General features: G+C 60.5%; 53 protein-coding genes (1 of these 53 only partly in view). 30 read left to right on the forward strand and 23 right to left on the reverse strand.

The features are described from left to right. Positions 1 to 740, reverse strand: the 5' portion of a protein-coding gene (locus tag WLQ66_RS17885; protein WP_340547692.1) for a LysR substrate-binding domain-containing protein. Its footprint begins 166 nt before the window's first position; 740 of the gene's 906 nt are visible here — the first part of the coding sequence; its start codon is at positions 738 to 740; the stop codon falls past the left edge of the window. A gap of 243 nt (positions 741 to 983) precedes the next feature. Then, on the reverse strand, positions 984 to 1,751 hold the full coding sequence (locus tag WLQ66_RS17890; RefSeq protein WP_340547693.1) for a hypothetical protein: 768 nt from the start codon (positions 1,749 to 1,751) through the stop codon (positions 984 to 986). An 83-nt stretch (positions 1,752 to 1,834) separates the two neighbouring features. Here WLQ66_RS17890 and WLQ66_RS17895 point away from each other — a divergent pair, with 83 nt between their 5' ends. Next, entirely contained in the window at positions 1,835 to 2,392 is a 558-nt protein-coding gene (locus tag WLQ66_RS17895; protein WP_340547694.1) for a MarR family winged helix-turn-helix transcriptional regulator, read from the forward strand. Continuing rightward, positions 2,379 to 3,080 (forward strand): MOSC domain-containing protein, encoded by a 702-nt coding sequence (locus WLQ66_RS17900; protein ID WP_340547695.1) that lies wholly within the window; start codon positions 2,379 to 2,381, stop codon positions 3,078 to 3,080. The genes WLQ66_RS17895 and WLQ66_RS17900 overlap by 14 nt, the downstream gene beginning before the upstream one ends. 77 nt (positions 3,081 to 3,157) lie before the next feature. Here the strand turns inward: WLQ66_RS17900 and WLQ66_RS17905 are convergent, their stop codons facing one another. Next, entirely contained in the window at positions 3,158 to 4,645 is a 1,488-nt protein-coding gene (locus tag WLQ66_RS17905) for a flavin-containing monooxygenase (protein ID WP_340547696.1), read from the reverse strand. A gap of 131 nt (positions 4,646 to 4,776) precedes the next feature. After that, positions 4,777 to 5,217 carry a cupin domain-containing protein gene (locus WLQ66_RS17910; protein ID WP_340547697.1) on the reverse strand — a complete coding sequence of 147 codons (441 nt, stop codon included), beginning with the start codon at positions 5,215 to 5,217 and terminating at the stop codon, positions 4,777 to 4,779. Positions 5,218 to 5,372: 155 nt separating this feature from the next. Here WLQ66_RS17910 and WLQ66_RS17915 point away from each other — a divergent pair, with 155 nt between their 5' ends. Together WLQ66_RS17915 and WLQ66_RS17920 are read left to right on the forward strand one after the other, a co-directional pair. Continuing rightward, on the forward strand, positions 5,373 to 6,380 hold the full coding sequence (locus WLQ66_RS17915) for an AraC family transcriptional regulator (RefSeq protein ID WP_340547698.1): 1,008 nt from the start codon (positions 5,373 to 5,375) through the stop codon (positions 6,378 to 6,380). Between the two features lie 104 nt (positions 6,381 to 6,484). After that, on the forward strand, positions 6,485 to 7,093 hold the full coding sequence (locus WLQ66_RS17920) for a TetR/AcrR family transcriptional regulator (protein ID WP_340547699.1): 609 nt from the start codon (positions 6,485 to 6,487) through the stop codon (positions 7,091 to 7,093). A gap of 2 nt (positions 7,094 to 7,095) precedes the next feature. On the opposite strand, the gene WLQ66_RS17925 is transcribed toward WLQ66_RS17920, so the two are convergent. Together WLQ66_RS17925 and nirK are read right to left on the reverse strand one after the other, a co-directional pair. Next, positions 7,096 to 7,854, reverse strand: coding sequence for a formylglycine-generating enzyme family protein (locus WLQ66_RS17925; protein ID WP_340547700.1), 759 nt, complete (start codon positions 7,852 to 7,854; stop codon positions 7,096 to 7,098). Between the two features lie 38 nt (positions 7,855 to 7,892). After that, positions 7,893 to 9,116: a copper-containing nitrite reductase gene (gene nirK, locus WLQ66_RS17930; protein ID WP_340547701.1), complete on the reverse strand. Its 1,224-nt coding sequence runs from the start codon at positions 9,114 to 9,116 to the stop codon at positions 7,893 to 7,895. Between the two features lie 296 nt (positions 9,117 to 9,412). Here nirK and WLQ66_RS17935 point away from each other — a divergent pair, with 296 nt between their 5' ends. Continuing rightward, positions 9,413 to 10,102: a Crp/Fnr family transcriptional regulator gene (locus tag WLQ66_RS17935; RefSeq protein WP_340547702.1), complete on the forward strand. Its 690-nt coding sequence runs from the start codon at positions 9,413 to 9,415 to the stop codon at positions 10,100 to 10,102. A 55-nt stretch (positions 10,103 to 10,157) separates the two neighbouring features. Here WLQ66_RS17935 and WLQ66_RS17940 read toward each other — a convergent pair whose 3' ends face one another. Next, positions 10,158 to 10,382: a DUF1858 domain-containing protein gene (locus tag WLQ66_RS17940; RefSeq protein WP_340547744.1), complete on the reverse strand. Its 225-nt coding sequence runs from the start codon at positions 10,380 to 10,382 to the stop codon at positions 10,158 to 10,160. Between the two features lie 133 nt (positions 10,383 to 10,515). Here WLQ66_RS17940 and WLQ66_RS17945 point away from each other — a divergent pair, with 133 nt between their 5' ends. The 9 genes from WLQ66_RS17945 (at position 10,516) to WLQ66_RS17985 (ending at position 18,698) form a co-directional block, all read left to right on the forward strand. After that, positions 10,516 to 10,968 (forward strand): c-type cytochrome, encoded by a 453-nt coding sequence (locus tag WLQ66_RS17945; protein WP_340547703.1) that lies wholly within the window; start codon positions 10,516 to 10,518, stop codon positions 10,966 to 10,968. Positions 10,969 to 10,980: 12 nt separating this feature from the next. Continuing rightward, positions 10,981 to 12,339: a cbb3-type cytochrome c oxidase subunit I gene (locus WLQ66_RS17950; RefSeq protein ID WP_340547704.1), complete on the forward strand. Its 1,359-nt coding sequence runs from the start codon at positions 10,981 to 10,983 to the stop codon at positions 12,337 to 12,339. 2 nt (positions 12,340 to 12,341) lie between these two features. Next, positions 12,342 to 13,136, forward strand: coding sequence for a CbbQ/NirQ/NorQ/GpvN family protein (locus tag WLQ66_RS17955; RefSeq protein WP_340547705.1), 795 nt, complete (start codon positions 12,342 to 12,344; stop codon positions 13,134 to 13,136). 4 nt (positions 13,137 to 13,140) lie between these two features. Beyond that, on the forward strand, positions 13,141 to 15,078 hold the full coding sequence (locus WLQ66_RS17960; RefSeq protein WP_340547706.1) for a nitric oxide reductase activation protein NorD: 1,938 nt from the start codon (positions 13,141 to 13,143) through the stop codon (positions 15,076 to 15,078). 1 nt (position 15,079) lies between these two features. After that, the gene (locus WLQ66_RS17965; RefSeq protein ID WP_340547707.1) at positions 15,080 to 15,262 is read left to right on the forward strand and encodes a protein NnrT; all 183 of its coding nucleotides are present in this window, start codon (positions 15,080 to 15,082) and stop codon (positions 15,260 to 15,262) included. A 65-nt stretch (positions 15,263 to 15,327) separates the two neighbouring features. After that, entirely contained in the window at positions 15,328 to 15,498 is a 171-nt protein-coding gene (locus WLQ66_RS17970; protein WP_340547708.1) for an NnrT protein, read from the forward strand. 32 nt (positions 15,499 to 15,530) lie between these two features. Continuing rightward, positions 15,531 to 16,754: an NnrS family protein gene (locus WLQ66_RS17975; protein WP_340547709.1), complete on the forward strand. Its 1,224-nt coding sequence runs from the start codon at positions 15,531 to 15,533 to the stop codon at positions 16,752 to 16,754. A 115-nt stretch (positions 16,755 to 16,869) separates the two neighbouring features. Continuing rightward, positions 16,870 to 17,250, forward strand: a complete 381-nt coding sequence (locus tag WLQ66_RS17980; RefSeq protein ID WP_340547710.1) for a DUF2946 family protein — start codon at positions 16,870 to 16,872, stop codon at positions 17,248 to 17,250. A 59-nt stretch (positions 17,251 to 17,309) separates the two neighbouring features. Continuing rightward, complete coding sequence (locus WLQ66_RS17985; protein WP_340547711.1) at positions 17,310 to 18,698, forward strand: PepSY-associated TM helix domain-containing protein; 1,389 nt, start codon at positions 17,310 to 17,312, stop codon at positions 18,696 to 18,698. Between the two features lie 93 nt (positions 18,699 to 18,791). Here the strand turns inward: WLQ66_RS17985 and WLQ66_RS17990 are convergent, their stop codons facing one another. The 7 genes from WLQ66_RS17990 to WLQ66_RS18020 are packed head-to-tail and all read right to left on the reverse strand — an operon-like array spanning position 18,792 to position 23,684. After that, the gene (locus WLQ66_RS17990; protein ID WP_340547712.1) at positions 18,792 to 19,097 is read right to left on the reverse strand and encodes a DUF8776 family protein; all 306 of its coding nucleotides are present in this window, start codon (positions 19,095 to 19,097) and stop codon (positions 18,792 to 18,794) included. 35 nt (positions 19,098 to 19,132) lie between these two features. Continuing rightward, entirely contained in the window at positions 19,133 to 19,519 is a 387-nt protein-coding gene (locus WLQ66_RS17995) for a response regulator (RefSeq protein WP_340547713.1), read from the reverse strand. A gap of 37 nt (positions 19,520 to 19,556) precedes the next feature. Further along, complete coding sequence (locus WLQ66_RS18000) at positions 19,557 to 20,420, reverse strand: CheR family methyltransferase (RefSeq protein WP_340547714.1); 864 nt, start codon at positions 20,418 to 20,420, stop codon at positions 19,557 to 19,559. After that, positions 20,417 to 20,905, reverse strand: coding sequence for a chemotaxis protein CheW (locus WLQ66_RS18005; protein ID WP_340547715.1), 489 nt, complete (start codon positions 20,903 to 20,905; stop codon positions 20,417 to 20,419). The genes WLQ66_RS18000 and WLQ66_RS18005 overlap by 4 nt, the downstream gene beginning before the upstream one ends. Then, the gene (locus WLQ66_RS18010; protein ID WP_340547716.1) at positions 20,889 to 23,024 is read right to left on the reverse strand and encodes a chemotaxis protein CheA; all 2,136 of its coding nucleotides are present in this window, start codon (positions 23,022 to 23,024) and stop codon (positions 20,889 to 20,891) included. The genes WLQ66_RS18005 and WLQ66_RS18010 overlap by 17 nt, the downstream gene beginning before the upstream one ends. 1 nt (position 23,025) lies before the next feature. Continuing rightward, the gene (locus tag WLQ66_RS18015; RefSeq protein WP_340547717.1) at positions 23,026 to 23,400 is read right to left on the reverse strand and encodes a response regulator; all 375 of its coding nucleotides are present in this window, start codon (positions 23,398 to 23,400) and stop codon (positions 23,026 to 23,028) included. Beyond that, positions 23,397 to 23,684 carry an STAS domain-containing protein gene (locus WLQ66_RS18020; protein WP_340547718.1) on the reverse strand — a complete coding sequence of 96 codons (288 nt, stop codon included), beginning with the start codon at positions 23,682 to 23,684 and terminating at the stop codon, positions 23,397 to 23,399. The genes WLQ66_RS18015 and WLQ66_RS18020 overlap by 4 nt, the downstream gene beginning before the upstream one ends. A gap of 389 nt (positions 23,685 to 24,073) precedes the next feature. On the opposite strand from WLQ66_RS18020, the gene WLQ66_RS18025 reads away from it, so the two are divergent. The 7 genes from WLQ66_RS18025 (at position 24,074) to WLQ66_RS18055 (ending at position 32,476) form a co-directional block, all read left to right on the forward strand. Beyond that, on the forward strand, positions 24,074 to 26,506 hold the full coding sequence (locus WLQ66_RS18025; RefSeq protein WP_340547719.1) for a methyl-accepting chemotaxis protein: 2,433 nt from the start codon (positions 24,074 to 24,076) through the stop codon (positions 26,504 to 26,506). A gap of 156 nt (positions 26,507 to 26,662) precedes the next feature. After that, on the forward strand, positions 26,663 to 27,601 hold the full coding sequence (locus WLQ66_RS18030) for a CheB methylesterase domain-containing protein (protein ID WP_340547745.1): 939 nt from the start codon (positions 26,663 to 26,665) through the stop codon (positions 27,599 to 27,601). Positions 27,602 to 27,625: 24 nt separating this feature from the next. Further along, a complete protein-coding gene (locus tag WLQ66_RS18035; RefSeq protein WP_340547720.1) occupies positions 27,626 to 28,180 on the forward strand; it encodes a chemotaxis protein CheD in 555 nt (184 codons plus the stop codon). Positions 28,181 to 28,367: 187 nt separating this feature from the next. Next, positions 28,368 to 29,183 (forward strand): molybdate ABC transporter substrate-binding protein, encoded by an 816-nt coding sequence (gene modA, locus WLQ66_RS18040; protein ID WP_340547721.1) that lies wholly within the window; start codon positions 28,368 to 28,370, stop codon positions 29,181 to 29,183. 9 nt (positions 29,184 to 29,192) lie between these two features. Then, entirely contained in the window at positions 29,193 to 29,891 is a 699-nt protein-coding gene (modB, locus tag WLQ66_RS18045) for a molybdate ABC transporter permease subunit (protein WP_340547722.1), read from the forward strand. After that, entirely contained in the window at positions 29,885 to 31,003 is a 1,119-nt protein-coding gene (gene modC, locus WLQ66_RS18050; protein WP_340547723.1) for a molybdenum ABC transporter ATP-binding protein, read from the forward strand. Before modB ends, modC begins: the two co-directional genes overlap by 7 nt. A gap of 171 nt (positions 31,004 to 31,174) precedes the next feature. After that, positions 31,175 to 32,476: an NAD(P)/FAD-dependent oxidoreductase gene (locus tag WLQ66_RS18055; RefSeq protein ID WP_340547724.1), complete on the forward strand. Its 1,302-nt coding sequence runs from the start codon at positions 31,175 to 31,177 to the stop codon at positions 32,474 to 32,476. On the opposite strand, the gene WLQ66_RS18060 is transcribed toward WLQ66_RS18055, so the two are convergent. After that, a complete protein-coding gene (locus tag WLQ66_RS18060; protein ID WP_340547725.1) occupies positions 32,470 to 33,474 on the reverse strand; it encodes a zinc ABC transporter substrate-binding protein in 1,005 nt (334 codons plus the stop codon). The two genes, WLQ66_RS18055 and WLQ66_RS18060, sit on opposite strands and share 7 nt — an antisense overlap. Before the next feature lie 96 nt (positions 33,475 to 33,570). On the opposite strand from WLQ66_RS18060, the gene WLQ66_RS18065 reads away from it, so the two are divergent. From WLQ66_RS18065 to WLQ66_RS18075, 3 genes are read left to right on the forward strand one after another with little or no spacing between them, the layout of a single operon-like run. Continuing rightward, on the forward strand, positions 33,571 to 34,053 hold the full coding sequence (locus WLQ66_RS18065; RefSeq protein WP_340547726.1) for a Fur family transcriptional regulator: 483 nt from the start codon (positions 33,571 to 33,573) through the stop codon (positions 34,051 to 34,053). After that, positions 34,050 to 34,829, forward strand: a complete 780-nt coding sequence (locus WLQ66_RS18070; protein WP_340547727.1) for an ATP-binding cassette domain-containing protein — start codon at positions 34,050 to 34,052, stop codon at positions 34,827 to 34,829. The genes WLQ66_RS18065 and WLQ66_RS18070 overlap by 4 nt, the downstream gene beginning before the upstream one ends. After that, positions 34,826 to 35,623 (forward strand): metal ABC transporter permease, encoded by a 798-nt coding sequence (locus WLQ66_RS18075; RefSeq protein ID WP_340547728.1) that lies wholly within the window; start codon positions 34,826 to 34,828, stop codon positions 35,621 to 35,623. Before WLQ66_RS18070 ends, WLQ66_RS18075 begins: the two co-directional genes overlap by 4 nt. Positions 35,624 to 35,771: 148 nt before the next feature. On the opposite strand, the gene WLQ66_RS18080 is transcribed toward WLQ66_RS18075, so the two are convergent. Beyond that, entirely contained in the window at positions 35,772 to 38,054 is a 2,283-nt protein-coding gene (locus WLQ66_RS18080) for a response regulator (protein ID WP_340547729.1), read from the reverse strand. A gap of 20 nt (positions 38,055 to 38,074) precedes the next feature. Further along, entirely contained in the window at positions 38,075 to 38,956 is an 882-nt protein-coding gene (locus WLQ66_RS18085; RefSeq protein WP_340547730.1) for a PhnD/SsuA/transferrin family substrate-binding protein, read from the reverse strand. 392 nt (positions 38,957 to 39,348) lie between these two features. On the opposite strand from WLQ66_RS18085, the gene WLQ66_RS18090 reads away from it, so the two are divergent. Further along, the gene (locus WLQ66_RS18090) at positions 39,349 to 43,209 is read left to right on the forward strand and encodes a PEP/pyruvate-binding domain-containing protein (protein ID WP_340547746.1); all 3,861 of its coding nucleotides are present in this window, start codon (positions 39,349 to 39,351) and stop codon (positions 43,207 to 43,209) included. 106 nt (positions 43,210 to 43,315) lie between these two features. Continuing rightward, positions 43,316 to 44,224 carry a MurR/RpiR family transcriptional regulator gene (locus WLQ66_RS18095; protein ID WP_340547731.1) on the forward strand — a complete coding sequence of 303 codons (909 nt, stop codon included), beginning with the start codon at positions 43,316 to 43,318 and terminating at the stop codon, positions 44,222 to 44,224. Between the two features lie 25 nt (positions 44,225 to 44,249). On the opposite strand, the gene tviB is transcribed toward WLQ66_RS18095, so the two are convergent. The 5 genes from tviB to WLQ66_RS18120 form a co-directional block, all read right to left on the reverse strand. Next, on the reverse strand, positions 44,250 to 45,521 hold the full coding sequence (gene tviB, locus WLQ66_RS18100; RefSeq protein ID WP_340547732.1) for a Vi polysaccharide biosynthesis UDP-N-acetylglucosamine C-6 dehydrogenase TviB: 1,272 nt from the start codon (positions 45,519 to 45,521) through the stop codon (positions 44,250 to 44,252). Between the two features lie 122 nt (positions 45,522 to 45,643). Beyond that, on the reverse strand, positions 45,644 to 46,426 hold the full coding sequence (locus WLQ66_RS18105) for an arginine deiminase family protein (protein WP_340547733.1): 783 nt from the start codon (positions 46,424 to 46,426) through the stop codon (positions 45,644 to 45,646). 3 nt (positions 46,427 to 46,429) lie between these two features. Further along, positions 46,430 to 48,085, reverse strand: a complete 1,656-nt coding sequence (locus WLQ66_RS18110; protein WP_340547734.1) for a 5-guanidino-2-oxopentanoate decarboxylase — start codon at positions 48,083 to 48,085, stop codon at positions 46,430 to 46,432. Next, positions 48,082 to 49,269 (reverse strand): pyridoxal phosphate-dependent aminotransferase, encoded by a 1,188-nt coding sequence (locus WLQ66_RS18115; RefSeq protein WP_340547735.1) that lies wholly within the window; start codon positions 49,267 to 49,269, stop codon positions 48,082 to 48,084. The genes WLQ66_RS18110 and WLQ66_RS18115 overlap by 4 nt, the downstream gene beginning before the upstream one ends. Continuing rightward, a complete protein-coding gene (locus WLQ66_RS18120) occupies positions 49,266 to 49,913 on the reverse strand; it encodes a TetR/AcrR family transcriptional regulator (RefSeq protein WP_340547736.1) in 648 nt (215 codons plus the stop codon). Before WLQ66_RS18120 ends, WLQ66_RS18115 begins: the two co-directional genes overlap by 4 nt. 104 nt (positions 49,914 to 50,017) lie before the next feature. Here WLQ66_RS18120 and WLQ66_RS18125 point away from each other — a divergent pair, with 104 nt between their 5' ends. Genes WLQ66_RS18125 through WLQ66_RS18140 form a run of 4 tightly spaced genes read left to right on the forward strand, consistent with a single transcriptional unit; the run spans position 50,018 to position 53,221 of the window. Further along, on the forward strand, positions 50,018 to 50,863 hold the full coding sequence (locus WLQ66_RS18125; protein ID WP_340547737.1) for an ABC transporter ATP-binding protein: 846 nt from the start codon (positions 50,018 to 50,020) through the stop codon (positions 50,861 to 50,863). 43 nt (positions 50,864 to 50,906) lie between these two features. Further along, entirely contained in the window at positions 50,907 to 51,686 is a 780-nt protein-coding gene (locus WLQ66_RS18130) for a transporter substrate-binding domain-containing protein (RefSeq protein WP_340547738.1), read from the forward strand. 9 nt (positions 51,687 to 51,695) lie between these two features. Continuing rightward, the gene (locus WLQ66_RS18135) at positions 51,696 to 52,448 is read left to right on the forward strand and encodes an ABC transporter permease (protein WP_340547739.1); all 753 of its coding nucleotides are present in this window, start codon (positions 51,696 to 51,698) and stop codon (positions 52,446 to 52,448) included. Next, a complete protein-coding gene (locus WLQ66_RS18140; RefSeq protein WP_340547740.1) occupies positions 52,445 to 53,221 on the forward strand; it encodes an ABC transporter permease in 777 nt (258 codons plus the stop codon). Before WLQ66_RS18135 ends, WLQ66_RS18140 begins: the two co-directional genes overlap by 4 nt. A gap of 83 nt (positions 53,222 to 53,304) precedes the next feature. Here WLQ66_RS18140 and WLQ66_RS18145 read toward each other — a convergent pair whose 3' ends face one another. Then, the gene (locus WLQ66_RS18145; RefSeq protein ID WP_340547741.1) at positions 53,305 to 53,988 is read right to left on the reverse strand and encodes a DnaA N-terminal domain-containing protein; all 684 of its coding nucleotides are present in this window, start codon (positions 53,986 to 53,988) and stop codon (positions 53,305 to 53,307) included. Positions 53,989 to 54,567: the final 579 nt, after the last annotated feature.

Genomic DNA, 54,567 nt, shown 5'->3' on the forward strand with positions numbered 1-54,567 from the left:
AGCCGCTTCCAGCCAAGCGCTACGCCCGCCCCCTTACGGGCAATTTGCAACGCCACTGAATAGCTTGTCACGCGGGTGCCAACCGAAATGTCGCCCCGATGACCCAACTCGTGGAACCAGTCGGCCCAGGTGGTCCAGCTCTGACTGACGTTGTGCAGATGGATCAGCCGCTGCGCTGCCAGATCCTGTAGCGATGAGCCCGCCAGTCCTTCGGCGATATCCGGCCGGGCAACCGGGACAAGTTGATCCCGATAGATCGCCGTATGGGCCAGCGTAGCGTCGGGATCACGCCCATACCTGATAAAGAAATCGAACTCCCGCGTGTCGTGAAATGGTCGATCCTGAGTGATCTGGTGAATGTTCAAATCCGGATGATCACGCCAAAATCGGATGATCACCGGCGACAGCCAAAGGGCTGCGACCGCCGTCGTCGATCCGACGGTCACGGCATCTTCCTCGCCCATCTGACGGGTCTTAGACAATTGCCGCGAGATCTGCCGGAACGATGTGGCCAAAGTCTCAAACAGCGCCTGACCTTCGCGCGTCAGCTCGACACCGCGATGTTTCCGCTGGAACAACGCCACACCCAGCTCGCCTTCGAGAGCCTTGATCTGGTGGCTGACCGCTCCGGGTGTCACAGACAGTTCCTGCGCCGCATTTTTGAAGCTCAGGTGCCGGGCTGCGGTTTCAAAGGCCGCCAATGTGGTTAGCGGCGGCAGGTCGTAGTGTCGTCTGGACATGATGCGCCGCCATTCTTGGGACCAGGGATTAAGTCAGTTCACCTGAATATGAGTGGTTTTCGAATTGAATGGCAAATCCAAATGCGTTGGTGAGAGATCGTATTCATCACCTCCGGCCCCTGCCGATCCAACATCGGCCGGGGCAACCGTTCCGAAATCTATTGAAACGCCTCAAATCACGATCCCCGCACCGATAGTTCATAGGCATGAGGTAGCGCGGCACATGTGCCGCGCCATTTGCGTTCAGTTGATTTTTCCCGGCAGGCTCAGGTCGCCCGACGCAATATCGAAAACATCCACCACGCAGAGCAACGGCGCATGCACATTTGCATTGACGCGCAGGGCCGACGTAACACCATCATACGCCACATCAACCAGAGTCACATCGCTGCGAAATCCGACCGTCACAGTCACTTCCGGCCCGTTGAACAGGGGCGTAAATCCCGGGCTATCCAGATAGATCGGAAGCCCCGGCCAGGTGGCCGGCAGCTGCGGGGTGGCGCCTTCTGGAATGTCACGCACCGCCAACGCGCCCGGCCCGCAGGCTTCGGTCGGGGTCAGAACCACCCAATGACTGTGCCACAGGAGACCGTCGTTGCCGGTATCGCCGTCGTTGTTTTCATCCACCAATGGCGTGTCGTCAAAGTCCGGGTGACTGGTTGCAGCCAGCGCGAGTATTCCGCTGCCTGCCTCAAACCCGACGGCAGCCGGGTCAAGCGAGATCGGCCAAACATAGGAGAAAACCTCAGCCCCGCCGACCGAACCGACTGCTTCGGGCGTATCCGCGCCAGCGCTGCCATTTGTCGTCATGTGGAAGGTGACAGTGTTCCCTTTGCGGTGCGCATGAGCCGCAAGAATATCAAAGGATGCCGTCTTCCCCGCATCGGATGCCGAGATAATAGCGCCCTGCTGATGCACCGCATGATCGCCATCGGCGAACGCGCCGGTCGCGCCGATCGCGCCCGCCGCACCGAGGCCCAGGATCGCAGCCGTCACTAGAAATCGTGTCATTTTCGTCTCCATCTTAGTTAGTAGCGACTCGCTACCAAATAAGAGTTATTGCAGTTTTGATTTCGAGTCGATACCAATTATTCATGACATCACACCACCGCATCCGCGCGCTCATCAATCGTCTGGCCCGTCTCGACGCCGCCGGGGGATGGTCTGACAGCCTGAATCCGGCCCAAACAGCGGCGCTGGACTACCTCGCGCGCGCCAATCGCTACTCACGGGCGCCCTCGCATGTGGCCGATTATCTGGGCACCACACGCGGCACCATGTCGCAAACGCTCAAGACACTCGCCCGAAAAGGGTTCGTGCGCGAAGAGCCAAAAACTGGCGATCAGCGTTCGATTTCTTACGGCGTGACAGCTGAGGGGCAGGCACTAGCCGAAGCGCCTTCGGTCATCGGCGGCGCATTGACCGCAATGCAGGACGCGGAAACCGCCGCGTTGGAAGAGGCGCTCAGCGCGACCCTGCGTGCGGCTTTGGAAGCCCGTGGCGGGCGCCCCTTTGGCCTGTGCAGGACCTGCGCCTATCACGACGCAGGCCCTGCCGATGGGTATTGCACCCTGTTGCAGCTACCGCTGCAGCCCGGCGATCGAGATTTAATATGTGTTGAACATAAGGCGCTTTCAGATGACACGACCTGACCTATCCGCCCCGATCGCGGGCATTTTTCATGGCGCTGTCCACAGCCCATGGGCCGACAAACCGCCAACCGCCATTCACAAGTCCCCAGTCGCCGGATCTCAGATGATCGACATCAACGGCTTCACCGGCGACTCGCAGGCCGATCTGACGGTGCATGGTGGAGCGGACAAGGCAATCCACCACTACGCCAGCGAGCACTACCGCCTGTGGCAGGACGAGGCCGAGCTGCCTCCGACAGCGGTTCCGGCAGCTTTTGGCGAAAACATCGCCAGTTACGGGCTGACTGAGGACACCCTCTGCATCGGAGACATCCTGCGACTGGGAAGTGCTGTCGTTCAGATCAGCCAGGGCAGACAGCCCTGCTGGAAACTCGGTCTCTATACTCAGAACAAGCGGATGCCCTACCTGTTCCAGAAGACCGGACGCACCGGATGGTACTACCGCGTCCTTGAGCCGGGGGCGGTACAGACGCACGACGAGATCAGGCTTATCGAACGGCGCCATCCCGAATGGACCGTACACCGCGTGACCCATGCGAGGCTGACTCGCAAGATCACAGCCGGAGAGGCCGCCAGCCTGGCCGATCTCGCTGATCTCGCCGCAGGCTGGCGCGCCGCCTTTGCGCGAATGGCAGGCGGCGACACGGGCGAAGACACCAGCGCCCGACTGGGCGGCGTGCAGGCTTAGGCGCTGTGAAACCCGGCGTCCAGGACGCAGCCGTGAGCGCCGCCCTGGACGCCAGCCTATTTCCCGATCTGGCAGCGTTAGCCGGCCTGATACTGCGGGGCCGAGGCCAGAAACTGCCCATAAGCCGCCGCATCCGGGGGCGAGAATTGCTCGACCAAGGGATTCTTGCGCTTGCGCTGTTGTGCTCCCATGTCGGCCAAAAGCTCGTCGAAGTGTTTGAAATGAAACGGTGCTGAGCACAGACCGCCATAGACCTGCGCCGCAGGTCGCTCCCGGCGGCGCCAGTCCAGCATCATCTCGATATTCTGCTCCATCTCCGCCCGGCTGGGCTGGTGAGCCAGTTTGCCATCGACATAGCGAACCAGCCAATTGGCAATCATCTCGGCCGACAGGACCGTGCAAAAGCTGGAGTTGAAACCAACAAACCCCATATCGGGCAGATCCGGGTTCACCGACAGGCGATAAACGCGATACTGTCCATCGTCTTCGATCAGCTTGTCACGATACTCCTGCGCCAGATAGGGCACACCCAGCTTCCAGCCAACCGCCAGCACCGCCACATCACATGGCACCACCTCGCCGGTGCTCAGCCGCAAACCTTCCTCCTGATAGCTCTCAAACGTGCCGATAACGGGCTTGATACTGCCATCGTTCAACGCCTCAAACAGACCTGGAGTCACAATCGGGACCGAGCAGGACACCTCTTTTTCAATCGGCGTGGTGGGGACCATATTGTGCTTCTTCAGACCCAGTTGCAGCTTCAGCATGGTCTCCAAACCGCGAAAATTGGCCCAGACCAGAGGCTTCAACAGCGCGGCGATACCGCGTTGAAAAGGCGACTTACCCCATTGATTGAACTGCTGCTCCTGCGCCCGCATATATAGCAGCTTCTTGAAGTTGATGCCGCCGACATAATAGGGCACCCGCCAGACATTCTCCCGATAGACCAGCCGAACAGATCTCGCCCCACTCTTGGCCGCATTGACAGCAATATCGGTGGCCGATTTAGAGCCGCCCAGCACCACCACATGTTTGCCCGCAATCAGGCCGGGATCCGTATAATCAGATGAATGTATCACCTGTCCGCCACGGGCGATGAATGCGTCCTGACCGGGATGGGTGATGATGTTCTTTTCCGAAAACTGACCCGTACAGACCGCAACAAAATCGAAATCCTGTTGCCAGCTCTTCCCGGCGGCCTCCAGGGTCAGGGTCCAGCCGGGCTGCCCATCCTGACGCCGCTCCATCGCCGTAACGGAAGTGTTGAGCCGGAACAGTCGCGCCAGCCGGTGTTTCTGCGCGTAAGAATGCAGATAGGCATGAACCTGCGGACCTTTCGGCCATTCCGGGTAATCTGCGGGCATCGGATGATCGGTGTAGCAATATAGATCCTTCGGCGACTGTGTCTGCACATCCGGGTATGACCGCGACAGCTCCCAGACACCGCCGAAATCATGGCTGCGTTCATAACCGATCACCCTGTGGCCGCGTTCATCAAAGGCTTTGGCCGCAGCCAGACCACTGACACCGCCGCCAATAACCGCAACTGTTTTGCGTGTTGTCATGTCCTGTTCTCCCCTCTCGATCCAATCTGCGATGAACCGTTCTGTCCCTCACCTGCCTCCCCGCAGGCCGGTGTGTTTCCTGCCGGAACGGAGTTGGACGGTGGCACCGCCCCACCCGCGCTCCGGATTGCTCATGCGTCGGCCGGGGGTGGCAGAAAATCGACCTCATGCAGCGCAGAGAGACGCACCAGCTGCTCCGGGTCGGTCACACCGTCCAGCTCAATGAACAGGTCGAACAGTTTGCGCGCGGGCGCGACGCCGAAAATACAATGCGCCTCAGCACCGGAACGGTTGAATATCGCATGTGCTTCGCCCTTGGGCATACGCACTGTATCCCCCGGCCCCGCCTTATGCACATCGCCCGAAAATTCCACCTCAAGCTCCCCCGACAGGACACTGATCCATTCATCCTGGGTTGGATGGATATGCGGCGGTACAAAGGTGTCGGCCGGCAGAACCGCATCCCATATGAAGGCATCGGTGCTGAGCAACTTGGGCACATAGGTCTGCCCGACAACTGTCCAGGACATGCCGCGAATACCGTCTTTTGCCTTGGTGATCCCTTTTTCCATGACGTCTCCTCCCTGAAATTGATCTGAGACCGCCAGACTGCACCAGCGTTGCACATTCGATTATCCAGAAAACGAACCCAATTGATGGCTGGATGGTTGAGGCTTGAAATATCTCCGGGGCAATCTAAGCTGCAGTCCTCTGATCTGGAGGCAAGATGGCCATCCCAGCCAACCCGGACACAGTTGAGCATTTGAGCAATCATCCGCTGCTGCGCACCGGGGATCTGGACGAGGCACGCCACCGGGTGGGGCAGAAATTCTGCGATCACCGGCTGGATTTCGCCAAACGGCATCAGGATCTCGCGGTCCGCCATAATCACGCAGCCGGGCGCCACTGCTCGATCAATTACCTGCACTACGGCGCCGATGTGACTATTGACCCCGGTATGTTGGACTCGTTCTACCTGTTGCAGATCCCGCTTTGCGGCCAGGCCAGCGTCCGGCATCGCGGCGCCGAGATCCTGGCCGACGCAACCACAGCAACGGTGCTCAATCCCGATCGGGACGCTTTGATGCGATGGAGCGCCGATTGCCGCAAGCTGCTGCTTCAGATCGACCGGAATTACCTTGAAACGGTTGCGCGGCAGCTGATCGGAGCAGAACTGCCGGGGCCAATCCGTTTTGCCAGCCGCGTCGATCTGCTTGCTCCTGGCGGGCGGCGGCTGCGGCAGATGGTCTGTGCCTGCGTTCAGGCGGCAGAAGTCGGCATTTTGTTCCAAGGGCGTTTGCGTGGTTCGGATATCCGGGTGGAACAGGATCTGGCGCGAGAGCTATTGACGCGGCTGCCCAGCAATATCTCCCACATCATTGAACGGGCTGACCACGGTTCCGTGCCACCCGGCGTTCGCGCGGCGATGGGCTTCATCCACGTCAATCTCAGCAACCCAATACAGCTGACCGACATTGCGGAACATGCGGGCATGAATGTCCGCACCCTTCAAAAGGGCTTTCGCCGCGCTTTTGGGCAGAGCCCGATGCGGGTACTGCGCAACGCGCGACTGGATGCGGCCCACTATCACCTGATGGCGCAGCGCGACACACCCGACGTCACCACCGTTGCATTTTCCAACGGGTTTTCCCACCTGGGCCGTTTTGCGCGCGACTACAAGGGACGGTTCGGGCATTCGCCCAGCCAAACCGCGCGGCGGCAATACACCCCTTAGGGCCTCGACCTTGTCAGCCTGTTGCGCGGGGGCTACATCTCTCCGCAGACCGCAGACCGCAGACCCGCACAGCTGCGCGACAGAGCATTCACCTCAGGACACTGATGTCAGACGGCAAGCCCAAACTCACCCGGACCGAGACCACCGCCAAACGGCGGCAGCAGATCCTTGAGGCGGCAGTCAGATGTTTTCTCGAAACCGGCTATCACCAGACCGGTGTCCGCGATATCGCGACGCGCGCCGGCGTCAGCCTCGGTAATCTCTATAATCATTTCCCCGGCAAACATGATGTGCTGGTCGAAATCGCTGCGCTGGAACGACAGGAACTCTCGCCGTTTATCGACGCGCTCACCCAAGCGCGCCCGCCGCTTAAACTGCTCGACAGTTTTGTAAAATCCTATGCCAAATATCTCGCAGTGCCTGAAAACGTTATTCTGGGTCTGGAGATCACCAGCGAGGCCATCCGCAAACCCGATATCGCTCGGTTGTTTCTGGACAATCGAAACGCGCTGATTGCAGCCCTCGCCAAGGTAATCGAACGCGGCATGTCCACAGATGACATGCGCCGCGATCTCGATCCGGAAGGCACGGCGCAGATGATTGTCGATCTGATCGAAGGCAGCGCCTATCGCAGTGTCCTGGACAGGGTTCCGATCCGGCGTATGCGCGCAAACCTGCAAGGATTCATCACTGCGGCAGTTAGGGCAGAATAACCTCAGATGGGCGTATCACGGACAAGTCTCACGCCCAGATGCGCCGGGGGTGACCCTACTGCACAGCCCCCACGAGCGGGATCGCGGACAAGAAACGGAACTGCCGCCAGATGCTCGCCCGCAACGAAATACGCCGGGCAACGATCGAGGCTGGCCCCGGACTCGCCGGCATAGCAGTCCTGCGTCCATTCCCATACATTGCCATCCAGATCGACAACACCATCAGGCGAAGTTGCATAACTGCCCTGGGGGCGCAGCGTCCGGCTGCGCTGCTCACCAAGGAGATAGGCCGAAGCCCAGCTAAGATCGGGATCGCTAAAGATCGGTTCAGGCTCGGCTGGGAGTACCGGCTCCGCGAGATAGGCCCATTCCGCAACACTTGGCAGGCGATAGCCGCCATCACTGCGCGCATTGATCCACGCCAGATACTGGCTCACATCAACATGGCTCACTCCCGTTGCAGGCATTGTCTTTGCATCCTTATTGGCGCGAGTGCGCAGCTTTAGGCTGCACATCCCATCTGCGTGACAGCGGTTCCACTCGGCGACGGTGACTTCATGTCTCATGACATAAAGTCCGCGCCCAGCATCTGGCTCCATGGCGGCCAGAACCAGCTCTGGATGGACACTCTCCCCCGCCGACCCGATGGGCCCGCGAGGGAGATATTGTCCAAGCGCCCAGATCAGCGCTGCCGCCACAGCCAGGCCAAGACCCAGCAGGGCTATCCGGTTCCCGATATCGTGCGAAATGGCGGCAGTCATGTGGGCTTTCCTTCTGCAAGCGCTGGTGGCGCAGCCGTTCAGGTTTCAAAGCTACGGGGAGCAACCACCTGTTCCATCAGCGCATTGTTCCAGGCCCCATCGACCACAAAATGCGCTGTGGCGCCCAGTAGAACCGCCTCGATCAGATTGTGGTTCACATAGGCATAAACGCCGGGTTGTTCGAAGGTATACATCGCCGCCATGGCACTTCCGCCGCGCACGAACCAGCTCTCGATGCCAGTCAGCGGCGCATCTGTGAACGACCCTGTTTCCCACACATAGTTACCATGCCCACCAATCAGGTGCGGACGCGAGTCGCGATTGGCCTGATTGTGGATCATCAGAACGGTCTCACCGACTTTGGCCCGCAGGGCGTTTTCACCCGTCAGCGCGCCAACCGCACCATTGAACACGGAATGGGTCGGCACCAGAGTGCGCATCGCTTCGATACTGTCGGCGTAGTCGTCACCGGCCAAATCGTAGGTCCGGTAATCGCCGTTTTCATCCATCGGCAGATAGTAATCCTGCTCGCCGATATAGGCGATACTGTCATAGCGCAGCGGGTTACCCTCACCGTCTTTCAGACCATCGCGCGGCAGCACCATAATGGCACCATTCATACCATGCGTGACATGATAGGGGATCATCGCGCCGCCCGGCGCACAGTGATAGGTGAAGCAGCCGGCCTTGGTTGCCTTCCAGCGCAAGACGGTTTCTTCGCCGGGGAAGACATGGGTCAGACCGCCTCCGCCCAACGCCCCTGTCGAGGCATGGAAGTCGATATTGTGCTCCATCTGGCTATCGGTCGGATTGCGCAAAGTGAGTTCGACGTAGTCGCCTTCATGCACGATAATCAGCGGACCGGGGACCGACCCGTTGTAGGTCAACGCCCAGATTTCGGCGCCGGTATCCTCATCCACAACCATCAGTCGTTCTTCTGTGATCAACTCGATCTCGACGATTTTCGGACCACCGGTTGCGACCTGCTCGTGCTTGGGGGCAAAGGGAGGTGCAACCAGTTCCTGTTTGACGCGGGTATAGCCGGAGAGATCAACCGGCGCCGCCTCGGCCTGAGCCTGTGCTTCGGCCTGAATGAACCGTGGCGCCGCGCCGCGCAGTGGCGGAACAGCGGCCCGACGAGCTGCACCATTCGCCGCGGATGCCAGTCCGCCGGTCAGGGCCGCAGCACTCGCCAGAACTGTCCCACGCAAAACGTTGCGACGGCTTGTGGGTGCAAGTCCGGGATTGAAGCGTTTGGTCATTGTCACTCTCCTTATCATTCGATCAGCCCAAAATCGGCGGGCGTTGTGAGTGGAATAGGGGTCTCCGGCCGCTCAGGGGCGGAGGCGTCCTTTCCTGCGCCGATGCAGCCGGAAGACAGCGCATCCCGCAGGTCTTGGTGTCGCGATTAATCTAGCTCGTCACACCCGACAGAACTTTGCGGCAGCGCAAAGACGGCGCGGCTTTTTGGCTGCGAGAGCGGCAACAGACTAAAGACATGGGTGACCATCACCGCGATATCGCGATAGGATGAACCAGTTCCTTGTTCGGAGATGCCGTGCGCCACCTACATGAAAGCCTGCTTCGACCGCTGCCGCCCTTCTCGCAGCTGGAGGATATCCAGATCCGCAGAATTCTTGATCAGGCAAGCAGCCGCGGCCTCGGACCCGGAGAGACCATCTTTGAAGAAGGGGCGCCTGCTGATCGCTTCTACCTGCTTCTGGACGGCACCATCCGCGTCGTCAGGATCACCAGCGACGGCGATCAGGTCACCTCTCTCCACATCCCATCCGGGCAGCTCTTCGGTATCGCCAAGGCATTGGGACAGGACCGCTACCCTGCAACGGCTTTGACCGCCAGTGAGGCGCTGATCCTGTCATGGCCGACCTCGCTGTGGAACAGCTTCACCGCTGACTACCCGGGCTTTGCAACTGAGACATATAAAACTGTCGGCGCCCGGGTGGGTGAGATGAACACCCGCATCATGGAAATGTCGACCCAGCATGTCGAACAGCGCATCGCCCGTGCGCTGCTGCGGCTGATCAATCAATCCGGTGTCAAGGTGGCCGAGGGCATCGAGATCGGATTTCCGATCACCCGCCAGGATGTATCTGAACTGACCGGCACCACGCTGCACACGGTCAGCCGCCTGCTGAGTGCCTGGGAAAAAGACGGCATGGTCAGCAGTAAACGCAAGAAGATCACAATCTGTGATCCGCATCGACTGATGCTGCTCAGCGATCCCTGATCGCGCGGCGGGTCGGCTTGCCTGCCTAGCGTCATCGCTGGCCGCAGGAACCGACTTAACCCCGGTCGCCGCGAGCCAAGCGAACTGCCTCAGCCAGTTCGAGGCGAAACATATCCTCGTTAAGGTGATATTCGGCGCAGGCCTCTGCAACCGAATGAAATGGGCTGACCATGCAGCCGACGCACAACATGCCATGATCCATGAAAACCCGCAGTGTTTCCGGCCAGGTGGTCAGCAGCACGTCAAGCGGCAGGTCAGGGTCATCCAGTTTTGGTGGCAATTTCACAAGCCTGTCCTCTCTTCGATATCACGCTAACAGCCGCAATCGCGCCGAACCTTGCGCTTGCGCAACCTTTGCCGCTGCGCCGCGCGCTATCACCGGATGATCAGCAACTGCCGGAAAGGGCCAAGCCATGGCTGAATTTCTGACCAAGTCGCGGGCGCGCAATGTGTTCTACGGAGGGTCAATCTTCTTCGTCGTCGTGTTTATTGGCATGACCGTGCACAGCCACCGCTACGTCGTGACCACCTCGACCGCAGGAATGCCCCTGACCGAAGAGGTCAGCCTCGGCAAACGTGTCTGGGAGCGTCACTCCTGCATCAACTGTCACACGCTGCACGGCGAAGGTGCCTATTTTGCCCCCGAAGTCGGCAATGTCATGACCCGCTGGGGCGTTCAGGACGAACCGGAAGAGGCCTTCGAGACACTGAAGAACTGGATGGAGAGCCAGCCCAGCGGTGTCGAGGGTCGCCGTCAGATGCCGTATTTCCAACTCACCGACGAAGAGATCCGGGGCCTGGCCGAATTTCTGCGATGGGCCGATCAGACCGACACTCAGGGCTGGCCGCCCAATGACGCGGGCTAAGGGAGAGACACAATGAAATATCAATCTCAGAAGGTCGCTCAGGCCTATTTCATCTGCGCTCTGGCGCTGTTCGGAATTCAGGTGATCGGCGGGCTATTGGCAGGCTGGATCTATGTCGCCCCCAATTTCCTGTCCGAGCTTCTGCCGTTCAACATCATTCGCATGATCCACACCAACGCGCTGATCGTCTGGCTGTTGCTTGGGTTCTTTGGCGCTGCCTATTTCCTGATCCCTGAGGAATCCGAACGGGAGATCTTCTCGGTCAAACTTGCCTATCTGCAACTTGCCATCCTGATGATCGGCACACTTGGCGCTGTTGGCTCTTATCTGGTGGGCATCCACGGAGGGCGCGAATTTCTGGAGCAACCGCTCTGGGTGAAATTCGGCATCCTCGTGGCCGCGCTGATCTTCCTGTTCAATGTGTCGATGACCGTACTGGCGGGCAAGAAAACCGCAATTACCAACGTGCTCCTGATGGGCCTGTGGCTGCTGTCGCTGCTCTGGGTCTTTGCGTTTATCAACCCCGAGAACCTGTCCCTCGACAAAATGTACTGGTGGTTCGTCGTCCATCTCTGGGTCGAAGCGACCTGGGAACTGGTTATGGCGGCGATTCTGGCCTTCCTGCTGCTCAAGCTGACGGGCGTGGATCGTGAGGTGGTCGAAAAATGGCTCTATGTCATCGTTGCCACCGCGCTGTTCTCGGGCATTCTCGGCACCGGACATCACTTCTACTGGATTGGCCTGCCCGGCTACTGGCAGTGGATCGGCTCGATCTTCTCCACCTTTGAGGTGATCCCCTTCTTCCTGATGATGTCCTTTGCCTTTGTGATGGTCTGGAAGGGGCGCAAGAACCACCCCAACAAGGCCGCGCTTCTGTGGTCGCTGGGATCGAGCACCGTGGCGTTCTTTGGCGCCGGTGTCTGGGGGTTCCTTCATACCCTGCATGGTGTCAACTTCTACAGCCACGGCACTCAGATCACTGCTGCACATGGGCATCTGTCCTTCTACGGGGCCTATGTGGCGCTGAATCTCGCGGTCTTCACCTATGCCATGCCGATGCTGCGTGGGCGGGCACCCTATAACCAAGTCCTGAACATGGCGAGCTTCTGGCTGATGACCGGCGGCATGGCCTTCATGACCTTCGTCCTCACCTTTGCTGGCACCATCCAGACCCATATGCAGCGCGTCATTGGCGACTACTACATGGATGTTCAGGATAGTTTGGCGATTTTCTACCTGATGCGGTTTGGCGCCGGGGCCGCCGTTGTGATTGGCGCTCTCCTGTTCATCTATGCGCTGCTCGTGGTGCGTCGGGACGAGCTGATCGCACCGGGCCCGGTCCATGAGACCAGCACCATCGCAGGAGAATAGCCATGAATATGCAAACCCCCTGCGCGATCCCGCACTACTCTGAAATTGCAGTAGAATGCACCCTGTTCGAAACCGCATACAGCCAGGGTCTCCCCCTTCTGCTAAAGGGGCCAACCGGCTGCGGCAAAACACGTTTCGTCGAACATATGGCCGCCCGGCTCGGCCGTCCGCTATACACTGTGGCCTGCCACGATGACCTCTCGGCCGCCGACCTGATTGGCCGCTACCTGCTGAAGGGCGGCGACACCCAATGGGTCGACGGACCACTGACCCGGGCTGTCCGAGAAGGCGGGATCTGCTATCTCGATGAGGTCGTCGAGGCGCGCAAGGATGTGACAGTTGTGCTGCACCCTCTGACAGACAACCGCCGCAGGCTGATGATCGACCGCACCGGAGAAGAGCTGGTGGCGCCGCCAGGCTTCATGCTGGTCGCCTCCTACAATCCGGGCTACCAGAACGTGCTAAAGCGTCTCAAACCCTCAACACGTCAGCGCTTTCTCTCAGCCAGCTTCGACTTCCCGCACCCGCAGGCGGAAATCGCCATCGTTGCGCAGGAAAGCGGCCTGGATCCGTCCCGTGTTCAGCCTCTGGTCCGGCTGGCCGGGCACATCCGGTCGCTGTCGGGCATGGATCTTGAGGAAGGTGTCTCGACCCGGCTGCTGATCTACACCGCCAGCCTGATCCAAAGCGGCATGGCGATAGAAGCGGCACTGGACGCCGCGATCATCGAGCCCCTCACCGATGAAGAGGATATCAAACAAGCGCTGCGCGATCTGATCGCCACGATCTACGGGTAGCGCCATGAAATTGCTCGACCTGATGGAGCCGGAGGAAACTGTTGGCAACCTCTGGCACGATATGGCCAGCAATCTCGCCGGTGAGGTCGCAACGGATGGTGAAATTCTATCTGCTGCGGCCTGCCGGTTGCAGGACCTGCGGCGCAGCCTTGCCGTCCTGTTTCGCGCCTTGGGGGGAACTGCCTCTGTGGAATTGGTCGAAACCCCCGCTACCGTCGCGCAGCATCGTCGCTCCTTCGGCCATCGGATCGCCGCTGACCGGCTGCGTGAATATATCCCCTGCTATGACGGCACGCGGCTGGCCCTGCCGCCGGTGATCGCCTGCTTTCCCAGCTACGATCTGAACCGGGCCGCCTATTTCTGGCTTGTTGCGCTGGCGGCGGCAACCGATCCAGCAGAACTGCACCCGCGCGCCGACATGCCTGCGCAAGCGCTGGACATGGCCCGGATTCGGGCCAACATTGCCGCCAGCAGGCGGGCTGCCGAACATTGTCCGGGCCTGCGGCCCGCTTATCTCCGGATGGCCACTTTATGTGTGACACAGCGCCAATCACGACCGTTGCATACGGCCGAACGCGCAGTGGCAGAGCAGATCGTCGCCGCCCTGTCGTTGGATCCTTGGGCCATGGCGACCGACTGGGGCGAATTCACTCCCTCGACAGACAGCAGCAGGTCCCAAAGATACATGCCCTTCGCTCCGGTGCCGATCTGGCTGCGCTATTCCTCCCCCGAGAGTTCCGCCTCGGCTGCGGCCGATCCTGATGACCAAAGGACGCCACTGGCCGCCGCCACCATGAGCCAACGCAAGCTCGGCGTGCGTGCAGACCAGGAGCAGGCCCGTCGCCAGGACAGCTTCATCCTGCACCGATTTGAATCAATCCTGTCCTGGGTCGAGTCCATGAACATCAACCGAAGCGTTGATGACGACGATCCGGACAATGCCCAGAAAGCCGCCGAGGATCAGGATCTGATAATTCTGACCAAACACGACCGCCGCCTTGCCTCGCGGCTTCGACTGCATTTGGACCTGTCGCCCGCAGATGCCGAACACGAACGGTTGAGCGCTGAATTCACCTATCCCGAATGGAACCATCGTAGCCAAAGCGAGATGGCGGATCATTGCCGCGTGCTGGAGGCCGCAGCGCAGCCTGAAACCACACGTCCCTTCCGCCCCGATCCGCGCCAGATCCGCAGCGTCCGTCGCCAGTTCGAGGCCCTGCGTCCACGCCGGATCCTGCAACCGCGCCAGATCGACGGCGCCGAGCTGGATCTCGATGCGGTGATCAGCGCCCGGGCCGAGCTGGCCGCAACAGGGCGCGGCAGTGACCGGCTCTGGCAGAACACACGCCAGCAACAGCGGGATTTATCGGTCGCCTTTCTGATCGACACATCGCGTTCCACCGAGGCCGCAATTGCGGACAGCAGCGTGATTGAGATTGCGCGCAATGCCATGGCGGCGCTTGCGTTCGGGATCGACGTGGGCGGCGACCGATTGGCGATCTGGGGGTTCTCCTCGCTCCGCCGCGATCGCGTTTTCCTGACCCGCTGCAAGGGGTTCGACACGCCGATGTCTGAGGACGTCACCGCCAATATCGGCGCGTTGCAACCGGGCCATTATACACGGCTTGGCGCCGCAATCCGCCACGTCAGCGCGCAGTTGGCAACGGAGCCGTCCAGCCGTAAGCTGCTGATTATCCTCACCGATGGCAAACCCAACGATCTGGACCATTACGAAGGCCAGCATGGCATCGAAGACAGCCGCATGGCCGTTCGGACAGCCCGGCGCGCAGGCCAGCGCCTGCACGGCATCATCATCGACGAAGACGGTCAGGACTGGTTTGCCCGAATTTTCGGACGCGGCGGGTTTTCACTGCTGTCGGATCCCACACGGCTGACCCGCGCGCTGCCCGACATTTACCGAACACTCACACAGGAGACCTGACATGCGCCGTATCTTGCTCATCCTATCCTGCGCCGCGACCGTCGCTTCGCCCGCCATGGCCAAGGGCTTTGACCGGCCTGTTCCGCACGCGCAATCGGCAACTGCCGAATTCTGGTTTGTACTGGCCTGCATCGCCTTGGTTATGGCGCTTGCGGCGGTGCACATGCTGGTGATGCGGCGATGACTGCGCGAGCCGGTTGGTCGCGCTTGCGCATAACCGTCACACTCTACCCGTTTGGCGCCGGTGCGATGGCACTGAACGTATATTTCGCTGCTCTGATCACCAGCTGGCTGGGTCTGCCCGTTCTGGGCATATCCCCGTCGATCATCATAGGTGCGGTAATCGCCCTGCCCGCCACCTACGCCTTTGCCGGACATATCCGACACCTTATGGACAGCGCCGAAGTGCCGCAATCCTGAACCTGTTACCCGAATACCAGCGGAGCTGACCCATGGCCGTGACCACCAAGGCAGATGCCGGAAATTCCACAACGACATTGCGCACCCCGCCGATACTCTCCTATGGTTTCCGGCCGTTTTTCCTGCTTGCGACGCTTTGGGCAGGACTGGCGATGATCGCCTGGATCGGGCTGCTCGGCGGAACGCTGACCCTACCGCTCAGGCTTGATCCTGTATCCTGGCACGCGAAGTCTTTTCTCTTTGGTTTCCTCAGCGCCGTTCTCGCGGGCTTTCTGCTTACCGCCGTGCCAAACTGGACCGGTCGCGCTCCGCTCACCGGAGGACCGCTGCTGGCACTGGTTCTGTTGTGGATGGCGGGACGTCTCGTGACGCTATGTGGCGCATTTCTTCCGGTCTGGACCCTCACTCTGGTCGATGTGAGTTTTCCACTCATGCTTGGCGCCGTGGTCCTGCGCGAGATCATCGCAGGAAAGAACTGGCGCAACCTCGTCATCCTTCTATTGCTGGCTATACACGCATTGGCGCTGCTTCTGCTGCATCTGGAAACGGCTGCGGGCGGCTATCCCGCACAGGGGTTGGGGCTGCGTCTGGGACTGGCCAACGCGATTGGAATGATCTGCCTGATCGGCGGACGTATCATCCCCAGTTTCACCCGGAACTGGTTGGTCAAACAGGGGGCTGATGTGCGCCCTGCGGATCCAATGCAATCTCTGGACAAAATCGCATTGGCACTCAGCCTGCCGACCTTGGCCATATGGGTTGCTGTACCAGATCACATCGCAGCCGCAGCGGCGCTGGCCATCTTTGGTGTTGCGCAGATGCTGCGACTGGTCCGCTGGCAGGGACATCACACAGGAGCGGAGCCACTGCTGGGCATTCTGCACCTGGCTTATGCAATGATCCCCATCGGCGCCCTCCTGATGGCCTCGATCCGGCTGCTGCGGCTGCCGCTGGATCCCGCATCCGCCCAGCATCTGTGGATGGCCGGGGCTATTGGCATAATGACGCTGGCCGTCATGATCCGCGCCACGCTCGGACATACCGGCCGCCCACTGGTCGCAGGAGCAGGCACCCGACTGCTCCTGTTGGCGATCATCATAGCCACCTTCGCGCGGCTTGTGGCGAACAGCGGGTCCGATATAGCGCATGAGCTCTATCTGATCTCGGCAATCGCGTGGTGCATCGCCTTCTTCGGCTTCGCATTGCTCTTCGGACGGGCCCTGGTCTCCACCCGACGACCGGCGACGGACACCTAGCGCGACACCATCGTCGGGACTGTACCAACCTAGTGCAATGATTTTGCTCACAAAAGCTTAGGTAATACAGCAGAATCACTCGCCATCACGTCGCAGTCGAAGTAACACACTGCACATGCGATTCGCGGTACATATCCTGCCACGGCTGGCCATGATGCTAGCACTGGTGCTGGCCATGGTCGGCACCGGATTTGCACATCGCTATGACCGCGCCGTTGACTCGCCCGACTATGCCGCCTTTGTCGCCGCAGGCGGCACATTAAGCGATCTCTGTGGTGACAGCACGGACCCAGATCACGGTGCTCGTGCAAAATGTGAGGCCTGCCGACTGACCGCTGCGGCCCTGATGCCGAGCCATCCAGAAACGCCCGGCCTGAGCTTGGTACAGCGTCCGAGAACACGCGCAGCCGTCGTCAAACCGCTGCGCCGCGACCGCCCGCGTGGTCCGGCACATCGCACCCGGGCCCCTCCAGCGCCATTGACCTTCCTTCTCTGACGTCAATTGCAAACTATGCGCTGCCACACCGGCAGCCAAAAAAGGCCTGGAGCCAACCTATGACCCTGCCCCATTCCCCCGTGCAGCCGCAGGGCCGCACGCAGAAACTCTATTTTGCTGCCTGGCGGTGGCATTTCTACACCGGTCTGTTCGTCATTCCGTTTCTCGCAACACTCGCGCTAACCGGGCTGGCCATGCTGTGGATCGCCTGGGTCGACGGGCGCGATGGCGAACGTACCCCCGTCACTGTCCAAGCCCACGCCCTGCCACTTTCGGCGCAGGCCGATGCCGCGCAGGCAATCCTGCCTGATGGCATCTTGAAAACATATGTGGCCCCCCGAGGGGCCGACCTCGCCGCGCTCTTTCGCATCGATCACGACGGTGACGCAGTGATGGTTGCGGTTGACCCCTATACGGCCACGGTCATCGAAACCTTCCCGCGCCGCAGCGGATGGTATGATTTCGCCGACAGTCTGCATAGCGATCTGATGCTCGGCGTCACTGGCGACCGCATCCTGGAAACCGCTGCCTCTCTGACCATGCTGCTGATCGCGACCGGCCTATACATGTGGTGGCACCGAAATCTGGGCTGGCGCCACGCATTGCTGCCGAGCCGGGGACGCGGCCGGACGACGTGGAGATCTCTGCACGGGGTGGTCGGTTTCTGGATTTCGCTTTTTCTTGCACTGTTTCTGGTTTCAGGCCTTGCCTGGGCCGGAATCTGGGGTGGGAAACTGGTTCAGGCCTGGAGCCAGTTTCCGGCGGAGAAATGGGACAACGTCCCCCTGTCCGGCGATACCCATGCCAGCATGGACCACACCCGCCGCGAGGTTCCCTGGGCACTTGAGCAGACGCCGATGCCAGCTTCAGGGGGAACTGCGGGCATCAGCGGTGTTATCGGTGCAACTGTCGACATCGACAGCATTGACGCCCTGGCGCGCCATATCGGATTTGGCGGACGATATCAGCTCAGCATTGCACGCGGCGATACCGGTGTCTGGACCCTAAGCCGCGATTCCATGAGCACCGACAGTATCAACCCCACCTCTGACCGGACTGTCCATGTCGACCGCTACACCGGTAAGATTCTGGCGGATGTCCGATTTGCCGATTATTCTTGGCCCGGAAAGGCGATGGCCGTCGGGATTGCCCTCCATATGGGCACGTTGGGACTGTGGAGCGTTCTGGCAAATACGCTGGTTTGCCTCTCAATCCTGTTTCTATGTGCCAGTGCCGTGGTGCTCTGGTGGAAGCGTCGTCCTGCCAAATCAGGCCGCCTCTCCGCCCCGCCGATGCCCAAGGAGCTGCCTCTCTGGAAAGGCGCAGGACTGGTCGGAATTGCAGTATGCATTGCCTTTCCGATGGCGGGGCTGGCTCTTCTGGCGCTGCTGATGCTGGACGGGTTGATCCTGACGCGCCTGCCCGCGCTACGCCACCGCCTGACATAACACCAGCCGAAACATGCGGCAGATACGCCAGCGACCAGACATGCGCACGACCCAAGATATGACTGCACCGCCCGATGGGCGGTGCAGAGGGTCTCACTTCTGAGATGCGCTGGCCGGATCGCGGAGCCGGTCACGCAGTTTGTGCAATGTCACCACGGCGCTGCTATCGTTGAGATTGATACCGCCGGTTTCCTTCGCAAGCTTCTGTAGTTCCGCATAGAACTTTCCCAGGGCCGCAAGCGTCTGCACGACAAGATCGAAATCTTGCAGAGATTGCCGCTCTTCGCGGGTTGGAGGCGTCCCACGCTCAAAGATTGTAAGCACCGTATCTTCAAGCGCCTGCACCTGGGTTTGCAACCGCTGCATTTCCGCGCGTGACACATCGCAAAGATCACTCACCGTGTGACCCTTTGGCGGTGGTGTCGACTGCATGTTCATAGGCGGCCAACCACTTGCTCGATTGCCTGCTTCATCGTGGCAACGGTGAACGGCTTGCGAATGATGTTATTCATCGCCAGGCGACGACCGACTTCAACGATCTCCGGTGTCGGTTTGCCCGTGACGAGGATAAAGCCTACACGTTGCGTCACGCGGTGCTCACGCAGCGCTTTCAGCAGGCCAAGCCCATCCATGCCCGGCATGTTGTAGTCGGACAGCACCAGGTGAACCGGATTGGTCACGAGCTTCTGAAACGCAGATTGCCCGTTGTTTTCAACCATGTAGTTACTCACGCCAAGCTCGTCCAGACATTGGGTCAGGATGCCTCGGCTGGTAGACATATCGTCAACGACCATCACACGCAGAGAGTCTTTCAAGCTCATTTTTAGTTCCTCATTTTCTCTTTTTTTGCCGGACTGCTCAGGTGTTCCCACCGGCAGGAGAGTTTAAGTAAGTGGTGATCCCGACGGTCTGCAGCGCCGATGCCGCAGGGCCGGACATACGTTCCGAGTGGCCGATAAACAGATAGCCGCCCGGATTGAGACTGCGCTGAAAGGCGTGCCAGACCTTTTGCTGGGTCGGGGTATCAAAGTAGATGGCCACGTTTCGACAGAAGATGGCGTCAAACTTTCCTTTGAACGGAAAGGGTTCGATCAGGTTGAGCACACCAAATGTCAGCAGGGCACGCAGATCTTCGCGGATCGCACCATCTTGCCCTTCGATCTTATAGTAGCCGCTGTATTTCTGCGGGATCTGCGACAGCTCTTCAGCAGAGTAGCGTGCCGACGACGCCTTGCGGACAACAACAGGATCGATATCGGTGCCAAGGATTTTGACATCCAGTTTCTCAACATCCGGGCACAGTTCCTTTAGCACCATCGCGATGGTGTAGGGTTCCTGCCCGTTCGAACACCCTGCCGACCAAATTCGCACCCTATCTCCGCGACGCGCCTTTTCCAGGAGCGGCGGCAGCACGTCGTCGCGCAAAGTGTCAAAGTGATGCGGCTCTCGAAAGAACTGCGTCACATTTGTCGTCAGCAGAGACAGCAGCTCGCTGCGCTCCACATCCGCATTTGGTCCGTTCAACTCCTTCAGGTAGGATTTGAAATCGGTATAGTTGAGCTTGCGCAACCGCCGCGCCAAGCGAGAAGAAACCAAGGGTTTCTTGCTGCTGGACATGGCCAGCCCAAAGTGCTTGTGCGCGAAATCGGCGATGGCTTCGAAATCCTGATCAGACAGGGTGAAACCATCCGCACGAGAATCAATGGGATTGGCAATGGTCACGAGATCACCTGTTCCGGTACAGTGATGACCGCATCCAGATTGATGATCCGCACCATGGTTTCATCGTGCGAAATAATCCCTTGGATGTAGTCCATCGTGTTGCGACTATCCACCGGCGGGGTGTCCTGGATATCATCCGGGTTGATCGAGATGATCTCCGATACTGACTCTGCCAGCAGACCAACCGGCTTGCCGTGCACCGAGACAACGATCACGACGTTTCGCTCGCTCGCTTCGGTCTGCTGCAGCCCAAATCGCGCGGACAGATCGTAGATCGGGATCACCGCGCCGCGTAGGTTCATCACGCCCAAGACATCTGCGGGCGCATGAGGCAGGATCGTCACCGGAGACCAGCGACGGATTTCCCGGATCTGCGTGATTTTCAGACAGAACGCCTGACCAGCAACGGTGAAACTGACAAATTCGCTGTGCTGGGCGTGTTTGACTTCTGAATCTTCATATTTGGCTTCAGCTTGCGATTGCATTGCTTATTCTCCGCTCTGTGTCGAAAGCGGCTGCAGAAGGCGAAGCCGCAAGAATACTTTCAGGATCAAGGATCATAGCGATCTTACCGTCACCAAGAATGGTGGCAGCGGCGACGCCGGGAATATTCCCGCAAACGCCATCGAGGCTTTTGATGACCACCTGGCGTTGATCGTGAATATCGTCCACGGCCAAGGCACTGCGCTGACCAGTCTCCGTTTCTACCAGAAGATAGACGCCCGGTGGCTGATCCTGGTCGGCCTTGGACAATCCAAGCGCCCCGCCCACATCGCAAACAGGGACGAAGTTACCCCTGATCGACAGCAGCGTGCCATCGGCCCCCAGATTGTTGACCATGTCATCACTGCCGCGCATTGTTTCGACAATGGACGTGATCGGGACAACCATCGTTTGGTCGGCGACCGAAACAACCATTCCATCCATGACTGCAAGTGTCAGGGGCAGAATGATGGTGAAGACCGACCCCTTGCCCGGGGTAGAGGCAATATTGATCCGCCCGCCCAAAGCTGTGACAGCGTTTTTGACCACATCCATGCCAACACCACGCCCGGAGAGATTGGAAATCTCTTTGGCTGTGGAGAAACCAGGCAAGAACAACAGGTTGTCGATCTCGCTGTCGGTCAGGTCCGCATTCTCTGGAATGAGACCTTTGTCGATCGCGATCTGCTTCACCCGCGGGCGATTAACGCCGGCACCATCGTCCTTGATCTCGATACAGACACTACCGGACCGGTGAGACGCTGACAGACGGATCTCGCCGCTGCGGCTTTTACCCGCAGCTTCGCGATCGTCGGGCTTTTCGACACCGTGATCGACCGCGTTCCGCAAGATATGGGTCAACGGATCGGAGAGACGCTCGATGACCGTCTTGTCGACCTCGGTATTCTCACCCTCGGTGATCAGCTTAGCTGTTTTTCCAGTTGCGGCTGAGGCCTCACGAACAATCCGCGCCATACGCTGAAACAGCGGTTTGACGGGTTGCGCGCGAATAGACATGACACCTTCCTGGATATCGCGGGCAAGATTTTTAAAGCCCTCCAGTTCGGTCTCGACATCCCGCAGATCCGCAACATCAAGGTTGGCAATTTGCTGTGCCAACATCGAATGGTTGATGATCAATTCGCCGACGGCGTTGATCAGACGATCGACGCGTTCCAGGTCGACCCGCAGCGTTGGATTTGGCCCACGCTGCTCGGACTTCGCGGCCTCAGCTTTTGGCGCAGCCGCTTTCGCGGCCACCGGGGCCGCCACAGCCTCCGGTTCTGGAGCTGAGACCGGCGGTTCAAAAGGGGCAGCCACCTGATCACCGCCTTCCTCTGGAGCGGCACCAAATGCAGCCTCCAGTGCAGCCAGAGCATTGGCCTCGTCTTCTTCATCCATGTCGGATTCGATGGACAGCTCGCACAGCCCTTCGACAAACTCAAACACAGACTCGATTGCAGACTTTGGCTCTGTTGTGGTGAGCGTCAAGGCCCAGATAAGATAGCTCTCGTCGGTATCCAGAGCATCGAAACCTGGCAACTCGCTCTCGTCAAGCGTCACCTCCAGCGTGCCCAGATCAGCTAGCGTCTGGAACAGGAAGTAAGGCTCGTTACCGGTCCCGTACATGTCTTTCAATGGATGGAAACGGATCGAGTAAACCCGCTCTTTCTCCACCTCGATTGGCGACATCTCAAAGGCACCGCCCAACCCCATGGGCTGGAAAACCACCTCTTCTTCATCCTCATCGATATATTCCTCGAGAGCCGCGATGAGCACATCGTGATGGGCCTCATCGGTGCTGCCACCATCGCGCGCGGTCGAAACGAGATCAGAGAGATGATCGCTGGAGCGCAGCAACAGCTGGATCAGCTTGGTATCAAGACCAAGCCGGTTGGCCCGCACTTCGTCAAAGACGGTTTCGAATTTATGGGCAAAGGCCACCAGCTCATCCAAGCCAAATGCGCCCGCCCCCCCTTTGATCGAATGAACCGCCCGGAAGACAGCATTGACCACCTCAGGGTCATGATCGCCTCCTTCGATAGCGGTCAAACCCTCATCCATTGCTTCGAGGAGCTCTTCGCACTCCTCGAAGAATGTGTCCTGTATCGACCCGGCCATCTTAGGCTGCGGCCCCGGTGACGCGTTTCAGCGCGAAAATCAGGGATGCGTCGTCGAATGGCTTGGTGATCCATCCGGTCGCGCCGGCACCGCGGGCGCGGGCCTTCAGTTCGGGCGCGCTCTCGGTGGTCAGGACCAGGATTGGAACCTTGGAATTGATGCCTTCCCCGCGCAGCTCTTCAATGACGCCGAACCCGTCGAGGTTTGGCATGTTGATGTCGGTAATCACCACATCCGGAGCCACGTCGGCATACATGTCCACACCTTCGCGGCCATCCACCGCGCAATGGTATTCAAAACCGGCCTCTTCAAGAGCGGCGGCCAGGAGATTCCGGATCGTGCGGGAATCGTCGATTGCCAGAACTTTCGTCTTCATGCTGTTTCCTCGTCTTCAAATCGGTTGGGCTCGAGCCCCAAAAGAGTGAGCGATTTCCGGCACCCTTCAGTGATCTTAGAGACTGAGAACCCCAGCCCCTCCGATCGCCATTGCTGTTCTGCGCTCAGCAGAAGCTGCAGGCAGCGTGACGGCATGACCGCCACACTGCTGCAATCAATCTCCACTGCCTGAGTGCGCGCCCCGCGCAAGAATGAAATCAGCGGATCAAGATCCGAGAAAGCATTGGGCAGGTCCAAGATGTGTTTTTGCGTTTCCGTCGTCATGGTCAGCGATTCGCACCCCCGTATTCGGCGACAGGTTTCAAGTCGATACGGTAGGAGTAGACGCCGGGCCTTAATATTTGATTGCCGGACCGGCGCCCCGGGGCCCGGAATTAGCGAGGATTTGGCGGTAAAAACCAACTGCAATTTCGCAAAATTTTACCGGCTGCAAATCGTCTGAATTTTTCCGCCTGGCGTACCGCCACAAAAACAGCAGCAGCGTAGGGTAATATAATTATACGGACTCCGGCGGTGCCCCGGCTGTGGAGTTTTACCGGGAAATTGCCGTGAAAAACCAACCGCTCGTAAGCTCGAAATTAACTCCTAGCAGGCATCAAGAAGGGAAAGCAGAGGCCACCATCCTCTTCTTGTGCCTGTGAATGGAGTGTCCGATGAAAATTATTCCCACCTTGCGTCTGGCGTATAAGTTGCCCCTCTTCATTGTGGGGTTCGGTGTGCTGATAACGGCGGCTTTCGTCACGATCAGCTCGGTTGCGCTGCAAAATGCGGCGATAAAACACGCCGAACAACAATTCCACGCGATGACAGAGGATCGCCGTGTTGCCCTGCGTGCGCTGATGGAGGGTATCGAGGCGGATGCGTCGACCTTGGCCACCATTCCGTCGACGGCCACCGCGCTGGAGTGGTTCACGATGACCTGGGACGGGATCGAAGGTGACGCACAGAAGGTTCTGCGGAACGCCTATGTTGACGCCAACCCGAACAAAGCCGGCGAAAAACACCTCCTTAACCGGGGGGTCGGCGATTCGCCTTATCACATGCACCATGCCCGTTTTCATCCATCACTGACTGCCGTTCTGCAGAACAAGGGGTATTACGACGTCTTCTTGATCAACCCGGCAGGCGACATCGTTTATTCCGTGACGAAGGAAGCGGACTATGCCTCTAATCTGGTTGATGGCGCCTATGCCGCATCAGGTCTGGGCAAGGCATTCCGCTCGGCCATCAAGGCATCGGCGGGAACCGTGATCTTTGCCGATCTCGAAGGCTATGCGCCCAGCAACGGCGATCCGGCCGCATTTGTTGCGACTCCAGTGTTCGATGGTGCAGGAAAACTTCAGGGTGTCCTGGCGTTGCAAGTGCCCGTCGAGATGCTGACGAATATCGTAAACCCGGCAAGCGAGATGACCGAAACGCTGAATGTGTTCATCGTCGGTCAGGATATGAAAGTCCGCACCAAATCGCGCCATGACGACCATCGCAAGGTTCTTGACGAACTGGACACAGCCGAGCACCTGTCTGACGCCCTCGCTGGCAATTCAGGCTTCTATGCCAACACAACTGGTGTGACCGGCAGTGCTGTAGTCGCCTACTCTGAGCCCGTAGGCCTGCCGCAGGCCAACTGGGCGATCGTGGCCGAACAGGACCGCGCAGAGCTGTTTGCCCCCGTAAACCGCGATCGCAATCGTCTGCTGTTGATCTCGCTGGCCTGTGCCGCAGGTATGTCTGTATTCGGCTGGCTGTTTGCGCGCTCAATCACCAAGCCGATCAACCGGATCTGCGGTCGAATCGAAGAGGTTGCCTCCGGGAATCTCGAATCACCGATCCCGGAAGCGAATCAAAACGATGAAATCGGCGATATCGGCAAGCAGTTGATCAGCCTGCAGGATGATCTGAAACAGGCTCGCTCGGCGGAACTGGAGCGCGCGGAACTGCAGCGGCAACAGGAAATCGTCGTCGAACAGCTGAGCTCCGGCCTGGTGCGTCTTGCCGGTGGCGATTTCTCCCAGCCGATCAGCGATCCGTTCCCGGCGCATCACGAGAAGCTGCGGGAGAATTTCAACCGCACCGCGGAAACGCTGAGCGCCACTGTGACCCAGGTGATCGACACCGCCGAAAGCATCCGCAACGGCGCCAATGAGATCAGCCAGGCCTCCGACGACCTGTCCAACCGCACCGAAAGCCAGGCCGCCACGCTGGAAGAAACCGCCGCCGCCCTGGACGAGATGACGGCCAGCGTGAAATCCGCCGCCGAAGGCGCCCGCAGTGTCGAAAGCATCATGCAGGAAGCCAAACAGGAGGCCGAAACAAGTGGCACCGTGGTGCAGAGCGCCGTCTCCGCAATGACCGAGATCGAGCAGTCCTCGACCCATATTTCGCAGATCATCGGGGTGATTGACGACATCGCCTTCCAGACCAACCTTCTGGCGCTGAACGCCGGTGTCGAGGCCGCGCGGGCCGGCGAGGCGGGCAAGGGCTTTGCCGTGGTCGCCAGCGAGGTGCGCGCCCTGGCGCAGCGGTCCTCGGATGCGGCGATGGAGATCAAGACGCTGATCGGCGACAGCACCAAGCAGGTGGAGCGGGGCGTTGATCTGGTGGGCAAAACCGGCGACGCGCTGCAAAGCATCGTGGAGCGGGTCGGTCATATCTCGAAACTGGTTTCGGGCATCGCAACCGGTGCCAGCGAACAGTCGACCGGTCTGCATGAGATCAACACCGGCGTGACCCAGCTTGACCAGGTCACCCAGCAGAACGCCGCCATGGTCGAAGAGGCCACTGCCGCCGGGCATATGCTCAATGCCGATGCCACCAAGCTGGCCCAGCTGGTCGCCCATTTCCGGGTCGCGGCGGGCGCAGCTCAATCGCGCGGCAATACAGCCCCCATGCCAAAATCGACTGAAGGCCAGACCGGAGCGATGCAGAAGCCGCAAACCATGGCGTTTGACGAAGCTCCTGACGAGGCGCCCTCTGCCCCCAGCGCCCATGGCGACGACTGGGATATGGAGGCGGTCACACCGCAACCGGCACCGGCAGCTGCCAGCACCAATGGCAACGCGGCCAGGGACATCTGGCAGGATTTCTGATCCTGCGGAAGGCGCCCGGACCGTAGTTGGACCGGGCGCCCCTACATCTGAAACACTTCGGCCCTTGTCCGAACGCAACAAGCGGAATGAGCATTGTCACAGAGCCTATTGATCATCACCACGGACCGGCGTTTTGCGCAGACCATACAACACCACATGGAGGCCACCTATCCTGGCCTCCAAGTGCTCTTGGCCAATAATCTGATGATGGCCTATAATCAGGCGGAAGCCGGGCAACCCACATTCGCCTTTGTCGAAGATGGGTTCACCAAACTGCCCGAATTCGAAATGATGCTGGCCCTGTTCTCTGCGCTGGATATCCGTTGGGTATCTGTGATGGACAGCCAGACATCGACGCCGGCGCGCAGCTCATCCCCTCTGCTCGATGTGGGTGCCGGGATCTTCGAACTCACAAAATCCGACAATCCGCGTGATTTTGCCCGCTACTTCGACATGATGGTCAAGGCCCCGCGACGGGATCAGGCCTCTCCCATGCAAAAGGGCACTGCCGCTGCCGCAGGCCCCGGCAGCGACAAGATCATCCTCATCGGTTCATCCACCGGCGGTGTCGAAGCCCTGCGCAGCGTATTGGTCGGATTTCCCCTGAACTGTCCGCCAACATTGATTGTTCAGCACACCGGCAAGAATTTTGGGCGCGGGCTGGTCTCGCTTCTGGATCGCATCTGTCCGGCAAAGGTGCTGTCTGCGGATGACAATATGAACTTGTCGCCCGGCCATGTATATGTGGCCGCAGGGCAGCCCCGCCACATGGGGCTCACCCCTCGCAAACCCTATCGCACACGCTTCAAGGAAGGCCCGCCGATTTCGGGTCACATGCCGTCGGTTGATGCGCTTTTTATGTCTGCAGTCCCGATGGCAAAGAGCGTTGTTGCGACAATCTTAACCGGTATGGGCCAAGATGGGGCGCAAGGGCTGCTTGAACTGCGCAAAGCTGGGGCGAAAACCTTTGCTCAGGACGAAAAAAGCAGCGTCGTCTACGGGATGCCACGTGTCGCCTGGGAAATGGGCGCCGCGCAGCAACAGGTCTCGCTTGCGCGAATGGCCGGAACATTGATTCAGGCTTGCAAGACCTGACAGATAACTGGGAAGGAAATCACCTTGAGCGTATTTGCTAACTCCACCACGGTGACCGTCCTACAGGGCGAGTATCGCGTATCGACATCACCAACCGTGGTCTTCTCTACCGTGCTTGGGTCCTGTATCGCGGCATGTATCTACGATGACCAAGTGGGCGTCGGCGGCATGAACCATTTCCTGCTGGCCTCCTCGACGGCCAGCGATAGCGTCAATGCCCGCTATGGGATCCACGCGATGGAACTGCTGATCAACGGCATCATGAAAAAGGGCGCTCGCCGCGAAAACCTGAAGGCAAAGGTCTTTGGCGGCGCCAAGATGTCGGCCAACCTCTCCGATATCGGGGCCTCAAATGCGGATTTTGTCCAGCGCTTTCTGAGGGATGAGGGCATCGCTGTTGTCTCCTCCAGCGTCGGTGGAACCTCGGCACGACGGGTCCGCTTCCACGCTGTTTCGGGTGCTGCACAGCAGACACAGGTGAAGGATGATCGGCGTCTGGGCGAACAGGAACGGGTCGCGGCACGTCCGGCACCGGCTGCCAAGCCTGCGGCAGATGTTGGCGCAGTGACGCTGTTCTAAGGCAGAAAGGGACGGGCAACACGCCTGTGTCCCGTGTCCGCAATCGCCAGAAATTTCAGGAAGGGTCCGCTAGTTTCGGGCCCTTCTTTCTGGTCATGGGTTGAGGCTTTACCAACCCTCTTGCGCCTTGCAGCCTGCCCGGATGAGCCGCTATGATCCAATGTGTCATCCGACGACAGGATCTACCGTGCAACACAACCAGCAGTTCACCCTGCCCAAGGGTCTGGGATCGTGGATAATTCGGTGCGTTGCTTGCCTTGCCCTTGCCCTCACCTTCGTGCTGCCCCGGGCAGCATTGGCCGATCGGTTGACCATCTTTGGCGCAGCCAGTCTCAAAACCGCGTTGGAGCAGATATCGCAGGTCTATGAGGAGCAAACCGGCATCGCCGTTGATCTGTCCCTGGCCGGGTCCTCCCTTCTGGCCCGGCAGCTGCAATATAGTGCACCGGCGGATGTCTTCATTTCTGCCAACGCAGCCTGGATGGACTGGGCCCAGAGCCAAGACCTGATTGCTGCGGATACCCGGTTCGATCTGCTCGGCAACTCTCTGCTCCTGATTGCACCCGCCGCCGCACAACAAAAGAGTGACGCGCTGTCACTGAACGACGGGTCAGGGCTTCTGGAACAGGTCCAGGATCGCCCGCTGGCGATGGCGTTGGTTGATGCGGTGCCAGCAGGCATCTACGGCAAATCCGCGCTGCAGCACCTCGGGCTCTGGGATCAATTGCACCCACATATTGCCCAGACAGACAATGTTCGGGCAGCCCTGGCGCTTGTCCGCCGTGGAGCGGCCGGGCTTGGCATCGTCTACGGCTCCGACATTGTCGGAGTGAGCGACGTTACCGTCGTTGACCGGTTCCCGGCAGACAGCCACGGGCCGATAGTCTACCCTGCCGCGGCAACCCACAATGGGCAGAAGGCCATGGATTTCCTCAACTTCTTAAGCAGCCCGATTGCGAAAGACATCTTTGTCGGGCAAGGTTTCACCGTTCTAGTGGAGTGATCCTTCGACATGCAGTGGCTTGGTCCCGAGGAATGGCAGGCGGTCGCCCTGTCCTTGAAAGTGTCGTTCTGGGCAACCCTGCTGTCGCTTCCTCTGGGGCTGATGGTGGCGCTGGCGCTGGCGCGCGGGCAGTTTCGGGGCAAGGCCCTGCTGAACGGGGTGGTCCATCTGCCTCTGATCCTGCCACCGGTGGTGACCGGCTACATTCTGTTGATTGTGTTCAGCGGCCCCAGCCCGGTCGGCACGGCCTTGAATGCGGTCGGGATCACATTTGCCTTTCGCTGGACCGGCGCTGCGCTCGCCGCCGCGATCATGGGATTCCCGCTGATGGTGCGCGCCATGCGCCTTTCGCTGGAGGCCGTAGATCCAAGATTGGAACAGGCCGCTGCAACGCTTGGCGCATCGCGGTTCTGGGTTTTCGTGACCATCACGCTGCCCCTGATCCTGCCCGGCGTGCTTGCGGGTGCTGTGCTTGGCTTTGCCAAGGCGATGGGCGAGTTTGGAGCAACGATCACCTTCGTCTCCAACATCCCCGGCCAGACGCGGACCATTCCCTCGGCGATCTACGCCTTCCTGCAGGTTCCTGGCGGTGAAAATGCCGCGCTGCGTCTGGTGATCGTCTCCGTTGTCATCGCCATGGCAGCTTTGCTGGCCTCCGAATGGCTGGCGCGACGGGTGGCAAAACGTGTGCGGGGCGCCACATGCTAGAGGTCAAGCTCACCCATCAACTGGGGCAACTTGCCGTTGATGTCGATTTTGCAGCGCCGGCCGGGGTGACCGTCCTGTTTGGCCGCTCAGGCGCCGGGAAAACCACCGTCACCAACGCGGTCGCAGGTCTTTTGAAACCGGCCACTGGCAAGATCCGCGTAAAGGATCGCATTGTTCTGGACACCGGTGCCGACATCAACATCCCGCCTCATCGGCGCCGCATCGGTTATATCTTTCAGGATGCCCGGCTCTTCCCGCATATGACGGTGGCAAAAAACCTCTCTTACGGTCAACGGTTTATCGGCAAGAACCGTAAGGCAGCGCCATTTGACACCGTGGTTGACATGCTAGGGCTGGGCGGGCTGCTGAAACGCCACCCGACACATCTCTCCGGGGGCGAGAAACAGCGCGTGGCCATCGGCCGTGCATTGCTGGCCGCACCGGACATGATACTGGCAGATGAGCCTCTTGCCGCGTTGGACGAGGCGCGAAAGGCAGAGATCCTGCCCTATCTTGAGCGGCTGCGCGACGAATTCTCGGTGCCGATACTCTATGTGACTCATTCCGTTGCCGAGGTTGCCCGCCTGGCAACGACAGTGGTCGCCCTGCAGGATGGAAAATGCAGTCGCGTTGGTCCTGCCGATGTTGTCCTCGCTGATCCGGCCATCATGCCGACCGGCGTGCGCGGCGCGGGCGCTATCCTTCAGGCCGTCGTTGAGCAGCACCATCCAGATGGGCTGAGCCAACTGAATGCCGGTGGCATTGCGCTGTTCCTGCCGCAGGTGCCACATCCGCCGGGTCAAACCGTGCGTGTGCGAATATCGGCACACGAGGTGATCCTCTCGCGTGAGCGCCCCATCGGCCTGTCTGCGCTGAACATTCTTCCGGGTCGGATCACCGCCCTGCGCAGCGGCGGGGGACCGGGTATTATGATATCATTGCAGACGCCCGCCGGCGCCCTGTTGGCGCGGGTCACCCGACGATCTGCCGTTGCGCTGAACCTCGCGGTTGGGACACAGTGCCATGCTATCGTTAAATCCGTGTCCGTCGCACCCGAGGACGTGGGCGGTGCGCACAGGGGCAAACATATGCCGAATGAAATCTCACGGTAAACCGTGTGCGCTCTGCTGATTTCTCTCGGCAGAGGCCAGTCGCTGCGATATGCCCGAAGGGTGACAGGCCATCAGCAAACGGTGTCCGACACCCGTCACGCCAAGGAGGGAGGCGCAAATGCAACACCAGACAATCGAGACGACGTCTCCCGAGGTCGAAGGCCGTCGGTCATGACGCACGAGCCGGGTCGCAGCCTCTGGCAGGAAACCACCCGCGAGGTGCTCTCGGCCCCCGTTTTGACCGGCGAGGTTTCGGCCGATCTCGTTGTCATCGGCGGCGGCTACACCGGATGCTCCGCCGCTTTGCGCGCGGCAGAGATGGGTGCTGATGTCTGCCTGCTGGAGGCCGATAGCTTTGGCGCAGGCGGATCCGGGCGGAATGTCGGGCTGGTCAACGCCGGTCTCTGGCTGCCGCCAGAAGAGATCAACGCCGCACTGGGACATGTGGCTGGCGCGCGGCTTTCGGAGCTGCTGGCAGCAGCGCCCGCAGCTGTCTTTGATCTGATCAAGACCCATCAGATCGACTGTGAACCGGTCCGTAGTGGAACATTGCATTGCGCCCATGCGCCCTCTGGGTTGAAGGATCTTCACAATCGCCACCGGCAGCTGGCTGCGATTGGCGCTCCGGTCAGGTTGCTGTCGCGCAGCGAAGCAATTGCTCGGGTCGGCAGCGACGCGGTCCATGGCGCGTTGTTCGACCCCCGTGCCGGCACGATTCAACCGCTGGCCTATGCCATCGGATTGGCCCGCGCCGCGATGGCCCAGGGGGCCCGTCTGCACGCCCAGTCTCCGGTCGTGTCTCTTGACCGTCACGCCACTGGCTGGCTCGTCGCGACGCCCGGTGGCACGGTGCGCGCCAGACATCTGATCATGGCGACCAATGCCTATCCGCAACCCATCGCGGGCTACGCAGCACCGGCGTCTATTCCGGTCAGCTATTTTCAGGCGGCAACAGCGCCGCTGCCCGATGATTTGGCCAACGAGATCCTGCCGCAGGGCGAAGGCTGCTGGGACACGGGTCTGATCATGTCTTCCTGGCGCCGCGACCGTGCGGGGAGGCTGATCATCGGCGGCATGGGGGAACTCTCACACCCAGCCGGCCGTGTGCACAGCAACTGGTTGCGGCGCAAACTGGCGGGCATGTTCCCTGCTCTTGCAGACTACCCGCTCGAGACGCAATGGGCAGGCAGAATCGCCATGACAACGGAGCACATCCCCAAGATTATAGATCTTGGTCAAGGGTTTGCCTGTTTTGGATATTCGGGCCGGGGCATCGGTCCCGGCACGCTCTTTGGCAGACGCATGGCAGACGCGCTGATTGGTGAAGACCCATCCCAGCTGCCAGTCCCATTGAGCCACCATCACCGGTTGCCCTTCGCAGGTTTGCGTGGCGCCTATTACGAAACAGGGGCCACGCTGATCCATCTGTTGGCCGAACGCTCGGGCTCAAGATCGCCAGCTGTTGATCAATAGCAGCTGGCGATGGCCGCCCCGACAGATGTCAGAAGCTTCGGATAGAAATCCGGGCCAAGATCCAGCGTTACACCCAGTGGATCAACAACAGCTGTGCGCGCCTCCGTACCGTCCAGAACCGTCGCGACCAGGCCCGGGTTAAACTGCGGCTCTGACAGCACACATTGCACTTTCATCTCTTGGACCGTCGCGCGAATCTCCGCGATCCGCGCCGGGCTTGGATCAGAGGCATCGCTGAGCGAGATCGCACCGGCGGCCTGAACACCGAACCCGGTTTCAAAATACTGATAAGCATCGTGAAAAACCACAAACGGCTTGCCCGCAACCGGGGTCAGTTTGGCGGAGATTTCAGCGGTCGCCGCCGCAATTTCAGCCTGCCCCTCTGCGGCGTTCCGCAGGTATAGCGCTTCATTGTCGGGATCGGCGTCAGCCAGGGCCTCGGCGATGACCTGCAACCAGGCGCTGCCGTTCTCCGCCATCAACCAGGCATGCGGATCCAGGCTTCCCGGCTCGTGCCTGTGGCCGTGATCGTCGTGCCCCTCCTCATCGTGATGGGCATCATTGTGGTCATCCCCATGCCCCTCATGATGGTCATCGGAGTGTTCTTCTGCGTGCTCATCGTGATCACCGCGCCCGAACTGAACTGTGTCACGCACCGTCAGCTGCCGCGTTGTGTCAGCCTCAAGCAGGGAGATAACCGTGGCGTCAGAGGCCAGCGTCGCGATAGGCCCCTCCAACCATGGGGTCAGCCTCGGGCCAACCCAGAACACCAGATTCGCCTGATCCAATGCCCGCGCTTCGGAGGGGCGCATCGCGTGGCTATGCGGCGAAGCGCCAGGCGGCACCACAAGCTCAGGGGCGCCAACCCCCTGCATCACCCGCGAGACGAGGCCATGGACTGGCGTGATATCAGCCGCGACCGTCGGAACCTCGGCTAGAGCTGTCGTCGCTGTGGTACAGACAGTTGCGGCAATTGCAAGATAGCGGAGATGTCCCATGATGGCCTCATGTAATTGTATAACATTACGGCAGTTGATAAACGTCATAACATAACATATCAACCCCGAAAGAGAGACCGCCCAACGGAGCCTCAGATGGACCCCATCGGATTTCATGCGCACGACCACAGCCATTGCATAAACGACGGTATCGCCGTTGCAGATGCCCATTGCCGTGCACATGGCCTGCAATTCACCCCGGTACGCCGCCGCGTGCTGGAAATCCTGCTCCAGGCCCATCGCGCCATGGGCGCCTATGATCTGCTCGACATCCTGCGCGACGAAGGGCTTGGATCACAGCCACCAATCGCCTATCGCGCCTTGGATTTTCTGGTGAAGAACGGCTTTGTGCACAAGATCGAACGACTCAACGCCTTTGTGGCCTGTAGCCATCCCGGCGACGATCACGCGCCGGTCTTCATGATCTGCCGCACCTGCAACGCGGTTGCCGAAGCCCCCTCGCAAACCACCAACGGTCGTCTGGGAACTGCCGCCCGCGAGGCAGGATTCCTGATCGAACGGACGGTGATGGAGGCCGAGGGCCTGTGCCCCAAATGCCAGCAGGACGACGCGCAATGACACTGGTCAATCTGGACGGCGTCACCGTACGCCACAATGCCAACCCCGTGCTGCACAACGTCGACTTTGCCATTAACCCCGGAGAGATTGTCACGATCGTCGGCCCCAATGGCTCCGGCAAATCGACCTTTTTGCGCACCATCATTGGCGCGCTGAGTCCCACCCGTGGCACCGTGTCAAAGGCGCCGGGACTTCGGATCGGCTATGTGCCGCAAAAACTGCATATCGACCCGACGCTCCCGCTGACAGTGCGCCGCTTCCTGAGCCTGCCCAGCCCCGTGACCGACGCCGCAGCACGAACAGCGCTAGAGCAAGCGGGCGCCGGGCAGCTGATGAAACGCCAGATGACCGGTCTTTCGGGAGGTCAGTTCCAGCGAGTTCTGCTGGCGCGCGCCCTGCTGTGCGATCCACAGCTGTTGATCCTTGATGAGGCCACGCAGGGGCTGGACCAGCCCGGATCAGCCGCCTTCTACCAGCAGATTGAACAGCTGCGCCGCGATCTGGGCTGCGCCATTCTGATGGTCAGTCACGAATTGCACGTGGTTATGGCCGCGTCGGACCGGGTGATTTGCCTCAACGGTCATATCTGTTGCGAAGGCGCGCCTGCGCATGTCGCCTCCGCCCCGGAATACCGGGCGCTGTTCGGCACCGGGACCCAAGGCGCTCTGGCGCTATACCGGCACGAACACAATCATTCCCATGATCACAGCTGCGGTCATGATCACGCGCATGACCCGCAACCTGCAACGCCCGATCTGGTGAGACAACAGTCATGACAATCTTCGACAGCTTTCTGATCCGCGCCGCTTTTGCAGGCGTCGGTGTTGCCCTTGCGGCGGCCCCTTTGGGCTGTTTCGTGGTCTGGCGACGGATGGCGTATTTTGGTGATGCCACGGCCCACGCCTCCATCCTCGGCATCGCAATTGCGCTCAGCTTCGACACGTCGATTTTTGTCGGCGTCCTTGCCATGGCCCTGATCATGGCGACGGTTGTCTCAACCCTCAGCGGTCGGGGCTATGCCGTTGACACGCTGCTCGGGGTGCTCGCTCATTCATCGCTGGCATTTGGTCTTGTGGCCGTCTCTTTCCTGCATGGTGTACGGCTGGATCTGATGGCCTATCTCTTCGGCGATATCCTTGCGGTCAATGGTCAGGATCTCATGATCATCTGGGGCGGCGCAATCCTTGTTGTGGCCCTGTTGTGGTGGCGTTGGTCCGCCCTGCTGACCGCGACCTTGAACCCGGATCTGGCCTACGCCGCAGGCATTGATCCGCGCCGCGAACAACTGGTGCTGACCCTGGCGCTGGCGGTTGTGGTCGCCGTAGCGATCAAGGTTGTCGGCGTTCTGCTTATTGCAGCCATGCTGATCATCCCGGCCGCCACCGCGCGCCCGTTTGCCGCGACACCGGAACGCATGACGGTGATTGCAGCCATCACGGGCGCGATCTCGGCGTTGGGCGGATTGCAACTGGCGTTCATGTTCGACACGCCCACCGGGCCGACAATTGTCTGCCTCGCCGCGAGCCTGTTTGCCCTGTCGAGCCTCAAGCAGCTCTTCAGCCGAGCCTGAGGCAACACCGCAGCACCAGGAATATGCGCCAGGAAACCCTCATCAGCAAACACCGCAGGCCGGATCAGCAATCGGTCGCCGTCAACCAGGGGGTTATTGCCTGATCGCGGCGGTTCTGTCGGCTGGCGCCCGGTGCCATCAGGTGGCGTCAGGTTCCGGTCTTCAGCAACGGGCCGCATTCCACCCATTTGCTTACCGCTCCAAGCAGGGCCTTCTTGTTGATCGGTTTGCTCAGGAAGTCATCCATGCCTGCGGCAAGGCATTCCTCGCGGTGGGACTGCAGGGCATTTGCCGTCAACGCGACGACCGGACAGCGGCGCATCCCCTGCTCTCGTTCGAGCTGACGGATTTCAGCCGTCGCATCTATCCCGTCTTTGACCGGCATCATCATATCCATCAGCACGATATCCGGCTGGTGTTCCGCAAACATGGTCACCGCCTCCTCACCATTCGCGGCGATCAAGACTTCGATGGGAGCCGCCTTCAACATGCGTGATACGACGAGCTGGTTGGTTCGATTGTCCTCCGCCAGCAGCAGTTTCACCTGCGGTATGGCCTCCATATCATCCGCGACCGGTGGCTGAACCGTGTCCTGAGGTGCATCGGCGGGTATCTCGAGCACCCGACTCATAACCGACTGGAGTTGCGCTGCACGCAGTGGCTTCAGCGCAACTTCGCAGCGACCCAGATGTTCGCGTGCGGCCCGGTCCAGCGTATTTTCAACCGAGGACAGGATAACGATCGGCAGATCGCGATATTCCGGGATATCTCGGATCCGCTCTGCCAACTCTTTCCCATCCATCCCGGGCATCTGGAAATCTTGAAGAATGACGTCGAAACGCACACCGTCGTGACGTGCATCCAGCAGAATCTCCAGCGCCTGATGGGCCGATCCGGCGGCGATGCTTTTCACCCCCCAGGTCGCCAACCGCTCAGTCAGAATAATCCTGTTGAGTTCCAGATCATCAACAACCAGTGCCCGCAGCCCCTTGAAATCCCGCTCATCCTGAGCAGGCTTCGGCTGGTTGGGCCGGATCCGCAGTGGCAGCTCAATGGTGAACACCGAGCCCTTGCCCAGTTCCGACCGTACAGAGATCCGCCCGCCCATCAGCGCAAGCAAGCGCGTGGATATCGCAAGGCCCAGTCCGGTGCCCTCATAATTGCGGGTCGCGGCTCCGTCGGCCTGCTCAAAGGCATTGAAAATCAGGTCCAGCCGGTCCTCCGGTATGCCGGTGCCGGTATCGGTGACCGAAATACGCAGATCCGTGTAGCCATCCTCAGACTCGCCTGAGACCTCGATATAGACATAGCCGCTGCCGGTGAACTTCACCGCGTTACCCGCCACATTGGTCAGGATCTGGCGGATACGACCAACGTCGCCGTCGTAACATTCCGGCAGGTTCGGATCATAGCGAAGTGTCACCTCGACATTCTTCTCCGCGGCTTTGGGCGACAACAGTGTCACGACGTCCTCAATTGCGGTCTGCAAGTTAAAGGGCGCGCGGTCCAGCTCCATCTTGCCCGCCTCGATCTTCGAAAAATTCAGAATGTCGTTGATGATCGTCAGCAGCGCCGAGCCAGACTTGGCAATCGTCTCGGCATACATGGTCTGGTCTTCGTCCAGATCCGTCTCCAGGATCAGTTCCGCCATGCCGATGACGCCATTCATCGGAGTGCGGATTTCATGGGACATATTGGCCAGGAATTCGGATTTGGCCCGGTTGGCGATATCAGCCGATTTCCGCGCCTCATCCAATGCGTACTCACGCTCGTCCCGCTCTTCAAAGGTATCCTCAAGCACACCGACAGAGAAATCCAAGGCCCGAAACTCGCGCGAGGCAAACCAGGGCAGCCGGGCCTGCCGGTTCGACAAACCGGCGATCGCATCCGACATGCGCTGGTGAATGATCTGCAATGGGCGCAATGCCAGCACGCTCACCAGTATCAGCACCAGAATGGACAGCACTGCCACGGCCACCACCGTCCACATGATGGTCTGGCTGACCTTGTGCTGAACCATTGCCTGCCCCTCACGGGTAGACCAGTGAACAACCATATTGCCAAAATCGAACCCGTCGAGCGTGATCGGGCGGTCATACATCACAAAGTCATCCGGCCCCACCTGATCCGTACGGCCCGCCTCCGCGATCGGAGTACCCGCGCTATCCTGGATCTGGATCTTCAGGAGTTTGGGATTGCGGGTAATCGCCTCGGTCAATCCGGTTTCCAGCACCGGCACATCTTCGACGATGATCGATTCAAGCATCAGCCCGCTCAGCAACGAGATGGTCAGCTCAGCCTGCTCTTTCAATTGGTCCTGCAGGTTGCGGGTCTCGTAGCGGCGCGCAACATCGCCGATCGCCACCGCCACCAGCAGGGCAGCCAGCGACAATGACAAGACGATCTGAAAGAGTATGCCCGTACGTTTCATGGGAGACCTCGGTGACGACGCTAAAATGCCTGGCTCTGCTCCATCGCATCGCGGATCAGGTCGTAGTCGGAGTCGGCCCCCTGAAGAAAGCCGTTTTTGGACACTCGGCGCACGATCTCTTCATTTTCTGACGACAGCATGATCTCCCGCATGGCCAGCAGCACCTCCTCCGAGAGGGTCGAGGATGCAAGCCAGGGTTTTGTCACATTATCAAAGCTCGCCAAGATCCGAATCGGCACCCCTTTGGCGATCAGTTTCTTGTAGGTGCTCTCTTTCAGGGCACCTGCCGTGAATTTTCCGGCGCCAACCGCCTCCCCCACCAGATCGTGGCGGCCGAGGTACTCATAGGTATGCAGATCACCGCTGTCGATCCCGGCCTCAAGCAGCTGGCTTTGGGCGAGGTAGCGCCCGATCGTCGACAGCTCATCCCCGAAGGCAAAGCTGAGCCCTGCAAGATCCGACAGGTGAGTGATGGTGCTGTCGCGATGCACGACGATCACACCCTTAAAACGCTTGCGCCCCTTCTTGGATTCCATGGCAACGATCCTGATGTCGGGGTTCTGTTTCATCACATGCACATAAGAGGCCGGACCGAAACGCGCGAAATCCACCTCGCCATTGGCGAGTTGGTCGATACCCTCTTGATATTCCTTGGCAACTGTCATCCGAATGACAACTTTTTCGCCCAGCACCTCGCCCAGACGGTTCGACAGGAACGTCAGGAAGGGGCGGTATTTCTTAACCGTTACCGTCGGTTTATCCGCGGCATAGGTCCCAAACGTCAGGGTTATTTCGGCGCGTGCTGTCATCGGCGCCAGCAGCGCCATCAGACAGACACAGAATACCAACCACAGGCGGCCCATGCCGGCTGGCTTATTATGATGTTTCGAAGCGGTTTGCATCATCGTCTCCAGTCTGAATCCAGGCGCTGCCCGATCGGTGGTCTCGCGCATCTGTTTACCCTGAATAGTGAGAAAATTTGGTTAAGTGGCCCTGAAATAGTATAAATAATTTTACGGCTCGCCTCAGAGCGTGGCATGAATATTAACGTTTCAGTAACGATTTCAGCGCTCTTTTATAAAATTCATCATAAATTTGAAGATCGGGCAGAAGCCCGGCAGGACCTCCCGTGATCAAAAACCACATAATTTCCCGCAGACCCGTTCCCCGCCTATTGCTTGCGGCCGCCCTTTTTTCCGGCTTCGCCCCCGCTGCTGCCTGGGCCATTCCCTCACCGGAACTGGTGATCGGATCGGTATCATCCCTGTCGCAGGTGCTGGCCGTGGCGATCGCGATGATGTCGGGTCTCGGCGCGGTGGTTGCGGCGAAGCTTGGTCTGAAGCCGAAGAGCACTGCGGTGGCAACACGTTATCCGGTCCGATTGATCACCGGTCTGGTGCTGGCGGCGCTGACACTGGCCCTTATGAATTACTGGCAGTTCAGCAGCCAGCGGGTGGCGGAGCAGGCGCGCCTGCAGGCAACCCTCATGCGGCCGGCGCAGTTTGACGGAACCAAGATCAAGGACGCGGCGCTGAAAGAGACAAGTTTTTCGCGCCAGTCAGATCATCCGCTTGCGATGTCGACAGCCGACGCCGCCGCCGCGTTGGAGGATGGCAACACATTGTTCTACGACATCCGCGAAACCGGCGAAAATGCCATGGGCACCCTGCCCGGCGCGACCCATATCCGTTTTCCGGACTTCGTCGAGAGCCAGCCGGTCAAACCCGGCCAGAAGGTCGTGCTGTTCTGCCATAACGGCAACCGCAGCTCGGAAACCTGCGCCAAGCTGGCGGCGATGGGCATCGACTGCAGCTTCATCGCCGGCGGAATCGAGAAATGGATTGTCGAAGGGCGCGCGTTCTCTGACAAGGACGTGAAATCCCTCTCTGACCTGCGTGCCATTCCGGAATATCCCGGTCGTGATGTGCTGCTCAGCACTGCGGATTTCACCGAGTTGATGAACACCGAGGACCTGCAGATCGTCGATACCCGCTACCCCGGGGATTTTGAGGCGGGCCACCTTCCCGGCGCGGTGAACATTCCGATCCGCAAGATGACAACCGCCGATCTGATGCAGCGCATCAGTGAACTTGATCCGACCAAACCAACGCTGGCGGCCTGCTACGACCGTCGCAGCTGTTTCATGAGCCAGGTTTTGGGGCTGGAGCTGTCGCAGAAGGGGTTCGATTTCCGTGGCCGCTACACCCTGCCATGGGAGTATTTTGTCGCCCCCAAGCCGAAGCCTCATGTGCAGGCCTGGCTTGCCGATCAGCAAAGCGGCCTCTGGGACAAGGCGATCTCGGCGCTGGCCGCCGCGCTGCTCTGGGTGCATGAGCGCAGCCATATCCTGCTGGGTCTGCTCGCCCTCTCCCTGATCACCCGGATCATGATCCTGCCAGTGGCGTTGAAATCTGAACGCGACCAGATCACCACCAGTGAGACCGCCGATGAGATGAAGGCGCTGAAGGAAGAACTGGCCCATGACCCGGTGCGCAAGGCGCGCGCGGTGCAGGCGTTCTACAAGGACAAGGGCCTGACGCCGATGAAGAACCTCACCGCGCTGCTGTTCCTGCCGGTGATGATGCTGGGCGTCTCCGCCGCGCAAGAGGCCAGCGTCAGCCTTCAGACCCCGTTCCTGTGGATGGCGGATCTCGGAGCGCCCGATCCTCTGTTCATCATGCCGGTGCTGTTCTGCGCGCTCGCCGCCGTCTATCTGCTCTGGGCCGTGGCCAAGACCCCGCGCCAGAAAACCCTGTGGATGGTGCTGGGCATGCCTGCGCTATTTGCCATGGTGTTCAGCCTCTCGGGCGCCGCCAATGCCTATCTCTGCTTCAGCCTGACGCTCTTGCTGATGCAGCGCGCCTATGTCACCGGCATGCACCGCAAACTGGCTGAGGCGCTGTCGCTGCGCGCCCACAAGCGCCGCCTCGCCAAACTGCCGCGCGGTGTGATCCCAATGGGCTACACCGAGGAGCTGGAGCACGCCGGCAATAAGGCGCTGCGCCTGTCCATTCTCAAAAACGCAGGGCTACCGGTGCCGGGCGGCGTAGTCTTGCGCTCCGATGCAATTCACGATTATCGCGAGATGCCCGACGCCCGAAAAGACGCATATGCCGCATATGTTTATCGGCTGGCTGGCGGCAAGCCGGTCGCCGTGCGCTCCTCGGCCAGCAACGAAGATGGCGCTGACCAGAGTTTTGCTGGAGTGTTCGAATCCGTGCTGGACGTCACCGCGGAGACCATGCGCGCCGCCTTGGATGAAGTTGTGACCAGCTTCTCGTCCGAGCGCGCCGCCAGCTATTCGGGCGAGGGCGACAGCACCGATCAGGGCAACATTGTAGTGCAGGAGATGGTGCAGGCAGACTACGCCGGCGTTCTCTTCACCCAGGATCCGATGGCCCCCGGCATGTGCATGATCGAATGGGTCGAAGGCTGCGGCGAGGATCTGGTCTCTGGCCGCGTCACCCCGACGTCCTTGCGCTTTGGCCGCTATTCGGGCTTGCCTGCGGCGGAAGATCAGGACCAGACGCTGGACATGGCGCCGCTGCTGGCGCTTGGCCGCCAGATCGAGGAGACCTTTGGCTGCCCGCAGGATGTGGAATGGGCCTATGCAAACGGCCAGTTCCAGATCGTGCAAAGCCGCGACATTACCACCCTGTCGCTTGGAACCGAAGCTGAGCGGATCCGGCTTCAGGAATGGCGCGATCTGCTGGACCATTACGCCGGGGTGGATCCGGATAAGCCGCTGCTGGAACAGGATGAGATGTCCGAAGTGCTGCCGCGCCCAACCCCGCTGTCTTTCTCGCTGATGGGCAGCCTCTGGGCGCCGGGCGGCAGCGTCGATCTGGCCTGCCGCGCCTTGAGCGTCCCCTATAACCTGCCGGAAGGCCGGGCGGGTCATCTGGTGAACCTCTTTGGCAAGACCTACGTCGATGTCGGCCTAAAAGAGCAGATGACGCTGAAACTGACCGCCGCCAAGGCCAAGCAGCTGCGCAGGCAGGCCCGCCCGATGATCACCCACATGCGCGAGGAGGTGCTGCCCCAGCTCACCGATCAGCTGGCGTTCTGGCAGGCTGTGGACTACACCGCCCTGCCCCGCCAGAAACAGCTCGAGGCAATTGCGACCCTGCGCGATCTCTTTGTCACCGACATCTATGTCGAGGCGGAGAAGGTGAATATTGTCGCAGGCTTTACCATGGGCGAAGCCAGCGCCGCCGCCGCAGGCGATCCGGCCCTGCGCGCCCATCTGATGCACGCCGAACTGCCCCACGCCCCGTCCAGCCTGCTGGCCTCCTGTATCGGTGCCAATGCAGAAACCCATGCGCAGTTGCTAATGGGGCATCGCTCGATCTTTGATTACGAACTGTCGGCACCCCGCTATAGCGAAGCACCCGGCCTGCTGGCCTCCCTGCTCGACAGTTCGGTTGAGCCGATCAGCGGCACCGTGGCCACTCCGGCAAACCTGCCGGAAGATCTGCGCGACACGCTAGAGCTTGCGATCGCCTATCAGGACCTCAAGGAACAGGCCAAACACGAGGCACTGCGGGTTCTGGCGGAGCTGCGCCGGGCGTTGCTGGCCCTGGGGATCGACACCGAGCTGGAGGATCTGATCTTCTACCTGACCATGGAAGAGATCATGACCGGCGACTGGACCCGACCTGAGCTGCTGAAAGACCGCGCCGCCAGCCGCAAACACGTCGAAGATCTGCGCAAGGCCTCGGCGCCAACCGATGTCAGCCTCACCCTGCGTGACTGCGAGCTGCTCTCGCTCGGCGTGCAGGCAGGGTCCGCTGATGGGCATCTGGGCGGCACCTGTGTCGCCGGCAGCGGCACCGTGGAGGCCCGCGTATTCTGGGTTGAAGACGAAACCGCCATCGGCCCGGAGGTCTTTGACGGGTTTCAGGACGGCGACATCCTGGCATGTCGCATGATCAACCCGGCCTGGCTTCCTTATGTCCAGCGCTCCGGCGCTGTCCTCAGCGAGGTGGGCGGCTGGCTTAGCCATATGGCGATTGTCGCGCGGGAAAAGAACATCCTGATGCTGGTGGCCTGCAAAGGGCTCGACCAGCTGTCCCATGGTGAGCTGATCATGGTTGGCGAGGACGGCTCGATCACCCCGAGCGAGACGCCGGATCTGCAACAGGTCTCGGCCTGATCCACCATCCGTTTTTGCCCCTGCCTGACCCTTCCGGTCTCAAAGGCAGGGGAAGAACATATGTTCCATCTTGCATCTTTTCGCGCAAACGGTCTGAACTGGGGCCATGGACCCGCATCTTGATCCCCGACAGACCCATCGCCTGCTCGACCAGCTGAAGACCGAAATCGACAGCCTGCCACCCGCCCTCTCGGCGGCGGCGAAATACATCATCGACACCCCCGGCGACTTTGGTCTTGATCCGATCCGTGTCTCGGCGACCAAGGCAGGGGTCAGCGCGAATTCTCTGGTGCGATTGGCCGCACATCTTGGATTCGACAGTTTCGAGGCGTTGCGCGCCCCCTTTCGGGCCGCGCTGACAACCGAGCGTGAGGGCGGATTGGGCCTTGGCTGGCTCGATCGGCTGGAACAGGCCCCCGAAACCACCCGCCATGGCCGCATCGCCCGCAATGAGGTGAACATCGTCGCCCGCTCGCTGCGCCTGATGACCCCCGGGCACACTGCGGCCATCGTTGCGGCGCTGACCTCGGCGCGACGATGCTATGTTACTGCAACCCGCGCCAGTTACGCATTGGCCTATTACTTCCACTACGTCGGACGAATGGCCTTGCCGGGGCTTGATCTGGTGCCCCGCCACATGGGCACCGCCGTGGACGAGCTGATGGATATCGGCGCCGGGGACTGCCTGATTGCCATGACCTTCGCGCCATATTCATCGGAGACGCTGCAGGCGCTGAGACAGGCCCGCAACAAAGGCGCGACGCTGATCCTCATCTCAGATAGCGAGGTAATCGCGCCCGGATTGCAGCCCGACCACCTGCTGCTGGTGGCCGACAATACGCTGCATCCTTTTGGTGGCTATGGCGGCGCGATGGCAGTGCTTGATTGTCTGCTGACCCATCTGGTCGATGCCGGAGGAGAGGCGGCGCAGGACAGGTTCCGCACCTACGAGACCCTGCGGGAAGACACCGGCGCCTATTGGCGCGGCGGAAAATTGCCAAAGGTCCCGAAATAGCCCGCTTCAGAGCCTGATCGGCCGGTCAGAGCCGCAGGTCGGACTGGTCCGGCGTCAGCACATACTTCAGATCGTACAGCAGCGCATGGTCCCGACCCAAGGCCCGGATCTGCGCGGCCCCCATATCGCGGAATTCCTGATGGGCCACCGCCAGAACCAAACCGTCATAGGCCCCTGGCTGCGGAGTTGTCACCAGATTGACGCCGTATTCCTGCCGCGCCTCATCTGGATCGGCATGGGGGTCATGCACATCCACCATCAGACCGTATTCCTCAAGGCAGCGCACCACATCAATAACCCGTGTATTGCGCAGATCGGGGCAGTTTTCCTTGAAGGTCAACCCCATCACAAGGACCCGCGCATCGGCAATGGCCATCTTGCGTTTCAGCATGGATTTGACCATCTGGCTCGCCACATAGGCTCCCATGCCGTCATTCAGCCGCCGCCCTGCCAACAGGATCTCGGGGTGATAGCCCAGCTGCTCTGCCTTGTGGGTCAGGTAATAGGGGTCGACCCCAATACAATGGCCCCCGACCAGACCCGGACGAAAGTTAAGGAAGTTCCACTTGGTTCCGGCAGCACGCAGCACTGCTTCGGTATCAATATCCATGCGGTTGAAAATCTTGGCCAGCTCATTGATCAGAGCGATGTTGATATCGCGCTGGCTGTTCTCGATCACCTTGGCCGCTTCGGCGACGCGGATGCTCTCGGCCTGGTGGGTGCCCGCCGTCACGATCTCACGGTAGAGCGCATCGACACGCGCCGCAATTTCAGGCGTTGAGCCGGAGGTCACCTTGACGATATCCGGCAGACGCCGCGTCTTATCGCCGGGATTGATCCGCTCGGGGCTGTAGCCTGCAAAGAAATCGCGATTGAATGTCAGCCCGGACACGCGCTCCAGAACCGGGACGCAGTCCTCCTCGGTGGCGCCGGGATAGACCGTGGATTCATAGATCACCAGATCGCCGGGTTTGAGCACGCCACCAACCGTTTCTGACGCCCGCAGCAATGGCGTCAGATCCGGGCGACGGCTGCTGTCGATCGGTGTTGGAACGGTGACGATAAAGATCGTGCAATCGGCAATCTCTGCCGGGTCGCTGGTCAATGTCAGATGCGACGCAGCCGCCAGCGCCTCGGCGCTTATCTCGCGGGTATTGTCCTGCCCTGAGCGCAGCGCCGCAATCCGGTCGTCGCTGATGTCAAAGCCCACTACCGGGCGCGATCGGCCAAATTCCACCGCCAGCGGCAGACCGACATAGCCAAGCCCGATCACGCAAATCCGTTCTGTCCCGCTCATACCGCCGCCTCAATGGTCTTTGTCTGCCCGATTGCCTTTCATAAGGGGCGGCGGCGCCAGGTTTCAACCTCATCTGGCCAGATACCTCCCGAAACCGGGAGAGATCCACTCTTTGGGCCAGTTCAGAAGCGCAGCGACAGGCAGGACATGCCGCCATCCAGCTTGGCGCACTCGGTATTGCTGATCTGAACAACCTCATAGCCTTCGCGATCCAGCATCTCGGCGGTGCGCGGGAAACCTGCCGCCATGATCACTAGGTTGTTGTAGCGGATGGCATTGGCCGCAGCCTCTTCGCCCTCGGCGACATGCAGCACGCGGTAGCCTTCAAAACAGCCCGATGCGTCCAGCCGTTTGGTGGCAAGGATGGTCTCACCATCCATCAGCGAACAGTCGGTCTTGAAATGCAGCACGCCCTCTGGCGTGAAAACCTCGCGCAGGCAGTGGCCCCAGTCAGACACGATCTCTGCCAGTTCCGCCACGCCGACCGCATCGGTCCGCGCTGAACGACCGACAAGGATTTCGCGGTCCGTCACAAGAATGTCGCCGCCTTCGATAAAGCCGGGACCGTTGATTTCGCGCAGCTCGCTGTAGCATTGCCGCAGGGTCGGTGCCATCTCGGCCACCTCCCCCAGACGCGACGGCGCGCCGGGGCGCATCAGAACCGCGCCCTTGGGCAGGCAGAGGGCGGTGTCCTCGACAAACACCGCATCGGGAAAGGCCTCAAGCGGCGGCAGCTCGATCACCTCGGCGCCCGTGCTTTTCAGTGCGGCAACATAATCGGCATGAGCGGCCAGCATCCGGTCCAGATCGGGCGTGCCTATATCCTCGGCCCGCAGGCCGTCGGTGATACTGGACGCGGGACGGCGGGTGATGGCGCGGGAGAATTCATATGTTGGGTTTGTCATGTCTCAGTCCTTTGTAGCCTGTGTCGGCACGTATTTGGGCGTGATGATCTCAATGATGCTGGGGCCTGCCTGCGCGGCGCGGTCTTTGATGGCCGCGGCAACCTCTTGCGGATCGGCGGAAACCGCCCGATGCAAGATCCCGAAGGACCGCGCCGCCGCAGCGAAATCCGGCGGTGTCGGATCACAGCCCACCACAGCCACGCCCACCTCCTGCATTGACCGGGCAATTTCCTGATAGCCGTGGTTGTTCCAGACGATGAACGTGATCGGCAAGGCTTCATCCACGGCTGTCATGATCTCGGGCAGGGAAAACTGCGCGCCACCATCGCCGACGATACAGATAACCGGCGTCTGCGGTGCCGCAACGGCGGCGCCGATCGCGGCCGGAATGCCATAACCAAGCGCACCATAGCCGGTGGCCGCATTGAACCAGCCCCCTGGGCGGTCATGATCGTAGTAGAGATTGCCCGCATAGATCGGTTGCGCAGAATCGCCAACGATGATTGCCCCCGGAACTGCTGCGCGCAGCGCATTCAGCACCTCGACCTGCGCGCGGTAACCCTCGCCGATTTCCTCCCAGGCTGCCGCGCGGGTCAGACCCGCCTGTGTGAGGCCCCAGTCGCCGGAGGGGCTGGCAACTGACGGCAGATCGGCGAGAACCGCAGAAAAAACGTCCGCCACATCCGCATGGATCGCCAGCTCAGCCGGGTGTCGGGCCAGCTGCTCAGCGCAGAGATCAACCCGGATCAACCCCGGCATCTGTGGCATCACTCCGGTGGCATACATATCGTAATCGGTCGGCCCCAGCTCGGTTCCCAGCGCCAACACCAAATCCGCCGTCTCGATCAGCCCCCGCACCGAGGCGAGGCTGGGGCTTGCGGGCACCGACAGCGGATGATCAAACAGCACCCCACGCGCATTAACGGTCTGGATCACCGGCGCGCCCAGATGCTGCGCCAGCTGGCGCAACTGATCGGCGCAGAACCGCGCGCCTCCGCCTGCCAGGATCACCGGGCGCTGTGCTGTCGACAGGCGCTGCTTGATTGCGGCCAGATCCGCGGCGGACGGCCCTGCCCTGTTCACATCAGTTGCCGACGACTGGCCGGTTTGGACCGCCGCCGCCCCTGCAACATCCAGCGGAACCTGCAGATGGGTCGGACCCGGGCGTGACAACGCGCTGCCGTCAACCGGTGCAAAAACCTGATCGAGCGCCCGCGCCAGACCCTCCGGCGCCGCCACATGCTCGGACCTCAGCGCAACCAGCTGCGCCAGCGCATGTTGATCCGGCAGCTCGTGCAGATGGCCCAGCCCCTGACCGAGAGAGCCGCTCGCGTTGACCCCGGATATCACCAGCATCGGCACCGAATCCGCCCGCGCCTGCGCCATCGGCGTCAGCGTATTGGTCAGCCCCGGTCCGGTGATCACAAAGGCCACACCCGGTCGGCCGGAAACCCGCGCATAGCCATCGGCCATGAACCCGGCCCCCTGCTCGTGACGCGGTGTGATATGGCGCAGGTCCGAGAGCGCCAGCCCACGGTAAAGCTCTACCGTATGCACACCGGGAATGCCGAAAACATGGCGCACGCCCCGTGTTGCCAGCGCCTCAACCAGCGCTTCGCCGACGGTGTGCGGTGCCGCGTCTTGGGCGGGCCTGCTCATGCCACCTCCGCCGATCGCTGGCTGGCATGATCGACGATCCGCGTCAGCGCGCGGTCAAATGCCTCATCCTCAATCGTCAACGCCACCCGGACCCAGCTCCGCAGACTGTCACCAAAAGAGGATCCCGGCATCACCGCAACCCCACCCCGTCTGAGCAGATCCTGCGCATAGGCATCGCCATCCATACCGGTGGCCGAGACGTCAATCATCGCAAACATACCTGCCTGCGGGCTGTGAACCTGCAATGCCGTGTCGCGGTGCAGCCGCTCTGCCAGTTTCGCCGCACGTATGGCAAATCGCCTGCGCATCCCCGCCGCCACCGGTGATCCGTCGCGCACGGCCTGCTCGGTCATATCCGCGATGAAGGGCTGGTTACCAAACAGCATTGTTTCCGACAGCGGCAGCAAGCCGTCGCAGAAGGCTTTACTGGCAATGCACCAGCCACTGCGGAATCCGGGTGCGGCATGGGATTTGGAAATCGAGGAGACAACGATCACCCGCTCCGAGAAGGCCGCCCGCGCCAGCGGCGAGACAAACTCCGCCGCTTCAAACACCAGCTGTTCGTAGACCTCATCAGAGATGATCCATAGATCATGCGCCTCGGCCAGTCGTCCAATCGCATCAAGGTCCTCAACAGTCAGAATTGACCCGGTCGGATTATGCGGTGTCGTCAGCAGAATAGCGCGACTGCGCGGCGTGATTTTCTCGGCGATATCATCGGCCTGCATCCGAAAACCATGCTCGGCCCGAAGCGCTACGGGCACCATATCGGCACCGCTTGCCCGGATTACTCCTTCGTAGGTGGCATACATCGGATCGCCGACCAGAACCTCGTCCCCGTGCTGGGCCACACCCATCAGCACCGCATAAAGCGCGGTCTGCGTGCCGGGAAAACACAGGACGTTGTCCGGCCCTATAGGCCGCCCCGTGCTGGCGCTATAACGCGCAGCGAGCGCCTGGCGCAGGTTGGCTTCACCACGACCGTCCGAATAACCGGTCCGGCCAGACACCATCGCAGTGCTGGCGGTACGCATCAGCACATCCGGGGGTGGCACGTCAGGTTCGCCGATCGTCATTTCGATGATATCGGCCCCCGCGGCGATCATCTCCCGCGCGGTCAGATGCACAGCCCATTTGGCCCCGCCAAGCCCCGCAAGCCGCTTGGTCACATCGGTCATTCTCATGGCTCTTCCGCCTTATGCTGCAAATTCAGTCCCAGAATTGCGCTGACGGATTCCAATCCGATGGCAGGCAATTCCCCCTCGTCAAAGGCCTCCGGCAAGGCACCGCCCTCCATCCATAGCCCGTCGATCACCGCGTTGCAGGCCACCGCAAGATGATGCAGCCGCGCCGTATCCACCGGCCGCCCTGCCTCGTCCAGTGCGGCGGCGATCAGCTCGCCCAGCTTGTCGCGGAAATAATCATAGGTGCGCTGGTGGATCTGCCGCATGTCGGGATCCTGCTGCACCTTGTTCAAAAACCCCGCCCAAAGCGCCACGGCGGTCGGCTCGACAACGGGCGGGCGCAGTGAGGACACGACGAACCCCGCCAAACGCGACCGGGCGTCGCCTTCGATCCCGGCGATCGGCGCATAGGTGAGATCGCTGATGGTGACCATATGGTGTTCATAGGCCGCGGTCATCAGCTCTTCCTTGGAGGAGAAATAGTGTCGGATCAGCCCCTGGGTCACATTCGCCCGCTCGGCTATGTCGCGCACGGTGGCACCGCGCACGCCTTTTTCGGCCACCAGCTCCAGCGTTGCGGCAATCAGCGCGTCCTTGCGCTCCTCCGCGGTCGCACGCTTAAACTTCCGGCGTTCACCTGACACGGGCTCTCCAAGGGCTGAGTGGTTGCTGGGATTCAGTAATTATACACTTGCATAATTACGCCAAGTCAGCCTTACTACAAGCCGAAATATGAGGACAATAGAAAATGCCCGATCCGGCTGCCGCTGGCCCTGCCCCGCATTCAACAGCCCCAGTCCCCGCGTCGGAGGCCGGTGCCGCGAACATCCGGGCCGCGGAACGGACCGAGGCGATCCGGGTGAGCGACCTGCACAAATCCTTTGGGTCTCTGGAGGTCTTGAAGGGTGTCTCCCTGACCGCCCGACAGGGCGATGTGGTGGCAATTATCGGCGGCAGCGGGTCCGGCAAATCCACTATGCTGCGCTGTATCAATTTTCTGGAAACCCCCAATTCCGGCGAAATCGTCATCGCGGGCGAAACCATCGCCATGCGCCCCGATGGAAGCCCCGCCGACCGCCGCCAGATCGAACGTATCCGCACCCGGCTGGCGATGGTCTTTCAGCAGTTCAACCTGTGGACCCATCGCACACTGCTGGAAAACGTGATCGAAGTGCCGGTTCATGTGCTGAAAGTGCCCCGGTCGCAGGCCATCACCCGCGCCCATGAGCTGCTCGCCCGCGTCGGGCTTGGTGACAAGGCGGATGCCTTTCCCGCTTTTCTGTCCGGCGGCCAGCAGCAGCGCGCCGCCATCGCCCGCGCCCTTGCCGTGGATCCCAGCGTGATGCTGTTTGACGAGCCGACATCCGCATTGGACCCCGAATTGGTGGGCGAAGTGCTGACGGTCATCCGCGATCTGGCGGCCGAAGGGCGCACCATGCTGCTGGTCACCCATGAGATGAAGTTCGCCCGCGAGGTTGCCAACCATGTTGTCTATCTCTTTGAGGGCCGCATCGAAGAGCAGGGCCCGCCGGCCGAAGTCTTCGGCAATCCAAAGTCGGAGCGGCTCAAACAGTTCCTCAGCTCAGTCGGATGATTTCGCCATTCGAACAAACAAATAACAAAACAGGGAGACAGTCATGTCCATGAAATCAAACCTCAAACGCACAGCTCTTGCTGCGACTCTGCTGGCGGCTAGCGGGGCAATTGCCCAGGCCGAACCGGTGAAGATCGGTGTCGCCGCAGAACCCTATCCGCCTTTTGCCTCGCTGGATTCATCCGGCCAGTGGGTGGGCTGGGAAATCGACATTATCAATGCCGTCTGCGCTGCCGCCGAACTGGACTGCGTGATCACGCCGGTTGCCTGGGATGGCATCATACCCTCCCTCACCGGCCAGCAGATCGACGCCATCATGGCCTCCATGTCGATCACCGAAGAGCGGTTGAAAACAATTGATTTCTCCGACCCCTACTACAACACCCCGGCGGTGATTGTCGCCGACAAATCCATGGACATCGAGCCGACCCCGGACTCGCTGGCGGGCAAGGTGATCGGCATTCAGGCCTCTACAATTCACCAGACCTATGCGCAGGAATACTTCAAAGATTCCGAACTGCGCGTCTACCAGACCCAGGACGAGGCCAATCAGGATCTGTTTGCCGGCCGTATCGACGCCACCCAGGCCGATAGCATCGCCATGGCCGATTTTGTCGGCTCGGACGCGGGCAGCTGCTGTGAGATCAAGGGCGCGGTGGCCAATGACGAGGCGATCCTCGGCAAAGGCGTCGGCGCGGGCGTGCGCAAAGGCGACGCCGATGTTCTGGCAGCCCTGAACAAGGGGATCGCCGCTATCCTGGCCGATGGCACCCATGCCGATATCACCTCGAAGTATTTCACGACCAGCATCTACTCCGAGTAAGGACATAACGTGACCGGACTCCTCGACCTGTTTGGTCTGGCCGAGAGCGCGCAGCTGTTGTCGCTCTCGCCGCCGGGATGGGGGGGCAACCTGTTACGGGGCCTCGCCAATTCGCTTCAGATCGCTTTTGGCGCATTTGGCATGGGGCTGATTATCGGGCTTTTCGGGGCCTATGGAAAACTCTATGGCGGGCCGATCCTGCGGGATCTGCTCGCCATTTACACCACCGTGATCCGCGCCGTTCCCGAACTGGTGCTGATCCTGATCCTCTATTATGTCGGCACCGATCTGATCAACAGGCTGGCCGCCGGCCTCGGCTATGGCCGGGTCGAAATCAGCGGCGTTGTGGCAGGCATCTGGGTGCTTGGCATTGTGCAGGGTGCCTATGCGACCGAAGTCCTGCGCGGCGCCATCAAGGCGGTACCGCCGGGCCAGATTGAGGCCGCCCGGTCATATGGCATGCCTGCTTTCATGACCATGCGCCGGGTTACCATCCCGGCCATGATGAGTTTTGCAACGCCGGGGCTGGCCAACCTGTGGCTGATCGCGACCAAGGATACCGCCCTGCTGGCCATCGTTGGCTTTGCCGAGCTGACCTTGGAAACCCGGCAGGCCGCCAGCAGTACGCGGGCCTATTTCACCTTCTTCCTCGCGGCTGGGGCGCTTTACCTGATGGTAACCCTCTGCTCTGGCGTGATTTTCAACTGGATTGAACGTTGGGCCAGACGTGGGCAGCCCTCCCTGCGGGAGACCCGCCAATGAGTGTGCTGAAACCTCTGATGCAGCCTCACCGGCTTGTCCTCATGGCGCTATTCGCAGGCCTGATTGTCTGGTGCGCGGTTTCCCTGCGCTGGGACTGGATTCCAGCCTATGCGCCGCTCGCGCTCCAAGGGCTCTGGACGACGATCTGGATCCTGGTGGTAACCAGTATCCTCGGATTTGCGCTGGCGGTACCGCTTGGCCTCGCCCAGGCGGTTGGCCCCTGGTATCTGTCGGTTCCCGCACGGGTTTTTTGCACCGTCATTCGCGGCACGCCGCTGCTGTTGCAGATATGGCTGCTCTATTATGGGCTGGGATCGCTGTTCCCGCAGTTCCCGTGGATCCGGTCCAGCGAGCTGTGGCCCTATCTGCGGCAAGCCTGGCCATATGCGGTGCTTGCCCTGACCCTGTCTTATGCAGGCTATGAGGGCGAGGTGATGCGCGGGGCCTTCTCAGGCGTTGCCAAGGGCCAGCTGGAGGCCGCCAAGGCCTACGGTATGCCACGCGGCACCATGTTCCGCCGGATCTGGCTGCCCCAGGCGGTGCGCAACGTCCTGCCAACGCTTGGGGGCGAAACCATCCTTCAGCTGAAGGCGACACCGTTGGTGGCCACGATCACGGTTCTGGACATCTACGCGGTTTCCTCGCGGGTGCGGTCTGACACGTTTATCGTCTATGAGCCGCTGCTGCTACTGGCGCTTGTCTACATGGTGATTGCCGGGCTGATCACCCTCGCCTTCAAACGGTTTGAGGACCGGATCCCGCAGCGGCAATAATCACCCGCCCAGCAAGATCAAAGAGCCCCCAGGTGCCGCCTTGGGGGCTTTTCCATGTGCCTGCCGGTCCGGTTCACAGGCACCTAGGACAGGATGGTCAGCTGCTCCACATCCCCATCGATATCGTAACAGGCCGCCAGCAGCCGCTCCTGCAGATGTGAGGTGACGTAATTTCCGTGAAACCGGCTTGGCGCGCGTAGGATCAGACGGCCCCCTGCCCTGCTCTCCCGCGTCAGCGCCTGGATCCAGGCAGCGTAAATGGCCGGGTCCTCCTGGTGCAACACCGCCTTCGCGAGGCTCCACTCGCTGCCGTCGCTGATATCAGGTGCGGGCGCGGTTGTGCCGGTCATCAGCGGCACCACGTTTTTCTCCGGCTCATCGCTGCCACGCATCCGGTGATCGAAATCTGGTCCGACAGCGGCCCAGCAGCTGCGGGTGTCGTCTAGGATCCGCTCCAGATCAAAACCGTATTCCGTTACCCGCCCCCGCGCGCCCTGCCGTTTCACCACCAACCAGCCGAGTGCGCGCAGCTTGGCCATCTCGCGTTTCACCGTGCGTTCGTCGACGGACCACATGCGGGCAATCTCGCGCTGGCCGACTGCCAGCTCATTGCGTTGCCAGTTGTAGCGCGCGGTCATCAGCGTCATGAACCGCAGAACCAGTCGCTGCGGCCCCTTCTCCAGAGATAGGGCATAGGTCCCCATTGCGGTGAGGATATCGTATTTCAGTGCCGCGGCCTGACGCCCGACGGGTTTGCTGGCAAGCATGGCTGCCCTCTTGTCTCCATCCGATGGTGGATGGCTGCCTCTGTCGTCTCATGTTTGCCACGAGATCCTGTTGGGTTCATTGTCGGACCGGGTGGCCCGTGGGTTGCGCTGCGTCGCAACTCTGGGTCCTTTCGATCCGAACTCAACGTTCTTTGGTTGGTTTATCTGATTTGCGTCCAGCGATACGATTCTGTCAAGAGCGCTGTTGCCCGAGGGGCTGTTCCAATTCCATTTTTGAATCAAAAATAGGTATTCATGGTATTGGGTGACAGGTAGGCTGTCCCCTATTGATCGAAAAATGTCCCCCAATATGCAGGGGCAGCTCTGGGCGCGTCCCCCTATATCAGGGTCGAGTATCCAGAAAACCCGTCAGCGGCGCAGGAGCCCGACCGAATCGCAATCGCCCGATAAACAAAGGGTAATGCCGCCTATTCCTGTCGACGTCCCCACGGGGACAGGACGCTTATTCCTACGATAATAGGTTTTGCGTTTTTTGCAAATTCGGCGTAAACGAGTTTCTAGGTAGAAAAAGCGTCCGCTTGGTGAATAAGGCCGCACTACAGAGATCGAGGAGCAGAG

It is taken from the genome of Phaeobacter sp. A36a-5a (assembly GCF_037911135.1).
GTDB classification, from domain to species: Bacteria; Pseudomonadota; Alphaproteobacteria; order Rhodobacterales; family Rhodobacteraceae; genus Phaeobacter; species Phaeobacter bryozoorum.

Bases quoted from the DNA above. Each gene is read 5' to 3' on its own strand.
- WLQ66_RS17890 (WP_340547693.1), bottom strand. From the start codon at position 1,751: ATGACACGATTTCTAGTGACGGCTGCGATCCTGGGCCTCGGTGCGGCG.
- WLQ66_RS17895 (WP_340547694.1), top strand. From the start codon at position 1,835: ATGACATCACACCACCGCATCCGCGCGCTCATCAATCGTCTGGCCCGT.
- WLQ66_RS17900 (WP_340547695.1), top strand. From the start codon at position 2,379: ATGACACGACCTGACCTATCCGCCCCGATCGCGGGCATTTTTCATGGC.
- WLQ66_RS17905 (WP_340547696.1), bottom strand. From the start codon at position 4,645: ATGACAACACGCAAAACAGTTGCGGTTATTGGCGGCGGTGTCAGTGGT.
- WLQ66_RS17910 (WP_340547697.1), bottom strand. From the start codon at position 5,217: ATGGAAAAAGGGATCACCAAGGCAAAAGACGGTATTCGCGGCATGTCC.
- WLQ66_RS17915 (WP_340547698.1), top strand. From the start codon at position 5,373: ATGGCCATCCCAGCCAACCCGGACACAGTTGAGCATTTGAGCAATCAT.
- WLQ66_RS17920 (WP_340547699.1), top strand. From the start codon at position 6,485: ATGTCAGACGGCAAGCCCAAACTCACCCGGACCGAGACCACCGCCAAA.
- WLQ66_RS17925 (WP_340547700.1), bottom strand. From the start codon at position 7,854: ATGACTGCCGCCATTTCGCACGATATCGGGAACCGGATAGCCCTGCTG.
- nirK (WP_340547701.1), bottom strand. From the start codon at position 9,116: ATGACCAAACGCTTCAATCCCGGACTTGCACCCACAAGCCGTCGCAAC.
- WLQ66_RS17945 (WP_340547703.1), top strand. From the start codon at position 10,516: ATGGCTGAATTTCTGACCAAGTCGCGGGCGCGCAATGTGTTCTACGGA.
- WLQ66_RS17950 (WP_340547704.1), top strand. From the start codon at position 10,981: ATGAAATATCAATCTCAGAAGGTCGCTCAGGCCTATTTCATCTGCGCT.
- WLQ66_RS17955 (WP_340547705.1), top strand. From the start codon at position 12,342: ATGAATATGCAAACCCCCTGCGCGATCCCGCACTACTCTGAAATTGCA.
- WLQ66_RS17960 (WP_340547706.1), top strand. From the start codon at position 13,141: ATGAAATTGCTCGACCTGATGGAGCCGGAGGAAACTGTTGGCAACCTC.
- WLQ66_RS17965 (WP_340547707.1), top strand. From the start codon at position 15,080: ATGCGCCGTATCTTGCTCATCCTATCCTGCGCCGCGACCGTCGCTTCG.
- WLQ66_RS17970 (WP_340547708.1), top strand. From the start codon at position 15,328: ATGGCACTGAACGTATATTTCGCTGCTCTGATCACCAGCTGGCTGGGT.
- WLQ66_RS17975 (WP_340547709.1), top strand. From the start codon at position 15,531: ATGGCCGTGACCACCAAGGCAGATGCCGGAAATTCCACAACGACATTG.
- WLQ66_RS17980 (WP_340547710.1), top strand. From the start codon at position 16,870: ATGCGATTCGCGGTACATATCCTGCCACGGCTGGCCATGATGCTAGCA.
- WLQ66_RS17985 (WP_340547711.1), top strand. From the start codon at position 17,310: ATGACCCTGCCCCATTCCCCCGTGCAGCCGCAGGGCCGCACGCAGAAA.
- WLQ66_RS17995 (WP_340547713.1), bottom strand. From the start codon at position 19,519: ATGAGCTTGAAAGACTCTCTGCGTGTGATGGTCGTTGACGATATGTCT.
- WLQ66_RS18005 (WP_340547715.1), bottom strand. From the start codon at position 20,905: ATGCAATCGCAAGCTGAAGCCAAATATGAAGATTCAGAAGTCAAACAC.
- WLQ66_RS18010 (WP_340547716.1), bottom strand. From the start codon at position 23,024: ATGGCCGGGTCGATACAGGACACATTCTTCGAGGAGTGCGAAGAGCTC.
- WLQ66_RS18015 (WP_340547717.1), bottom strand. From the start codon at position 23,400: ATGAAGACGAAAGTTCTGGCAATCGACGATTCCCGCACGATCCGGAAT.
- WLQ66_RS18020 (WP_340547718.1), bottom strand. From the start codon at position 23,684: ATGACGACGGAAACGCAAAAACACATCTTGGACCTGCCCAATGCTTTC.
- WLQ66_RS18025 (WP_340547719.1), top strand. From the start codon at position 24,074: ATGAAAATTATTCCCACCTTGCGTCTGGCGTATAAGTTGCCCCTCTTC.
- WLQ66_RS18030 (WP_340547745.1), top strand. From the start codon at position 26,663: ATGGAGGCCACCTATCCTGGCCTCCAAGTGCTCTTGGCCAATAATCTG.
- modB (WP_340547722.1), top strand. From the start codon at position 29,193: ATGCAGTGGCTTGGTCCCGAGGAATGGCAGGCGGTCGCCCTGTCCTTG.
- modC (WP_340547723.1), top strand. From the start codon at position 29,885: ATGCTAGAGGTCAAGCTCACCCATCAACTGGGGCAACTTGCCGTTGAT.
- WLQ66_RS18055 (WP_340547724.1), top strand. From the start codon at position 31,175: ATGACGCACGAGCCGGGTCGCAGCCTCTGGCAGGAAACCACCCGCGAG.
- WLQ66_RS18060 (WP_340547725.1), bottom strand. From the start codon at position 33,474: ATGGGACATCTCCGCTATCTTGCAATTGCCGCAACTGTCTGTACCACA.
- WLQ66_RS18065 (WP_340547726.1), top strand. From the start codon at position 33,571: ATGGACCCCATCGGATTTCATGCGCACGACCACAGCCATTGCATAAAC.
- WLQ66_RS18070 (WP_340547727.1), top strand. From the start codon at position 34,050: ATGACACTGGTCAATCTGGACGGCGTCACCGTACGCCACAATGCCAAC.
- WLQ66_RS18075 (WP_340547728.1), top strand. From the start codon at position 34,826: ATGACAATCTTCGACAGCTTTCTGATCCGCGCCGCTTTTGCAGGCGTC.
- WLQ66_RS18080 (WP_340547729.1), bottom strand. From the start codon at position 38,054: ATGAAACGTACGGGCATACTCTTTCAGATCGTCTTGTCATTGTCGCTG.
- WLQ66_RS18085 (WP_340547730.1), bottom strand. From the start codon at position 38,956: ATGCAAACCGCTTCGAAACATCATAATAAGCCAGCCGGCATGGGCCGC.
- WLQ66_RS18090 (WP_340547746.1), top strand. From the start codon at position 39,349: ATGATGTCGGGTCTCGGCGCGGTGGTTGCGGCGAAGCTTGGTCTGAAG.
- WLQ66_RS18095 (WP_340547731.1), top strand. From the start codon at position 43,316: ATGGACCCGCATCTTGATCCCCGACAGACCCATCGCCTGCTCGACCAG.
- tviB (WP_340547732.1), bottom strand. From the start codon at position 45,521: ATGAGCGGGACAGAACGGATTTGCGTGATCGGGCTTGGCTATGTCGGT.
- WLQ66_RS18105 (WP_340547733.1), bottom strand. From the start codon at position 46,426: ATGACAAACCCAACATATGAATTCTCCCGCGCCATCACCCGCCGTCCC.
- WLQ66_RS18110 (WP_340547734.1), bottom strand. From the start codon at position 48,085: ATGAGCAGGCCCGCCCAAGACGCGGCACCGCACACCGTCGGCGAAGCG.
- WLQ66_RS18115 (WP_340547735.1), bottom strand. From the start codon at position 49,269: ATGAGAATGACCGATGTGACCAAGCGGCTTGCGGGGCTTGGCGGGGCC.
- WLQ66_RS18125 (WP_340547737.1), top strand. From the start codon at position 50,018: ATGCCCGATCCGGCTGCCGCTGGCCCTGCCCCGCATTCAACAGCCCCA.
- WLQ66_RS18130 (WP_340547738.1), top strand. From the start codon at position 50,907: ATGTCCATGAAATCAAACCTCAAACGCACAGCTCTTGCTGCGACTCTG.
- WLQ66_RS18140 (WP_340547740.1), top strand. From the start codon at position 52,445: ATGAGTGTGCTGAAACCTCTGATGCAGCCTCACCGGCTTGTCCTCATG.
- WLQ66_RS18145 (WP_340547741.1), bottom strand. From the start codon at position 53,988: ATGCTTGCCAGCAAACCCGTCGGGCGTCAGGCCGCGGCACTGAAATAC.